Origin of the sequence: Marinovum sp. PR37 (assembly GCF_028807375.1) — a bacterium.
GTDB lineage: Bacteria > Pseudomonadota > Alphaproteobacteria > Rhodobacterales > Rhodobacteraceae > Marinovum > Marinovum algicola.
In genome coordinates this window covers 219,930-276,950 of record NZ_JARAML010000002.1, presented here as the reverse complement: position 1 = coordinate 276,950, position 57,021 = coordinate 219,930, and the positions used below count along the sequence as shown (strand labels likewise).

The 57,021-nt window shown below is 66.2% G+C and carries 50 protein-coding genes (2 of these 50 running past the window's edge); 33 read left to right on the top strand and 17 right to left on the bottom strand.

What is annotated here, in order from left to right; all coding sequences use genetic code 11:
- From PVW49_RS02925 to PVW49_RS02910, 4 genes are all read left to right on the top strand, one after another.
- Positions 1–655: the 3' portion of a sarcosine oxidase subunit beta family protein gene (locus tag PVW49_RS02925; RefSeq protein WP_074834868.1), read on the top strand. 596 nt of this gene lie to the left of the window's left edge; 655 of the gene's 1,251 nt are visible here — the last part of the coding sequence; the start codon falls outside the window, past its left edge; it ends in the stop codon at positions 653–655.
- 67 nt (positions 656–722) lie between these two features.
- Positions 723–1,010, top strand: coding sequence for a sarcosine oxidase subunit delta (locus PVW49_RS02920; RefSeq protein WP_074834682.1), 288 nt, complete (start codon positions 723–725; stop codon positions 1,008–1,010).
- The gene (locus PVW49_RS02915) at positions 1,007–3,964 is read left to right on the top strand and encodes a sarcosine oxidase subunit alpha family protein (RefSeq protein ID WP_274589853.1); all 2,958 of its coding nucleotides are present in this window, start codon (positions 1,007–1,009) and stop codon (positions 3,962–3,964) included. Before PVW49_RS02920 ends, PVW49_RS02915 begins: the two co-directional genes overlap by 4 nt.
- Entirely contained in the window at positions 3,957–4,520 is a 564-nt protein-coding gene (locus PVW49_RS02910; RefSeq protein WP_274589852.1) for a sarcosine oxidase subunit gamma, read from the top strand. The genes PVW49_RS02915 and PVW49_RS02910 overlap by 8 nt, the downstream gene beginning before the upstream one ends.
- Positions 4,521–4,604: 84 nt before the next feature.
- On the opposite strand, the gene PVW49_RS02905 is transcribed toward PVW49_RS02910, so the two are convergent.
- Complete coding sequence (locus PVW49_RS02905) at positions 4,605–5,609, bottom strand: GlxA family transcriptional regulator (protein WP_274589851.1); 1,005 nt, start codon at positions 5,607–5,609, stop codon at positions 4,605–4,607.
- Between the two features lie 86 nt (positions 5,610–5,695).
- Between PVW49_RS02905 and PVW49_RS02900 the strand changes: the two genes are divergently transcribed.
- The 9 genes from PVW49_RS02900 to PVW49_RS02860 all read left to right on the top strand — a co-directional run bounded on the left by PVW49_RS02900 (position 5,696) and on the right by PVW49_RS02860 (position 15,285).
- Positions 5,696–6,352, top strand: a complete 657-nt coding sequence (locus PVW49_RS02900) for a helix-turn-helix domain-containing protein (protein WP_274589850.1) — start codon at positions 5,696–5,698, stop codon at positions 6,350–6,352.
- 195 nt (positions 6,353–6,547) lie between these two features.
- The gene (locus PVW49_RS02895) at positions 6,548–7,444 is read left to right on the top strand and encodes a class II glutamine amidotransferase (protein WP_274589849.1); all 897 of its coding nucleotides are present in this window, start codon (positions 6,548–6,550) and stop codon (positions 7,442–7,444) included.
- Between the two features lies 1 nt (position 7,445).
- A complete protein-coding gene (locus tag PVW49_RS02890) occupies positions 7,446–8,129 on the top strand; it encodes a GXGXG domain-containing protein (protein WP_274589848.1) in 684 nt (227 codons plus the stop codon).
- A 10-nt stretch (positions 8,130–8,139) separates the two neighbouring features.
- Entirely contained in the window at positions 8,140–9,480 is a 1,341-nt protein-coding gene (locus PVW49_RS02885; RefSeq protein ID WP_274589847.1) for an FMN-binding glutamate synthase family protein, read from the top strand.
- Positions 9,481–9,578: 98 nt separating this feature from the next.
- Complete coding sequence (gene glnT / locus PVW49_RS02880) at positions 9,579–10,937, top strand: type III glutamate--ammonia ligase (protein ID WP_074834668.1); 1,359 nt, start codon at positions 9,579–9,581, stop codon at positions 10,935–10,937.
- Between the two features lie 467 nt (positions 10,938–11,404).
- Complete coding sequence (locus tag PVW49_RS02875; RefSeq protein ID WP_048530375.1) at positions 11,405–12,385, top strand: TRAP transporter substrate-binding protein; 981 nt, start codon at positions 11,405–11,407, stop codon at positions 12,383–12,385.
- A gap of 68 nt (positions 12,386–12,453) precedes the next feature.
- Positions 12,454–12,981: a TRAP transporter small permease gene (locus PVW49_RS02870; RefSeq protein WP_274564720.1), complete on the top strand. Its 528-nt coding sequence runs from the start codon at positions 12,454–12,456 to the stop codon at positions 12,979–12,981.
- Between the two features lie 11 nt (positions 12,982–12,992).
- On the top strand, positions 12,993–14,276 hold the full coding sequence (locus tag PVW49_RS02865; RefSeq protein WP_048530372.1) for a TRAP transporter large permease: 1,284 nt from the start codon (positions 12,993–12,995) through the stop codon (positions 14,274–14,276).
- Positions 14,277–14,304: 28 nt separating this feature from the next.
- Positions 14,305–15,285: an aldo/keto reductase gene (locus tag PVW49_RS02860; protein WP_074834667.1), complete on the top strand. Its 981-nt coding sequence runs from the start codon at positions 14,305–14,307 to the stop codon at positions 15,283–15,285.
- Positions 15,286–15,354: 69 nt separating this feature from the next.
- Here the strand turns inward: PVW49_RS02860 and PVW49_RS02855 are convergent, their stop codons facing one another.
- The 9 genes from PVW49_RS02855 to PVW49_RS02815 all read right to left on the bottom strand — a co-directional run bounded on the left by PVW49_RS02855 (position 15,355) and on the right by PVW49_RS02815 (position 24,690).
- On the bottom strand, positions 15,355–16,179 hold the full coding sequence (locus PVW49_RS02855; RefSeq protein WP_274589846.1) for a sugar phosphate isomerase/epimerase family protein: 825 nt from the start codon (positions 16,177–16,179) through the stop codon (positions 15,355–15,357).
- Positions 16,176–17,330 (bottom strand): dihydrodipicolinate synthase family protein, encoded by a 1,155-nt coding sequence (locus PVW49_RS02850; protein ID WP_274589845.1) that lies wholly within the window; start codon positions 17,328–17,330, stop codon positions 16,176–16,178. The genes PVW49_RS02855 and PVW49_RS02850 overlap by 4 nt, the downstream gene beginning before the upstream one ends.
- 10 nt (positions 17,331–17,340) lie before the next feature.
- A complete protein-coding gene (locus PVW49_RS02845) occupies positions 17,341–18,492 on the bottom strand; it encodes a Gfo/Idh/MocA family protein (RefSeq protein WP_274589844.1) in 1,152 nt (383 codons plus the stop codon).
- 267 nt (positions 18,493–18,759) lie between these two features.
- Entirely contained in the window at positions 18,760–19,422 is a 663-nt protein-coding gene (locus tag PVW49_RS02840) for a TetR/AcrR family transcriptional regulator (protein ID WP_274589843.1), read from the bottom strand.
- 35 nt (positions 19,423–19,457) lie between these two features.
- Positions 19,458–20,774 carry an enolase C-terminal domain-like protein gene (locus PVW49_RS02835; RefSeq protein ID WP_274589842.1) on the bottom strand — a complete coding sequence of 439 codons (1,317 nt, stop codon included), beginning with the start codon at positions 20,772–20,774 and terminating at the stop codon, positions 19,458–19,460.
- A complete protein-coding gene (locus PVW49_RS02830; protein WP_274589841.1) occupies positions 20,771–21,601 on the bottom strand; it encodes a sugar phosphate isomerase/epimerase family protein in 831 nt (276 codons plus the stop codon). The genes PVW49_RS02835 and PVW49_RS02830 overlap by 4 nt, the downstream gene beginning before the upstream one ends.
- A complete protein-coding gene (locus PVW49_RS02825) occupies positions 21,594–23,117 on the bottom strand; it encodes a tripartite tricarboxylate transporter permease (RefSeq protein WP_048530356.1) in 1,524 nt (507 codons plus the stop codon). The genes PVW49_RS02830 and PVW49_RS02825 overlap by 8 nt, the downstream gene beginning before the upstream one ends.
- The gene (locus tag PVW49_RS02820; protein ID WP_074834655.1) at positions 23,114–23,587 is read right to left on the bottom strand and encodes a tripartite tricarboxylate transporter TctB family protein; all 474 of its coding nucleotides are present in this window, start codon (positions 23,585–23,587) and stop codon (positions 23,114–23,116) included. Before PVW49_RS02820 ends, PVW49_RS02825 begins: the two co-directional genes overlap by 4 nt.
- Before the next feature lie 83 nt (positions 23,588–23,670).
- Positions 23,671–24,690: a tripartite tricarboxylate transporter substrate binding protein gene (locus PVW49_RS02815; RefSeq protein WP_048530354.1), complete on the bottom strand. Its 1,020-nt coding sequence runs from the start codon at positions 24,688–24,690 to the stop codon at positions 23,671–23,673.
- A gap of 506 nt (positions 24,691–25,196) precedes the next feature.
- On the opposite strand from PVW49_RS02815, the gene PVW49_RS02810 reads away from it, so the two are divergent.
- On the top strand, positions 25,197–26,129 hold the full coding sequence (locus PVW49_RS02810) for a LysR family transcriptional regulator (protein WP_082154407.1): 933 nt from the start codon (positions 25,197–25,199) through the stop codon (positions 26,127–26,129).
- 95 nt (positions 26,130–26,224) lie between these two features.
- On the opposite strand, the gene PVW49_RS02805 is transcribed toward PVW49_RS02810, so the two are convergent.
- The 3 genes from PVW49_RS02805 to PVW49_RS02795 form a co-directional block, all read right to left on the bottom strand.
- Positions 26,225–27,694 (bottom strand): biotin carboxylase, encoded by a 1,470-nt coding sequence (locus tag PVW49_RS02805; protein ID WP_048530353.1) that lies wholly within the window; start codon positions 27,692–27,694, stop codon positions 26,225–26,227.
- Positions 27,695–27,891: 197 nt separating this feature from the next.
- On the bottom strand, positions 27,892–28,245 hold the full coding sequence (locus PVW49_RS02800) for a hypothetical protein (protein WP_048530352.1): 354 nt from the start codon (positions 28,243–28,245) through the stop codon (positions 27,892–27,894).
- 79 nt (positions 28,246–28,324) lie between these two features.
- On the bottom strand, positions 28,325–28,825 hold the full coding sequence (locus tag PVW49_RS02795; RefSeq protein WP_074834650.1) for a VOC family protein: 501 nt from the start codon (positions 28,823–28,825) through the stop codon (positions 28,325–28,327).
- Between the two features lie 154 nt (positions 28,826–28,979).
- Between PVW49_RS02795 and PVW49_RS02790 the strand changes: the two genes are divergently transcribed.
- Together PVW49_RS02790 and PVW49_RS02785 are read left to right on the top strand one after the other, a co-directional pair.
- Positions 28,980–30,065, top strand: coding sequence for a C45 family autoproteolytic acyltransferase/hydolase (locus tag PVW49_RS02790; RefSeq protein WP_274589840.1), 1,086 nt, complete (start codon positions 28,980–28,982; stop codon positions 30,063–30,065).
- Positions 30,065–30,916, top strand: coding sequence for a carbon-nitrogen hydrolase family protein (locus PVW49_RS02785; protein WP_274589839.1), 852 nt, complete (start codon positions 30,065–30,067; stop codon positions 30,914–30,916). The genes PVW49_RS02790 and PVW49_RS02785 overlap by 1 nt, the downstream gene beginning before the upstream one ends.
- A gap of 117 nt (positions 30,917–31,033) precedes the next feature.
- Here PVW49_RS02785 and PVW49_RS02780 read toward each other — a convergent pair whose 3' ends face one another.
- Entirely contained in the window at positions 31,034–32,725 is a 1,692-nt protein-coding gene (locus tag PVW49_RS02780) for a hypothetical protein (protein WP_274589838.1), read from the bottom strand.
- 133 nt (positions 32,726–32,858) lie between these two features.
- Here PVW49_RS02780 and PVW49_RS02775 point away from each other — a divergent pair, with 133 nt between their 5' ends.
- From PVW49_RS02775 to cysG, 13 genes are all read left to right on the top strand, one after another.
- On the top strand, positions 32,859–34,340 hold the full coding sequence (locus tag PVW49_RS02775; RefSeq protein WP_274589837.1) for a UbiA family prenyltransferase: 1,482 nt from the start codon (positions 32,859–32,861) through the stop codon (positions 34,338–34,340).
- Positions 34,337–34,705, top strand: a complete 369-nt coding sequence (locus tag PVW49_RS02770; RefSeq protein WP_048530342.1) for a DMT family transporter — start codon at positions 34,337–34,339, stop codon at positions 34,703–34,705. Before PVW49_RS02775 ends, PVW49_RS02770 begins: the two co-directional genes overlap by 4 nt.
- A 293-nt stretch (positions 34,706–34,998) precedes the next feature.
- Positions 34,999–35,583 carry an ANTAR domain-containing response regulator gene (locus tag PVW49_RS02765; RefSeq protein WP_048530340.1) on the top strand — a complete coding sequence of 195 codons (585 nt, stop codon included), beginning with the start codon at positions 34,999–35,001 and terminating at the stop codon, positions 35,581–35,583.
- Positions 35,580–36,755, top strand: coding sequence for a CmpA/NrtA family ABC transporter substrate-binding protein (locus PVW49_RS02760; RefSeq protein ID WP_074834645.1), 1,176 nt, complete (start codon positions 35,580–35,582; stop codon positions 36,753–36,755). The genes PVW49_RS02765 and PVW49_RS02760 overlap by 4 nt, the downstream gene beginning before the upstream one ends.
- Before the next feature lie 267 nt (positions 36,756–37,022).
- Positions 37,023–38,390 (top strand): CmpA/NrtA family ABC transporter substrate-binding protein, encoded by a 1,368-nt coding sequence (locus PVW49_RS02755; RefSeq protein WP_274564687.1) that lies wholly within the window; start codon positions 37,023–37,025, stop codon positions 38,388–38,390.
- 107 nt (positions 38,391–38,497) lie between these two features.
- A complete protein-coding gene (locus PVW49_RS02750) occupies positions 38,498–39,580 on the top strand; it encodes an ABC transporter permease (RefSeq protein ID WP_048530334.1) in 1,083 nt (360 codons plus the stop codon).
- A gap of 43 nt (positions 39,581–39,623) precedes the next feature.
- Positions 39,624–41,315: an ABC transporter ATP-binding protein gene (locus PVW49_RS02745; protein ID WP_274589836.1), complete on the top strand. Its 1,692-nt coding sequence runs from the start codon at positions 39,624–39,626 to the stop codon at positions 41,313–41,315.
- On the top strand, positions 41,312–42,253 hold the full coding sequence (locus PVW49_RS02740; RefSeq protein WP_244526413.1) for a GAF domain-containing protein: 942 nt from the start codon (positions 41,312–41,314) through the stop codon (positions 42,251–42,253). The genes PVW49_RS02745 and PVW49_RS02740 overlap by 4 nt, the downstream gene beginning before the upstream one ends.
- Before the next feature lie 11 nt (positions 42,254–42,264).
- Positions 42,265–44,697, top strand: coding sequence for a nitrite reductase large subunit NirB (nirB, locus tag PVW49_RS02735; RefSeq protein WP_274564682.1), 2,433 nt, complete (start codon positions 42,265–42,267; stop codon positions 44,695–44,697).
- On the top strand, positions 44,694–45,026 hold the full coding sequence (gene nirD, locus PVW49_RS02730) for a nitrite reductase small subunit NirD (RefSeq protein WP_074834638.1): 333 nt from the start codon (positions 44,694–44,696) through the stop codon (positions 45,024–45,026). Before nirB ends, nirD begins: the two co-directional genes overlap by 4 nt.
- Positions 45,026–47,656: a nitrate reductase gene (locus PVW49_RS02725; protein WP_074834637.1), complete on the top strand. Its 2,631-nt coding sequence runs from the start codon at positions 45,026–45,028 to the stop codon at positions 47,654–47,656. Before nirD ends, PVW49_RS02725 begins: the two co-directional genes overlap by 1 nt.
- Positions 47,653–48,609, top strand: a complete 957-nt coding sequence (locus tag PVW49_RS02720) for a glycosyl transferase family protein (RefSeq protein WP_274589835.1) — start codon at positions 47,653–47,655, stop codon at positions 48,607–48,609. The genes PVW49_RS02725 and PVW49_RS02720 overlap by 4 nt, the downstream gene beginning before the upstream one ends.
- Before the next feature lie 26 nt (positions 48,610–48,635).
- Positions 48,636–50,018, top strand: coding sequence for a siroheme synthase CysG (gene cysG, locus PVW49_RS02715; protein WP_274589834.1), 1,383 nt, complete (start codon positions 48,636–48,638; stop codon positions 50,016–50,018).
- Positions 50,019–50,127: 109 nt separating this feature from the next.
- On the opposite strand, the gene choV is transcribed toward cysG, so the two are convergent.
- The gene (choV, locus tag PVW49_RS02710) at positions 50,128–51,162 is read right to left on the bottom strand and encodes a choline ABC transporter ATP-binding protein (RefSeq protein ID WP_274589833.1); all 1,035 of its coding nucleotides are present in this window, start codon (positions 51,160–51,162) and stop codon (positions 50,128–50,130) included.
- Positions 51,159–51,992 (bottom strand): choline ABC transporter permease subunit, encoded by an 834-nt coding sequence (gene choW / locus PVW49_RS02705; RefSeq protein WP_048530318.1) that lies wholly within the window; start codon positions 51,990–51,992, stop codon positions 51,159–51,161. The genes choV and choW overlap by 4 nt, the downstream gene beginning before the upstream one ends.
- A gap of 71 nt (positions 51,993–52,063) precedes the next feature.
- Here choW and PVW49_RS02700 point away from each other — a divergent pair, with 71 nt between their 5' ends.
- Entirely contained in the window at positions 52,064–52,687 is a 624-nt protein-coding gene (locus PVW49_RS02700) for a glutathione S-transferase family protein (protein WP_274589832.1), read from the top strand.
- 59 nt (positions 52,688–52,746) lie between these two features.
- On the opposite strand, the gene PVW49_RS02695 is transcribed toward PVW49_RS02700, so the two are convergent.
- The gene (locus PVW49_RS02695; protein WP_048530315.1) at positions 52,747–53,667 is read right to left on the bottom strand and encodes a choline ABC transporter substrate-binding protein; all 921 of its coding nucleotides are present in this window, start codon (positions 53,665–53,667) and stop codon (positions 52,747–52,749) included.
- Between the two features lie 80 nt (positions 53,668–53,747).
- Here PVW49_RS02695 and betI point away from each other — a divergent pair, with 80 nt between their 5' ends.
- The 3 genes in view from betI to betA are tightly spaced (at most 1 nt apart) and all read left to right on the top strand, a layout consistent with a single transcriptional unit that may run on beyond the window.
- The gene (gene betI / locus PVW49_RS02690) at positions 53,748–54,329 is read left to right on the top strand and encodes a transcriptional regulator BetI (protein WP_048530313.1); all 582 of its coding nucleotides are present in this window, start codon (positions 53,748–53,750) and stop codon (positions 54,327–54,329) included.
- Positions 54,326–55,786 (top strand): betaine-aldehyde dehydrogenase, encoded by a 1,461-nt coding sequence (gene betB / locus PVW49_RS02685; RefSeq protein WP_274589831.1) that lies wholly within the window; start codon positions 54,326–54,328, stop codon positions 55,784–55,786. Before betI ends, betB begins: the two co-directional genes overlap by 4 nt.
- A 1-nt stretch (position 55,787) precedes the next feature.
- Positions 55,788–57,021: the 5' portion of a choline dehydrogenase gene (betA, locus tag PVW49_RS02680; RefSeq protein ID WP_274564672.1), read on the top strand. The gene runs 425 nt beyond the window's last position; the window shows 1,234 of its 1,659 coding nt (coding positions 1–1,234); it begins with the start codon at positions 55,788–55,790; the stop codon falls past the right edge of the window.

Below are 57,021 nucleotides of genomic sequence, written 5' to 3'. Positions count from 1 at the left end.
CATCCTCCAGAACTGCGAGGTCACCGGTTTGCGCATCGAGGCCGGCGCCATCCGGGGCGTCGAGACTTCGCGCGGCTATATCGGCGCCGGGAAAGTCGCCTCCTGCGTTGCCGGATCGTCGAGCCGTGTCATGGCACTGGCCGACATACGCCTGCCGATCGAGAGTCACGTCTTGCAGGCCTTTGTCTCCGAGGGGCTGAAACCGGTGCTGCCGGGGGTGATCACCTTTGGCGCCGGGCATTTCTATTGCAGCCAGTCGGACAAGGGCGGGCTGGTCTTTGGCGGCGATATCGACGGCTACAATTCCTATGCCCAGCGCGGCAATCTGCCCACGGTCGAGGACGTCTGTGAAAGCGGCATGGCGCTGATCCCGGCGCTGGGCCGGGCGCGGCTCCTGCGGATGTGGGGCGGCGTCATGGACATGTCGATGGACGGCTCGCCGATCATCGACCGCACCCATATCGACGGGCTCTATTTCAATGGCGGCTGGTGTTACGGCGGCTTCAAGGCGACGCCGGCCTCGGGCATGTGCTATGCGCATCTGCTGGCCACCGACACCCCGCATGAAACCGCCACCGCCTATCGCCTCGACCGGTTCCGCCGCGGGCGGATGATCGACGAAAAGGGCGTGGGCGCGCAACCCAACCTGCATTGACCATGCGTTTCCCGGAAAACGTGAGAACCGGCTTTGCGGTTCGAGATGCGCACAAAGGATCTGACAGATGATGATCGACCATCCCCTCCTCGGCCCGCGTGACGCGCAGGAGTTCACCTATCTCGGCGATGCGTCGCTAATCGACCGCCCCGACTGGCAGGCCGAGGATGCCGTGGATCAATTCCACGACTACCTCTACCTGCGCGACAACCCGGCGGGCGAACATCGCGAGCTGTGGTTCCACGAGGTGGGCGACCGCAGCTGGCTGGTGGTGACGCGCAATACGCTGACCCATCAGATCACATCGGTCGAACTGGCCCGCGACGTGGCCCGCAGCCGGGGGCGCAGCAAATGAGCCAGAAAAACCGACTTCCGGGCGGCCAGATCGACCGCAGCCAGAACCTCGACTTCACGTTCGACGGCAAGCGTTTCACGGGCCACCCCGGCGACACGCTGGCCTCGGCGCTGATGGCCAACGGCGTGCGGCTGATGGGCCGGTCGTTCAAGTATCACCGCCCGCGCGGGGTGCTGACCTCGGGCAGCGAAGAGCCCAATGCGCTGGTCGAACTGCGCTCCGGCGCGCGGCAGGAGCCCAACACCCGCGCCACCACCGCCGAACTCTTCGACGGGCTCGAGGCCAGAAGCCAGAACCGCTGGCCCTCGCTCACCTTTGACGCCATGGCAGTCAACGACCGGTTCTCGAACTTCCTGACCGCCGGGTTCTACTACAAGACCTTCATGTGGCCCGCCGCCTTCTGGGAAAAGCTTTACGAGCCGATCATCCGCAAGGCCGCCGGGCTGGGCTCCCTGTCGCTGGAGGAAGACCCGGATTCCTACGACAAAGGCTACCTGCATTGCGATCTTCTGATCGTGGGCGCGGGCCCGGCGGGGTTGTCGGCGGCCCTGACGGCAGGCCGCTCCGGTGCGCGGGTGATCCTGGCCGACGAAGATTTTGCCATGGGCGGGCGGCTCAATGCCGAGACCTTTGCCATCGATGACACCGCCGGGGCCGAATGGGCCGCCGCCGCCGTGGCCGAGCTGCACGGCATGAACAACGTCCGGCTCATGCCGCGCACCACGGTGATCGGCGGTTTCGATCATGGCATCTACGGCGCGGTCGAGCGGGTCTCGGACCATCTGCCGACGCCTGCGCCCGGCAAACCGCGCCAGATCCTCTGGCGCGTCTACACCAAGCGCGCCCTGCTCTGCGCCGGGGCCATCGAGCGGCCGATCGTCTTTGCCAACAACGACCGCCCCGGCATCCTGTTGGCCGGGGCCATGCGCGCCTATGCCAATCGCTGGGCGGCGACGCCGGCGCAAAAGGTCGCGGTCTTCACCAACAACGACGACGGCCACCGCACCGCCCGCGATCTGATGGCCAAGGGCGTGAGGGTCGCCGCCGTGATCGACGTTCGCCCCGACGCCCCGCGTATCGCCGATTGCGAGCTGCTGGCCGGCGCGCAGGTGATCGACACCTCCGGCCGGCTCGGCCTCAGCTTTGTCAAGCTGCGTCAGGCCGACGGCTCCGAACGCATCATCGAATGCGGCGCGCTCGGTGTCTCGGGCGGCTGGAACCCCAACGTGCATCTGACCTGCCATCAGCGCGGCCGCCCGGCCTGGAACCCCGCCATCTCTGCCTTCGTTCCCGGCACGGATCTGCCGCAGGGCCAAAGCGTGGCCGGGGCGGCGGCTGGGGCCTTTTCCACCCATGCCGCGCTCCGCTCGGGGGCCGAACAGGCCGCCGCAATTCTCGGCGATCTCGGGATCAAACCCGACAAGGCCCGCCTGCCCCGCGCCGAAGATGCGCCGGTCAACATCCAGCCCTTCTGGCATGTCACCGAAGGCCGCGGCCGCGCCTGGCTGGATCAGCAGAACGACGTCACCGTCAAGGACGTGAAACTGGCGCATCAGGAGAACTTCCGTTCGGTCGAGCACCTCAAGCGCTACACCACGCTAGGCATGGCCACCGATCAGGGCAAGACCTCGAACATGGGCGGGCTGGCGATCATGGCCGAGCTGGCCGGCAAATCGATCCCCGGCGTCGGCACCACCATCTTTCGCCCGCCCTACACACCCGTCGCCATGGGCACGCTGGGCGGCCGGGCGCGCGGGGCGCATTTCCACCCGGTGCGTGAGACGCCCAGCCACATCTGGGCCCGCGAACAGGGCGCCGTTTTCGTCGAAGCCGGCAACTGGCTGCGCGCACAGTGGTTTCCGCGTCCCGGCGAGACCCACTGGCGCCAGAGCGTCGACCGCGAGGTGCGGGCGGTGCGCGGCTCGGTCGGGGTCTGTGATGTGACCACGCTGGGCAAGATCGACGTGCAGGGCACCGACGCGGCGGCCTTCCTCAACAAGGTCTATGCCAATGGCTTTGCCAAGCTGGCGGTCGGCAAGACCCGCTATGGGCTGATGCTGCGCGAGGATGGCATCGTCATGGACGACGGCACCACTGCGCGGCTGGCCGAGGATCACTTCGTGATGACCACCACGACGGCCAATGCCGTGCCGGTCTATCGCCACTTGGAATTCGTCCGCCAGTGCCTGTTCCCGGACATGGACGTGCAACTGATCTCGACCACCGAGGCCTGGGCGCAATATGCCGTGGCCGGGCCCAACGCCCGCAAACTGCTGCAAAAGATCGTCGACCCCGGGTTCGATATCTCGAACGAGGCTTTTCCCTTCATGGCCTGCGGCGCGGTCACGATCTGCGGCGGGCTGCGGGCGCGGCTGTTCCGCATCTCCTTCTCCGGCGAACTGGCCTATGAGATCGCGGTGCCGACGCGTTATGGCGACGCGCTGATCCGCAGGCTGATGGCGGCAGGCGAGGAATTCGACGTGACCCCTTACGGCACGGAAGCCTTGGGCGTCCTGCGGATAGAAAAGGGCCATGCGGCGGGCAATGAGCTGAACGGCACCACCACCGCGCTCAACCTCGGCATGGGGCGGATGGTGTCGAAGAAGAAGGACGCCATTGGTTCGACCCTGTCGGAACGCGCGGGGCTGAACACGCCGGATGCGCTGGCGCTGGTGGGCTTTCTGCCGAAGCTGCCCGAGGAGAAGGTCACCGCCGGCGGGCATCTGATGAACCGCGAGGGCCCCGTCGATGCAAAGCATGACCAGGGCTATGTCACATCGGCCTGCTATTCGCCGATCCTGAACAGCCATATCGGCATCGGCTATCTGAAATCCGGGTCAGAACGCATGGGCGAGCGCCTGCGCCTGGTCAGCCCGTTGACCGGGCAGAACATCGAGGTCGAGGTGGTCTCGGCCCAATTCGTCGATCCAGAGGGAGACCGTCTCCGTGCATGACTTGACCGCAACGACCGCGCTTGGCGGCACCACCGCCGAGGTCCGCGATTTCGAGGGCTTGCGCATTTCGGAATGCCCGGACTGGGCGCTGGCCTCGCTGGCGTCGAGACTGGGCCGCGAGGACGAGGTCGCCGCAGCGGCGCAGGCCCTTCTGGGCGCGGCCCTGCCGGGGGTCGGAGCCTGTGCCGGGGACGGGCCGGTCACGGCCTTCTGGATCGGCCCGGAACAATGGATGCTCGAGGCGCCGCACGGCAGCCACGAAGACCTTGCCGCGCGGATCAAGGCGGCCATGGGGGACGCCGGTTCGGTCACCGAACAGACCGATGGCTGGGTGCGCTTCGACCTGGAGGGCGCTGGCTGTCACCAGGTGCTGGAGCTCCTGTGCAACGCCGACACGCGGCGAATGGACAGCCCGGCCGCAACCCGCACCGCAATCGCGCACCAAAGCTGTTTCCTGATCCGCCGGGCCGAAAGGCATTTCAGCGTGATCGGGCCACGCTCGTCGGCCCAGAGCCTGCATCACGCGCTGATCGAGGCGGCGCACAGCGCGCTCTGACATCGCCGCCCCGCGCCCCGGCCCTGCGCCGGGGCCTCTCGGCCAGTGGGGGAGACGAGGCCCCGACGCGAGGACCGGACGGGTTCAGGACGGGATCGGCCGGTTCCGTTCCACCCGGAACAGGTTGATCTTCTGCCGGTCCTGCTGCGGCGTCGCGCCAAAGGCCCGGCGGTACTGCCGCACCAGCGGCGCGGTGGCGCCATAGCCCACCGCCGCGGCAATGCGCGCCATGCTGTCGTTGGAATACAGCACCAGCTGGCGCGCGGCGTTCATTCGCAGGTTGCGGTAATAGCGCGACGGGCTCTGGCCGGTGGCGGTCTTGAAGTTGCGTTCCAGCTGGCGCGGCGACAGCCCCACCAGCTGCGCCACGTCGTCCACGTTCACCGGATCCTCGATGTGATCACCAAAGATGCGGATCGCCTCGGCGACCGAGGGCGGCAACATGTCCGAGGTGCTTTCGCGGCGCAGGGTCGGCACCTTTTGCCGCACCCCCTGCCCGCGCATCAGCGGATGCTGGAACCAGCAGGCCACTTCGGTGGTCACCTCCTCGCCCAGCCTAGCATCGATCAGGCCCAGCATCAGGTCAAAGACGGCGGCCGCCCCGGACACCGTCAGCCGGTCGCGGTCGATGATGATGACGTCGTCTTCGACCGGGAGATCGGGAAATTCGGCCGCGAAGGCCGCGGCATAACACCAGTGCACGCTGCATCGGTGCCCCGCCAGAAGCCCGGAGCGCGCCAGCGGAAAGACCCCGCCGCTGACCCCGCCGACACGAACGCCGTGACGGCTCAGGCTGCGCAGCCGGCCGTTTGACGGTCGCGGCGTCTCGAACCTGGCCAAAGGGCCGGAAAGCAGAAAGAGATAGTCGAGCTCCAAGTCGTCGGCCAGCGCCCGATCCGGGTCGAACCAGATATGCGCGCTGGATTCCACCCGCGCGCCGGTTTCGCCGATCAGCTTCCAGTCAAAGGCCGCCTGCCCCGAGATCTCGTTGGCCGCGCGCAGGGGCTCTATCGCCGAGGTCAGGCAGGACATTGGAAACCCGGGGAAGATCAGAAATCCCAAAGTGGTTGTACTTTCACCTCTGGTCATTGCAATATTCCTGATAGGAAACTTGTCGCGGGTCAAGTGGCTTTCCGGCGCTGGAATTTTCCGGTGGTGAAAATTAGGAAGGTGCGATGATACAGCAAAAACCGGACGCCGCAATGAACGCCAAGGCCCTGTCACAGGATCCGCATCGGGTCGGCGAAGACCGCGAAAAGGTTCTCGAGGTCGCCATCGGCCGCGAGGTCCGCGCCTTCCGCAAACAGCAGAACATGACCGTGGCCGATCTGGCCAAGGCCTCTGGCCTGTCGATCGGCATGTTGTCAAAGATCGAGAATGGCAACACCTCGCCGTCGCTCAACACCTTGCAAACGCTGTCGCATGTGCTGAGCGTGCCGCTGACCGCCTTCCTGCGCCGGTTCGAAGAAAAGCGCTCGGCGGTGCACACCAAGGCCGGGCACGGTGTCGAGATGGAGCGCGACGGCACCCGGGCCGGCCATCAGTACAACCTGCTCGGTCACATCGGCTCGAATTCCAGCGGCGTGATGGTCGAACCCTATCTGATCACACTGTCCGAGACCTCTGACATCTTCCCCACCTTCCAGCACGAGGGGATCGAGACGATCTACATGCTCGAAGGCGCGGTCGATTATCGCCACGGCACCGAGGTCTTCCGGCTGGAACCGGGCGATACGCTGTTCTTTGACGCCGATGCGCCGCATGGGCCGGAGGTGCTGGTGCGCCTGCCGATCCGCTACCTGTCGATCATCTCGTATCCACAGGCCAACTAGCCGCGGCCGCCCGCCCGGCACCACCGCTCCTGATCCCGGATTGCCCGCAAAGCAGGCAGACCGCCGAATTCGGCGGCATGTGGCTCGCTGTGTGCATGGCCCGATATTCTTTACAGGAAAAATTGTTTCTTGAAAGTTGATGCGCCCGGCTCTACCCGATAGGCTTCGAGTCAACCACAGGAGAGGGTCTGCGCCATGTGCGGAATCGTTGGATTATTTCTCAAGGACAGGTCGCTCGAGCCTCGGCTCGGCGCGCTTCTGACCGACATGCTTGTCACCATGACCGATCGGGGCCCGGACAGTGCCGGCATCGCGATCTATGGCGGCGAGGCGGCCGGCAGCGCCAAGCTGACGGTGCAATCCGACGACCCGCAGGCGGATTTCGCAACCCTGGCCGAGGAACTGGGCAGCGTCATCGACGCCGCGGTGAGCGGCGCGGTCAAAGACAGCCATATCGTGCTGACCCTGCCGGCCGACAAGGTGGCCGCGGCGCGCCAGGCGCTGCCGGAGCTGCGGCAGGGCGTGCGGGTCATGAGCACCGGCGCGGCGATGGAGATCTACAAGGAAGTCGGCCTGCCCCGCGACGTGGCTGCCCGGTTTGCCGTCTCGCAGATGAGCGGCAGCCATGGCATCGGCCACACCCGCATGGCCACCGAATCCGCCGTCACCACGCTCGGCGCGCATCCGTTCTCGACCGGCCTCGACCAATGCCTGGTTCACAATGGCTCGTTGTCGAATCACAACGCCCTGCGCCGCAAGCTGCGCCGCGAAGGCATCCATATCGAGACCGAGAATGACACCGAAGTGGGCGCCGCCTACCTGACCTGGAAGATGCAAACCGGATCGAGCCTGGGCGAGGCGCTGAAAAGCAGCCTGGAGGCTCTCGACGGCTTCTTCACCTTTGTCGTCGGCACCAAGGACGGCTTTGGCGTGGTGCGCGACCCGATCGCCTGCAAACCCGCCGTGATGGCCGAGACCGATCAATATGTCGCCTTCGGCAGCGAATACCGCGCGCTGGTCAACCTGCCGGGGATCGAGACCGCCCGCGTCTGGGAGCCTGAACCCGCAACCGTTTATTTCTGGAACCACTGAGATGCAGACATTCGATTTGGAAGCGCAAGACCTCCGCGCCCTGAACACGGCGCTGCACGCGCAGGCCGAGACCCTCAGCCAGGCCAACTGGGAAGTCGTGAACGCCAAGGGCAGCCACGCCATTGCCGTCGGCCTTGACGCGCCCATCGAGGTGACCGTGAAGGGCTCCACCGGCTATTACTGCGCCGGGATGAACAGCCAGGCCAAGGTGCACGTCCACGGCTCGGCCGGGCCGGGCGTGGCCGAGAACATGATGTCGGGCACGGTCATCGTCGAGGGCGACGCCAGCCAGTACGCCGGGGCCACCGGCCACGGCGGGCTCTTGGTGATCAAGGGCAATGCAAGCTCGCGCTGCGGAATCTCGATGAAAGGGATCGACATCGTGGTGCATGGCAACATCGGCCACATGTCGGCCTTCATGGCGCAATCCGGCAATCTCGTGGTGCTGGGGGATGCCGGTGACGCGCTGGGGGATTCACTCTACGAGGCGCGGCTCTTCGTGCGCGGCGGAGTCAAGAGCCTCGGCGCCGATTGCATCGAGAAGGAGATGCGCCCCGAGCATCTGCAAATCCTGGCCGACCTGCTGGAACGCGCCGGAGCCGACGCCAAACCGGAAGAGTTCAAACGCTATGGCTCGGCCCGCAAGCTCTACAATTTCGACGTCGACAACGCGTCCGCGTATTGAGGAGATGGACATGAAAGATCAGACAATCGACACCCTCCCGCGGACCGAGCCGATCCAGTCGGCGACCTTCTCGAATTCGGTCAACGCCGAGATCCGCCGCGCCGCGCATACCGGCATCTACGACATCCGCGGCGGCGGCGCGAAGCGGCGGGTGCCGCATTTCGACGACCTGCTGTTCCTCGGAGCCTCGATCTCGCGCTACCCGCTCGAAGGCTACCGCGAGACCTGCGAAACCAGGGTGACGCTGGGCACCCGGTTCGCCAAGACCCCCATCGAGCTGGACATTCCGGTGACCATCGCCGGCATGAGTTTCGGCGCGCTCTCCGGCCCCGCCAAGGAAGCGCTCGGCCGGGGCGCCAGCGCCGCCGGCACCTCGACCACCACCGGCGACGGCGGCATGACCGAGGAAGAGCGCGGCCATTCCAGCAAGCTTGTCTATCAGTACCTGCCCTCGCGCTACGGCATGAACCCGCGCGACCTGCGCCGGGCCGACGCCATCGAGATCGTCGTGGGCCAGGGCGCCAAGCCCGGTGGCGGCGGCATGCTGCTCGGTCAGAAGATCTCCGACCGCGTGGCCGGCATGCGCAACCTGCCCACGGGCATCGACCAGCGTTCGGCCTGCCGACACCCGGATTGGACCGGGCCGGATGACCTGGAGATCAAGATCCTCGAGATCCGCGAGATTACCGGCTGGAAGGTGCCGATCTACGTCAAGATCGGCGGCACGCGGCCCTATTATGACACCACCCTGGCGATCAAGGCAGGTGCCGATGTGGTTGTGCTCGACGGCATGCAGGGCGGCACCGCCGCGACCCAGGACGTGTTTATCGAACATGTCGGCCTGCCGACGCTGGCCTGCATCCGCCCGGCCGTTCAGGCGCTTCAGGATCAGGGGCTGCACCGCGAGGTGCAGCTGGTGGTTTCGGGCGGTATCCGCACCGGCGCCGATGTGGCCAAGGCCATTGCGCTGGGGGCCGATGCGGTCGCCATCGGCACCGCCGCGCTGGTGGCCCTGGGCGACAACGACCCGAAATGGGAGGCCGAATACCAGAAGATGGGCACCACCACCGGCGCCTATGACGACTGGCACGAAGGCCGCGACCCGGCCGGCATCACCACCCAGGACCCCGAGCTGATGGCGCGGTTTGACCCGATCGAGGGCGGCCGGCGGCTGAAGAACTATCTCAAGGTACTGACCCTGGAGGCCCAGACCATCGCCCGGGCCTGCGGCCACAACCATCTGCACAACCTGGAACCGGAAGACCTCTGCGCGCTGACCATGGAGGCGGCGGCCATGGCCAGGGTGCCACTGGCCGGCACCGATTGGTGGCCCGGCAAGGCGGGGTTCTGACATACGACGGCGCGGCTCCCGACGGGGCCGCGCCGTTTCGCAAGAGGATGCAGGGGGAGACCCCCGCGCCACATACCGACAGAGAGGAACACGACCACATGCCCAGAGATCAAGTGGCGCCCGACGCCCGGACCGACCTTGCCGCCTTTGCTGCCGCGCGCGACATCAAGTATTTCATGATTTCCTTCACCGATCTGTTCGGCGGCCAACGGGCCAAGCTGGTGCCCGCCGCGGCGATTGCCGACATGCAGCAGGACGGCGCAGGCTTCGCCGGCTTTGCCACCCATCTCGACATGACGCCGGCCCACCCCGACATGCTGGCGGTGCCGGACCCCGCATCGGTGATCCAGCTTCCGTGGAAACCCGAGGTCGCCTGGGTCGCCGCCAATTGCGTGATGGAAGGCCAGGACGTGGCCCAGGCGCCGCGCAACGTGCTGCGCCGGCTGATTGCCGAGGCCGCCGACGCGGGCCTGCACGTCAAGACCGGCATCGAGGCCGAGTTCTTCCTGCTGACCCCGGACGGCGCCCAGATCAGCGACGAGTACGACACCGCCGACAAGCCCTGTTATGACCAGCAGGCGGTGATGCGGCGCTATGACGTGGTGCGCGAAATCTGCGATTACATGCTGGAAATGGGCTGGGGCCCCTACCAGAACGACCACGAGGACGCCAACGGCCAGTTCGAGATGAACTGGGAGTTCGATGACGTCCTGAAGACCGCCGACAAGCATTCCTTCTTCAAGTTCATGACCAAGTCGGTGGCCGAGAAACACGGCTTCCGCGCCACTTTCATGCCCAAGCCCGTCGAGGGGCTGACCGGCAACGGCTGTCACGCGCATATTTCGGTCTGGGACGCGCCGGGCGAGCACTCCAGGACCAATGTCTTTGCCGGCGAGAAAGGCGACAGCCCGACCGCCGAGCTGGGCCTGTCGGAACAGGGCAAGCACTTCCTCGGCGGCATCATGAAACACGCCAGCGCCCTGGCCGCGATCACCAATCCGACGGTCAACAGCTACAAGCGCATCAACGCGCCGCGCACCATGTCGGGCGCGACCTGGGCGCCCAACACGGTGACCTGGACCGGCAACAACCGCACCCATATGGTGCGCGTCCCCGGGCCCGGCCGCTTCGAGCTGCGGCTGCCTGACGGGGCTGCGAATCCCTATCTGTTGCAGGCGGTGATCATTGCCGCCGGCCTCAGCGGCCTGCGGACTCAGGCCGATCCCGGCAAGCGGTACGACATTGACATGTATGCCGAGGGCCACAAGGTTCGCGGCGCGCCGAAACTGCCGCTCAACATGCTCGATGCCCTGCGCGGCTATGACAAGGACAAGGACCTGAAGTCGATGATGGGGGAGGAATTTTCGGCCGCCTTTCTCAAGCTGAAGCGCGAGGAGTGGAATTCCTTCGTGTCGCATTTCTCGCAGTGGGAAAAAACCCATACGCTGGACATCTGAAGCCCGACCGCGGGGGCCGTTGGCCGGCAGCCTCGACATGACCCCGCCCCGGACCCCGATCCGGGGCCTCCCGGTCCCTGTAGCATGGGACCCCGGATCGGGGTCCGGGGCGGACAATGTCCGGTGCCGCCGGGCCGCGCCGCAGGCTCGTTCCGACGCATGAAAACTTTTCTCTTGACTTAACTGGGATACTAGTACTCTTTAGGAGCCAGAAGAACACGCCGGCCGCGCGCCCCGGGAGAGAACGGGCGCCGGTTCGGCGGAAACCAACGGATGTGACAAAGGGAGGACCGCGGCCCGCGAGACCGGAGCGACCCGGCAAACCGATCACCGGTTTCCACCAGGGTCCGCCGCCTGCGCGCCGCAGCAGATCGCAGGTCTGATCCCGGCCCCGGGCGATGCCTGTTGCCGGACATGCGTCACAGGCCAATCCATTCAACTGGTTACGACATCCAAGGGAGGACACCATGTACCAGAAATTCACCACCACGCTCATCGGTGCGGCTGCGGCCGTCGCCCTGCTCGGCACCGCTGCCACGGCCGAAACCTGGCGCGCCTGGAACATCCACAGCGAAGGCCACCCCAACACCGCCGCGATGGACCGTTTTGCCGAGCTGGTGGAAGAGAAGACCGACGGCGAAGTCACCATCGAGGTGTTCCACGGCGGCGTTCTGGGCAGCCAGCCCGACGCGCTCGAGCAGGTGCGCCTTGGCGCCATCGAAGTGGGCAATTTCAACCTCGGCCCGATCGGCCCGATGGTGAAAGAGGCCAACCTCGTCTCGCTGCCCTTCATCTTCAAGAGCGTGCCGCACATGTTCCGCGTGCTCGAAGGCGAGGCCGGCGACATGGTCTCGGATGCCATGGGCCAGGCCGGCCTGCTGCCGCTGGCCTGGGTCGATGCCGGCGCGCGGTCGTTCTACACCCAGAAACCGATCAACACACCCGACGATGTCGCCGGTCTGAAGATCCGGGTGATGAACAACGATCTTTACACCGCGATGATCTCGGCCATGGGCGGCAACCCCTCGCCGATGGCCTTTGGCGAGGTCTATCAATCGCTGAAAACCGGCGTTGTCGACGGTGCGGAAAACAACTTCCCTTCGTTCAAGAACGTGGCGCATTACGAGGTGACGACCAATTACTCGCTTTCCGAGCACCTGATCATCCCGGAATGCATCTGCGTCAACACCTCGAAGTTCGAGGCGCTCTCGCCCGAGCTTCAGGATGCGGTGCGGGCCGCGGCGGAAGAGGCCGGCCTCTATCAGCGTGAGCTCTGGGCGGTGCAATCGGAACAGGCGCGCAAGGATGTCGAGGCCGCCGGCGTCATGGTCAACGAGATCGCCGACAAGACCCCGTTTCAGGACGCGATGGTTGCGGTCTATGACGATTACCTGGCCGCCAACCCCGACATGCGCAAGCTCGTCGAGATTGCCCAGTCGACCGAATAACGCCTGACCGACACCCATTCGGAAGCGCCCGGTCCCCTGCGGTCCCGGGCGCTTTTCGGGAGAATACAATGAACGATACCCCCGAACTGCCCCAGGGCCTGCGCGCGTTTGAACGTGTCTTCGACGCGATCGTCTGGATCTGCCGCGTCGTCGCCGGCGTGGCGCTGGTTGTCATGACCGTCATCTTCGGCTGGCTGGTCTTTGGCCGCTACGTGCTCAACGACACCCCCACCTGGGTCGAGCAATATGCGCTTTTGCTGGTGATGCTGATCGCCTTTCTCGGTGCCGCCGTCGGCGTGCGCGAGAACACCCATCTTTCGGTCGTGGCCTTCCGCACCCTGGTGCCGGCGCGCGTTCGCACCCTCTTCGTGATCTTCTCGGATCTTTTCATGGCGGTCTTCGGAGCGCTGATGCTCTGGTACGGGGCGCTGCTCACCCAGTTCAAATGGAATTCGCTGATCCCGCTTATCCAGATCAGCGAAGGCTATCGCTCGCTGCCGCTGACCGTCGCCGGCGGATTGATCCTCGTTTTCTCTCTCGGCCATCTGACGCGTGTCTTCCTGGGCCGCGACACACGCATCGACCACATCGAATAAGGGCAAACCCAATGGGACTCATGCTGCTTCTCGGGCTGTTTGCCTTCTGCGTCGTCATCGGCACTCCGGTGGCTTTCGCGCTCGGCATCTCGGCCATCGCCGCCTTCTGGTACGAAGGCCTGCCGCTGATGGTGGGCTTTCAGCGGATCATTTCCGGCATCAACGTCTTTTCGCTGATGGCCATCCCGTTCTTCATCTTTGCCGGCGAGCTGATGTTTCACGGCGGCATCGCCATGCGGCTGGTCCGCTTCGCCTCGGCCGCCGTTGGCGCGGTGCGCGGCGGGCTCGGCATCGTCAACGTCTTTTCCTCGATGCTCTTCGGCGGCATCTCGGGCTCGGCCATCGCCGATATCTCGGCGCTGGGCTCGATCCTGGTGCCGGTGATGAAGGACAAGGGCTATGACGCCGATTACGCCGTCAATGTCACCGTGACCTCCTCGATCGCCGGGATCATCATCCCGCCGTCGCACAACATGATCATCTTTGCCATCGCCGCGGGCGGCGGCATCTCGATCTCCAAGCTCTTTCTCGCCGGCGTCGTGCCCGGGGTGCTGATGTGCCTCTGCCTCGCCGCCGCGGCCTATGTCGTCGCGGTCAAGCGCGGCTACCGGGCCGAGCGCTTTCCGGGCTGGCAGGCGCTGGCCTTCACCTTCTTCAGCGCCATCCCCGGACTGCTGACGGCGGTGATCATTGTCGGCGGCGTGCTTTCGGGCGTCTTCACCGTCACCGAAAGCGGGGCCTTCGGCGCGATCTATGCCTTCCTGGTGACGCTGCTGGTCTATCGCAACATCACCTGGGCGAACTTCAAGATCGCGGTGTCCTCGTCGGTCAAGACCACCTCGATGGTGATGATCCTGATCGCCTGTGCCGCGGCCTTTGCCTATATGCTCACCTTCTACCGGGTGCCGAGCCTGACCATCGAGCTTCTGACCGGGCTGACCGACAACCCGATCCTGATCCTGCTGATGATCAACGCGGTGCTGCTGATGCTCGGCATGATCATGGACATGGCGGCGCTGATCCTGATCTGCACGCCGATCTTTCTGCCGGTGGCCAACAGCTTGGGCGTCGACCCCTACCAGTTCGGCATGATCCTGCTCGTCAACCTCGGCCTCGGGCTCTGCACCCCGCCGGTGGGCTCCTGCCTGTTCGTCGGCTGTGCCGTCGGCGGGCTGCCGATGGAAAAGGCGGTGCGCACGATCTGGCCGTTCTACATCGCGATCTTCGTGGCGCTGATGCTGATCACCTTCGTGCCGGCGATATCCCTCACCCTGCCGAGCCTGATCGGCGTGTAACCCAAAACTTCAACCTGAGGTATCTACTGTGAACCAGACTTTCGGAAACACCGGCCTGAAAACCAGCCCCATCGTTTATGGCTGCATGGGCGGCGCCGGCGCATTCGGCGCGCAGGAGGAGACCGACTCGATCGAGGCGCTGCGCGCCGCCTTCGATGTCGGCATCAACTTCTTCGACACCGCCGAGGCCTATGGCGCCGGCTATTCCGAGCAGCTCCTGAACCGCGCGCTTGGCGCGCAGCGCTCGGAAATCGTGATCTCCTCCAAGGTCGCGGAACAGAACGCCGCGCCCGACGACGTGATCACCGCCTGCGAGCGCAGCCTCAAGAATCTGGGCACCGATCACATCGACATCTACATGTTGCACTGGCCCAACCGCGACGTGCCCCTGGCCGAGACCCTCGGCGCGCTCAAATCGCTGAAGGACGCGGGCAAGATCGGCCATTACGGCGTGTCGAACTTCGGCAGCGCCGATCTCGACGAGGCGCTGGCGCTGGGGGAGATCTCGGTCAACCAGTTGCCCTATCACCTGTTCTACCGCGCCATCGAATTCGAGGTGCAGCCCAAATGCGAAACGGCCGGCGTGCCGATCATGTGTTATTCCTCGCTGATGCAGGGGCTGCTGGCGGGCAAGTACCGCTCGTTGCAGGACTTCCCGGTCAACCGCGCCCGCACCCGGATGTTCGATCATCGCAAATGGGCCGAGGTGGTGCACAAGGAAGAGGGCGCCGAAGCGGCCGGCCAGGAGCTGCTCGATGCGCTCTGGACGCTGACCGAAGAGACCGGGCTGAGCATGGAAGAACTGGCCATCGGCTGGCTGAAATCGCGCCCCGCCGTGGGCGGCGTGATCGTCGGCACGCGCAACGGCGAACAGAGCCGCGGGCTCAAGAAGCTTCTGGATGTGGAGCTGGAGGCTTCGGTGTTGCAGGCGCTCGACGGTGCCTCGGAGCCGCTCAAACAGGCACTTGGCGCCGATATCGACATGTGGGGCAAGGGCCGCACCCGCTAACTCCCCTGCCCCGCACTGTCGCCCTCTCTGCCCCGATCGGCAGGGAGGGCGTTTCTGTTGGGCGTGCCGTCAGATCGCCGGCAACGCGCCAACCATCGCTTTCAGCACATCGTCGCCGGGCTTTGTCCACCAGTTTGCGGCCGAAAAGATCTCGACCTCGACGAGCCCGTCGAAGCCCTGCGCCTCGACCATGCTGCGAAAGGCCGGGATGTCGATCACCCCTTCGCCCATCATGCCGCGATCGGTCAGCATGTCCTGCGTCGGGCTCATCCAGTCGCAGACATGGAACGCGAGCAGACGTTCCTTGCCGGCACGCTCGATCTGCGCCGCGATCTCCGGGTCCCACCAGATGTGATAGACATCCAGCGCCACGCCGATCCCATCGCCCAGCTGGTCGCAGATATCGAGCGCCTGGCCAGTGGTGTTCACGCAGGCGCGGTCGGCGGCATACATCGGGTGCAGCGGCTCGATGCCGATCTTGACGCCCTGCGTCCGGGCATAATCCAGCGTCTTCGCCAGCCCCTCGGTGACGATCTCGCGCGCGCCGACAAGGTCTTTCGACCCCTCCGGCAGCCCGCCCACCACCATCACCAGGCATTCGGCGCCAATGGCGGCGGCCTCATCTACGGCGCGCTTGTTGTCGTCGATGACGCCTTGTGTCAGCGCGCCCTCTGCGGTGTACCAGCCGCCCCGGCACAGCCCCGAAACGCCCAGCCCGGCGTCGCGGATCAGCCTGGCGGCCCGGTCGACGCCGCAGTCCTGCAACTTGTCCCGCCAGGGAGCGATGCCGCCGATGCCGTGGCGTTTGCAGCCTTCGATACATTCCTCGAGGCTCCATTGCTTGCTGACGGTCGCGGTGTTCAGCGACAGGTCGGATGCGGAAAGCGTTCTCATGCCGAGACCCCTCGTGCCTGAAACACCGGCGTGGCGCGGCGCACCACGTCCTCGGGGTCGGTAAAGAGCTGTGCCGCATTGGCCAGCCGGATCGCCTCGGCCAGATGCAGGGTGGAACGCGCGCTTTCCTGGCCGCCAACCATGGTGAAATGATCCTGATGCCCCATCAGATAGGCCATGAAGACCACCCCGGTCTTGTAGAACCGCGTCGGCGCCTTGAAGATGTGCCGGCTGAGCGGCACGGTGGGATCGAAGGCGGCATGATAGGCTGCGTCATTGCCCTCGGCGAGCGCGCTCAACGCCCGGCAGGCGGCCCCGGCAATCGGGTCGAAGATGCCCAGCAGCGCATGGGAAAACGCTTGATCGTCGCCCTTGATCAGCTCGGGGTAATTGAAGTCGTCGCCGGTATACATCACCACGCCTTCGGGCAGTCGGCGGCGCATCGCGATCTCCTTCTCGGCCGAGAGCAGCGAGACCTTGATGCCGTCGATCCTGTCGGCGTTGTCGGCGATGACCGAAAGGCAGGTTTCCATCGCCTGCATGTGGTCGGCGTCGCCCCAATAGCCCGCCAGCGCCGGGTCGAACATTTCGCCCAGCCAGTGCAGGATCGCCGGCTGTTTGAGGCCCGCGAGCACGCGGCCATAAACCCGGGCGTAGTCCTCCGGGCCCTTCGCGGCCTGCACAAGCGCGCGGCTGGCCATCAGGATGACGCGAGAGCCGGTGGCTTCGACCGCTTCGCATTGCATCTCGTAGGCCGCGATCACGTCGTCGATGCTGACATCAGGGCCCGGTATCAGATGGTCGGTCCCTGCGCCGCTGGCGATCAGCGCGCCTTCGGGCGCGGCGTCCATGCTGCGCCCGATCAGCTCCAGCGAGGTGGGCCAGTCGAGCCCCATGCCGCGCTGCGCGGTGTCCATCGCCTCGGCCACGCCAAGGCCCAGCGACCAGAGGTGCTGGCGGAAGGCCAGCGTCCGGTCCCAATCGACAGCAACGCCTTCTCCCGGGTCGACCTCGGCCAGCGGATCGGCCACCACATGGGCCGCCGCATAGGCGGTACGGGTCCAGGTGCCGCCCGGCACAGGGGTCGGGCCGGCGGTGATCTCGAGCGCGGCGGTGCCGCCACCGGGGGTGGGAAGGATCAATTGTGCCATGTCAGCCCCCTCAGATGTCGAGCGCCGGCACGTCGAGCCAGCAGCGCTTTTCCGAACTTTCGTAGCCCAGTTCCGCCAGCTGCACGCCCTTGGCGCCCTCTTCCAGCGTGTAGGACCACGGGCCATCCTCGACCACATGGCGCAGGAATTGTTCCCATTGCACCTTGAAGCCGTTGTCGAACACCGTGTTGTCGGGCACCTCCACCCAATCCTCGAAGAAGTTCATGGTCTGCTTCTGGTCCGGGTTCCAGACCGGCTTCGGCGTGTTCACCCGCGCTTGGCTGTAACAGGTGTGCAGCCCGGCCACCGCGCTGCCATGGGTGCCGTCGATGTGGAAGGTCACCAGATCGTCACGGCGCACACGGGTACACCAGGAGCTGTTGATATGGGCGATGATGTCGCCCTCGAGTTCGAAGGTGGCATAGGCGGCGTCATCGGCGGTGGCGTTGTAGGGGTCACCGTTTTCGTCCCAGCGCTCGGGGATATGGGTCACGGCGTTGCAGGACACCGCCTTGACCGGGGCGACCACGTTGTCGAGCACATAGCGCCAGTGGCAGAGCATGTCCGAGACCATGCCGCCACCGTCCTGCTTGCGGTAGTTCCACGACGGGCGCTGCGCCGCCATCCAGTCCCCTTCGAAGACCCAATAGCCGAACTCACCGCGCACGCTGAGGATCTTGCCGAAAAAGCCGCTGTCGCGCAGGCGCTTGAGCTTGACGAGACCGGGCAGATCGAGCTTGTCATGCACGATGCCGTTCTTGACGCCCTTGGCCTTGGCATGTTTGGCAATCGCAATGGCCTCGTCCAGCCCTTCCGAGACCGGCTTTTCCGAATAGACATGCTTGCCCGCGTCGATCGCCTTGCGCAGCAGACCGGGGCGCATCTGGGTGCTGGCGGCGTCAAAGAAGATGGTGTCATCGGGGTTGGCAAGCGCGGCATCGAGATCGGTGGTGTAACGTTCGACGCCGTGTTTGGCGGCCAGTTCGGCGATCTTCTTTTCGTTGCGGCCGACGATGATCACGTCGGGCACCAGACGATCACCGTCTTTCAGCAGCATGCCGCCCTGATCGCGGATCTCCAGAACCGAGCGGATCAGGTGCTGGTTCATCCCCATCCGTCCGGTAACACCATGCATGATGATGCCGATGCGTTGTTGTGCCATGGTCTCTTCCCTTGCTTGAAATCCCGCCGGGCCACCCTCTGACCCGATGTCCTCCACCCCGCCGCCGCACTTGTCCGATGCCAGGCGCGCGGCAGTGATTCCCTTTGCCTACCGGTTGGTAGCTCGTAAGTTACTAATTAGTAGGTTATGCCAAATGTGTCAAGCGCCGGCATGCCGCCAACCCGCCGATCCAGCGATTGGCGGAACTGGCTGAAGCAAGGCGCATTCTGGAAACAGGGTGAGATTACAACAGGCTGGCGCCGCGCATTACGGGGCGGCGGGTTCGACGGACTTGAGGTAGCCGATGATCATGCCGGCGGCCTTTTCGGCGTGGTCCTTCAACCAGTCCTCGCCGATCGGCGCCTGAAACACCACCGACAACGTATGCATGTTGGAGATCGGGAACCAGCAGACCGAGGCGATGAAGATATAAAGCTCGACCGGGGTGATGCTGGCACGGAACAGCCCGTCGTCATGACCGCGCCGCAGGATCTCCTCGACCCGCTGCAACAGCACCGACTGAATATCGGTGGCGTCGTCGAGGTCACGGATCGTCGCCCCGCCCATCAGATTTTCGGTGTTGAGCATGCGGATGAACCACGGGTTGCTCCAGAAGTGGTTCATGGTGAACTTCACCAGCGCGCGGATCGCCTCTTCCGGCGCCAGCGTATCCAGGTTGAGCGTCATCTCGCCCTGGCGGATCTGCACATAGGCCTCGCGCAGGGCGGCGGCATAGACCGCATCCTTGTCGCCGAAGTAATCGTAGATCATCGGCTTGCTGACACCGGCCCGGGCAGCAATGCGGTCAACCCTGGCGCCGGAATGGCCGACCTCGCTGAATTCCTGAAGAGCGGCGTTGAGAATGGCGGCGCGGGTCACCTCCGGGTTGCGCTTGCGGTCCTTGCGGATCGGGGTCACTTGCTTGGCCATTCATCCTCGTCACTTCTGGTCAGACGCACATCCTATCAGCCCAGTCCCGGCCGTGCCAGAGACCCGATCTCAACCGCGCCACCGGCAATCCGAAGCACTACGCGCCCGTCGATTTCCGCCAGCACATCGCCATGCGCCGCCAGCAGTTCCGCGCGCTCTGCCGCCGGTGCGCCCTGCAAGCCGCCGGCGAAATGGTGGCCGTTGCGCTCGACGTCGCGGACACCGCAGGCCGCCATCATCGCCGCGTCCTGAAGCCAGCAGATCCCCGGCTGGCAGGTCAGATCCTCGCCCGAGAGATGCGCACCCGCCACTTCGGCCCGCGCCTTGTTGAGAAGCGCACGCAACACGCCCTTGCAGCTCTTGATCGAGGTGCCGGACCAACCCAGCGCCAGCGCCCGGGCAAAGGCCTCTTCGCTGTCGTCGCTTTCGTCGATGATCAGCGGCAGCGGCGCCGAGACCGGGGTGTCCAGCGCGATTTCCCGGGCGAAGGGCTGTTCGACAAAACGGATCGCCGGATAAAGCCGGGCGAGCGCCTTGTCCCCCGCCAGCCCGCGCAGCAGACGGTCGAAATCCTCGGGCGCATATTGCTCGTTGGCGTCCAGCGTCACCGCATAATCGCCCCCCCGGTCGATCAGCGCCGCGATGCCGCGCAACCGCCTGTGATCGGCCTCGGGATCGCCCTTGAGCTTGATCTTGAAAGCGGCGATCCCGGTCCGGTCGATCACCTCTTCGAGCGAGACCGGCAAACCATCGTCGGGCGCTTCGGGCCCCACGTCCGCCCGCCACAGCGGCGCGTCGAAGCCCACCGTATGGCGCAGCACCAGCCGTTCGGGCGGACCGATCCGCGCCAGAGATCTCGTGACATCCTCGGGCGCCTGATCCGCGGGACAGCCCGCCGCGAGGCCAAAGACATCGGCCTGCGCCGCCTGCCAGAACGGCAGTTCCAGCCCCCGGCAAAGGGCATCGATCATCGCCATTTCCACCAGCGCGGGGCCAAAGCCCCGCGCCAGCCTGGGCACCTCGGGCAAGTCTTGCGAAAGCCGCGCGCGCAGCGCCCGGGTAACCTCCAACGCCGTTCCCGCCTGGCCCGGGGCCGCCTGCACGGCCCTGGCCACCACCCGGCGCAGCTCGTCGATGGTGTCGGCATTGCTCAGCGTGGGAGCTTTGTTGAACCAGCGCGGCACCATCAGCTGCGCCGCGCGCCCCGCGGCGCGCCGGCCATCGACCATGATTTCGACCCGGCAATGCGCTTCGGCGGTCTCGCGCACCTCGGTACTGCCGAATTGAAACGGCAGCCGCATCACCACCGGGCGCTCCGCGACAGAGGCAGAGAGGAGTTCGATGCGGGTCATGCGGCGGCCCTTTCATAGGCTTTCAGGGTGGCGATCCCGGTGGCGGCGGTGACGCTGGCGTCGATCAGGCAGCGGAACGGCTCGACGCCGACGGGCTTGTCCCAGCCCACCGCGCGCAAGGCCTTGATAATCTCGAAATGCGGGTCGTCGCCCATGCCCGGCGCGCCGCGGTTGGAGTCATTGGCGTGGATGTGGCCAATCATCCCGCCCGGCACCCAGCGCCGGATCAGCTCGGCCACCGGCGGCTCGGTCTGCCCGGCAGCGCTCATGTCGATCATGGTGCGAAACCCCGGGCTGGCGATCGCCTCGGCCAGCGCAAATCCGTCTGCCACGGTGTTGACCGTGTTGTCCTCGGCCCGCGACAGCGGCTCGATGCAATAGGTCACGCCGCGCGCTGCGGCCTGCGCGGCGACCGGCGCAAAGAACGCGGCCAATTGGGCGGTCAGCGCCGCATCCCCCATGCCCCCCGGTCGCAGCCGTTGTTTCGGAGAGCCGTGGATCAGCACTGCGCCGCCCAGATCGGCGCAGAGATCGACCAGCCGCAACAGGATGTCGCGCGCCCTGCCCTGCCGCGCCGGATCGGTGATCGACAGCTCGGGGTAGCCGCTCAGGAGCCAGTGCAGCCCGGTGACGCGCAGCCCGGCATCCTCGACGGTCTGCCGGATGCCGGCCACCTCGGAGGCGCTCAGCCGGTGCGGTGCTGCCCCCAGGGTCGCCGGCGCCAGCTCCAGCCCGACATAGCCCAGATCCGCCGCGATCCGGGCCTGTTCGGCCAGCGACTTGCCCTCTTCGGCCAGCAGCTCGTTGCAGAGCGTATAGTCAAGCATCGAGCCGCGCTCCGATCCAGCGCACCGGCGCCAGCGCCAGCCGCCGCACCACCGGCACGTTCATCGCGATCGACAGCAGGATCAGCGCCACGAACCCGGCCGAGACCGGCCGTGTGAAGAACGGCGCCAACTCGCCATCGCTCAGCGTCAGCCCGCGGCGCAGGCTCTTGTCGAGCAGATCGCCGAGGATGATCCCCAGCACCAGCGGCGCCATCGGGTATTTCATCTGCCGCAGGACAAAGCCCACGAGGCCGAAGAACACCATGATCCAGATGTCGAAGATCCGCTGGCTCAGCGCGAAGGTGCCGATCACGCAAAGCACGAAGACCACCGGCATCAGATAGGCATAAGGCACCTTGAGCACCTGCACGAAGGCCTTGGTCAGCGTCAGCCCGTAGAAGGCCATGAAGAGCGTGGCGATCACCACCATGGCGCTGATCAGCCCGATGAAATCCGGCTGTTCGATCATGATCAGGGGCCCCGGCCGGATGCCGTGGATGAAGAGCGCGGCGATCAGCACCGCCGAAGACGCCGAACCGGGCACCGCCAGGGTGATCGCCGGGATCAGCGAACCGGGCACCACGGCGGAATTGCCGGTCTCTGCCGCGATCAGCCCCTCATGGCTGCCGTGGCCGAACTTTTCCTTTTCCTTCGAGGTCTTGCGCGCGGCCGCATAGCTGGCCCAGGCGCCGATATCCTCGCCCACGCCGGGGATGATGCCGACCAGCGTGCCGATCAGCCCCGAGCGTGCGATGGTCAGCTTGTAGCGCCAGAGATCGACCAGATCGGGGATCGTCCGGTCGCTCTTGTCCTTCTTTACCGCCAGCTCGCCGGCGCGGTTCCACATCGCCGTCAGCACCTCGGCAAAGCCGAAGGCGCCGACCATGGCGGGGATCAGCGCGATCCCGGCGTTGAGATCCTGAAGCCCCATGTTGAAGCGCACATGGGCGTGAATGCCCTCCGACCCGATCATTGCCACCGCCAGCCCCAGAAGCCCGGCGATATAGCCTTTCAAGGGCGAGGTGTCGGCGGTGAGCTGACCCGAGATCAGAATGCCGAAGACCGCCAGCCAGAAGAACTCGAAGCTGCCGAAATTGAGCGCGGCCTCGGCCAGCGGCGGCGCCACCAGCACCAGCATCACGACACCCGCCAGCGTGCCCAGCGCCGAGCCCGCCGTCGCCAGCCCCATGGCGTAGCCGGCCCGCCCCGCCTTGGCCAGCGGATAGCCGTCAAGCGAGGTGGCCGCGCTGGCCGGGGTGCCGGGGATGTTGAGCAGGATGGCGCTGCGCGAGCCGCCGTAGATCGCCCCGACATACATGCAGACCAGCACCAGGATCGCGGTGGTCGATTCCAGCGAATAAGTCAGCGTGGTCATCAGCGCCACGCCCATGGTCGCCGTCAGCCCTGGCAACGAGCCCACGACAATGCCCAGCAGCGTCGCCCAGGCGGCGTGAAACAGCATCTCGGGTGTGGCCAGCGTGCCAAGCCCGGTGATCAGATCGCCCAGCCCGCTCATGGCAGCCGCACCAGAAAGAGTTTCTCGAACAGCAACGACGATCCCAGCGCCACCCCGGCGCCCAGCGCCAGCGCCGCGAGTACCGCAATCACCTGGGCCCGACGCGCGCCGGCCGGGGGAAAGGAAAACAGCAGTGCGAAACAAGTGGCAAAGACGAAGGTGGCCCAGAAATACGGCAGCCAGCCCACCAGCCCGAGCGCGTAGAGCGTGCAGATTGCCGCCGTCAGCCCCAATCGCGCCCAGGAACCGTCGGCGAGGACAAGCGCCCGACGCTGGTCGTCGGTCTTGAAGGACGACAGGAACAGCAGCGCCGCGCAGAGCGCCAGCAGCAGGCCGAGGATGATCGGCACCAGCCCGGGGATCGAGGCCGGGTGGATCTGTCGGATCTCCAGCCGGTCCATCGTGTAGCCGCCGACCAGCAGCGCCAGCCCGAGCAGAAAGAGAAGACCTGCCGTGAGGCGGTCGGCCATAGCCATAGTCATGAAATCACCTGTCGTTGTGCCGGGCACTTGGCAGTCCGGGCGGAGCATCTGGCCCCACCCGGAGTGTGCCCTTATTCAGCCGGGCAATCGATGCCGATTTCCGACGGGCTGACGACCGCTTCGCCGCGGGTCACCCGGGCGCAGGCCTCGGCGATCACCACCGGCATCGCCTTTTCAAGCGCGGCCTCGCCGTAGCTCGGCGCAAAGACGGCGCCCCGGTCGGTGGCATAGGTCTTGAGCGCCTCGCTGTTCATCACATGGTCCTGCCAGACCTGATCGACGGTATCATAGACCTCTTGCGGGGCACCCATCGGGATGAAAACGCCGAAGTAATCGGCCGCGACGTGGAAATCCGGGATGAAATCGGTGATCGGCGGCACCGGGTCGATGCCTTCGACGTTCAGCGCGGTATCCGACAACACGGTCAGCGCCCGCAGCCGGCCGGCGCGGATCATCTCGGTCTGTTCCACCGCCAGCTGGGTGGTCACCTCGACCTCGCCGCTCGCCGCGGCGATCACCGCCGGGTTGCCGCCGTCATAGGTGATCATACGCGCGCCCGACAGATCGCCCTCGGCGCTTTCCTTGATCGCCGCCAGCGCCATGCCGCCCGAGGAGTTCACCCCCGCGGTGCCAACCGTGACCGAACCGGTCTTCATCGCCTCGAGCAGCGCCGGGAAATCCTGATACGGCGCATCGGCGTTGACGCTGACAACCGGCACGTTGGCGACGTGCAGATAGATGTGATAATCCTCGATCGACGTATCCTCGATCAGCCCGGTCACCGCATAGGTCGCATTGTTGGCGATGGCATTGGCGGTCCAGGTATAGCCGTCGCGCGGCGCATCCAGCGCGGCCTTGGTGCCGGTCGATCCCGACGCGCCCGGCTGGTTGACCACCACGACCTCGGTGCCGAGGGCCTCTTCCAGAATTGGCGCAACCACGCGGGTCACCTGATCGGTCGAACCGCCGGCCGACCACGGCACGATGATGTTGATCGGACGGTCGGGCTTCCAGCTGTAATCTTGGGCGGCAAGCGGTGCGGCAAAGGCGCCTGCGGCCGCGACGAGCGCAATGGTTTTAAGGGCTGGCATGATATCTCCTCCGTTATCTACCATGTAGTAGGTTAGGAGTCAGATCGGGACCTGTCAAACCTTTTGGCGGCCTGGTGAAGAGAAACCATCGCCAAGATGCAGCGGCTGTGCCCCCGCGCAGGGGTCAGGGCGGTCCTGGCCCGGACCAGAGCAGCGCCTCCCCGCCCCCCCTTTTCTTGAGGCGCACCCATGGCCTCCGCCGCGAGCCGGAATTCCGAAACCCTTTTGCCGATGCCATCTCAAGAATCTCGCCGCCGCCGCCCAAAAAGGCTCGGACTCCGCCACCCCTGTTACTTTGCGGAACGCCGCGACAGCGGACCCAGCGTCACGGTTTTATTTGTCACACTCCTTGACTAAAGAGCCCAAAAAGTTAGCATATACGGTACTTGACGCATCATCTTGTAGGATACTGGGATACCTCCATAGGATTTTGCACACGCTACACGGGTACATTGCACGGTATTAGGCAGTCTTTCGAAGATCACCGCATCGACAGAGCAACGCACATGACCTCCCGCCTGCACTCCGACCTGAACTGGAACCTGCTGCGCATGTTCTACGTCATCGCCAAGGAACAGAGCATCACCAAAGCGGCCAAGAGCCTGGGGCTCAGCCAACCCTCGGTGAGCAGCGCGCTCCAGAAACTCGAAACCCAACTCGATTGCCAACTGGTCATCCGCGACAGCCGTCATTTCAACCTGACGGCGCGGGGCGACCGGATCTATCAGGAATGCCGCGACATCTTTCAGAGCGCCGAGCGCATATCGTCGCTGGTGAACGACATCGACGAGCAAGAGCGCGGCCAGGTCCGTTATCAGATCATCTCGGACCTGGTGTCACCGCTGCTCGACGAGCTGATGCGGCTCTATCACCAGCGCTACCCGTCGGTGGCCTTTCAGAGCGAGGTGAGAAACAGCCAGGCCATTGTGCGCGCGATCCAGCAGGACAAGGCGACCATCGGCTTCTGCCTGCTGGTCGACCCGCTGGTCAACCTGCCCTCGATCCGGCTGTTCCGCCGCGAGTTTGGCCTGTTCTGCGGCCAGACCCATCCGCTTTTCGGCGCAAGCTCGGTTCCGCTCGAGGAGCTTCAGCGCGAGCCGCTGATTTCCTTCGCCTGCGCCACCGACGGCCCGGATCTCGAGCCGGTGTCGATCTTGCGTGAGGGGCTGCACCTGAGCAACCGAATCAACGGGCTGAGCACCAATCTCGAAGAGGTGCGGCGGATGCTCGTCGCCGGGCTCGGGATTGGCATCCTGCCGCTGCTGTCGGCGGAAGAGGACATCCGGCGCGGCCTGCTGTGGCGGCTTGATATCGCAAACGAGCCGATTGGCGCCGATGTCTACCTGGTGCATGCCCCGAACGAAAAACTGTCGCCGCCCGAGAAGAAGTTCGTCGACATGGCGGAGGAGCTTCAGAGCCGCGACCCCGAGATCGCCTGACCCGGCCGGCGCCGGTTCAGCGCGCCATTCGCACATGCGGCCGCTCGGATGCCCCGGGCGGCCGCATGGTCATTCCTTCGACGCGCACGCCCGCGTCAGAACCACTTGCCGTCCGAAATGTTGTCGGGAATGGCGATCGGCTCCACCGCCGGCAGCGGGATCGACTCGAATTGCGCCTTGATGCCCGAATTCCAGAGTTTGGCCCGCCGGGTCAGATTGCGCCGGTCGGTCTGCATCCGGCCGCGCGCCAGAACACAGCCCAGATCGGCGCCGTGATAGCAGTAATCACCCGCCGAATAGACCCGCAGATAAAAGGCCTCGTTCTCATCGCCCAGCGACTGGACGTTGAGCGCCGGGCGGACGAATTCCGCACTGCCGTCGTCGGTCAGTTTCCAGATGCCCGACTGCGGCGCCTTGGTGATCAGCTCGACCTTGTCCTCGGTCTGCTTGAGCACCAGCTGGGTCCAGTTGTCGTAGTCGTTCCAGCGCGATTGCACCGCTTCGACATCGACCTCGTAATCGACGTCGAGATATTCCAGCAGGTGGAACAGGAACAGCGGGCAGCCGCCATAGGTCGAGGTGATCAGGTTGGTCGGCGGGGTGACACCGGAAACTCGCGGGTTCAGCTCGCCCAGGTAAACCTCGTTGGTGTCGGTATCGAGCAGGAAGTCGAGGCAGAAGACGCCCTTGTAGCCCTCCTTGTAGAGCCGGTCGCCAAACTTGCGCGCCATCTCGCGCACCTTGTCCGGCACGCCTTCGGGCAAGAGCGCCGGCGAGGCGTCATTGCCGCACCAGCCGCCCTTGTAAGGCGTGACCTCGGCAAAACCGGTGATGTCGGTCATCACCGGGCCGACGAAGGTGCCAAGCCGCGTGGCGCAGCCCTCGATCGCTCCGGGCAGGTGGTTGAGCCGCTTCATCACCTTGAGCTTCTGGTCGATGATCTTGGCGGAATACTTGTCCCAGTCCTTGCGCGACTTGATGAAGAAGGTGGTCCGGCCGCTGTCGCCATAGGGCGTCTGCACCACTAGGTCCGAGCCCAGCTTGCCCTTCTTGGCCAGGTCCATCAGCGCCTCGTAGCTGTCGGCCTCGCCCATGATGTTCGGCGCGCTATCGACCCCGGCCTCGTTGCCAAGCTGGGTGGTGACGATCTTGCTATCGAGCCGCTCGCGCAGCGCGGCAGGCGCCAGGGCGACCTCAATCCCCGCATCGGCGCAAAGCTGTTCGGTGGTCTCGTTGAACATCACGAAGATCGCCTTGCCGCCGGGGTTGGCCTTGGCCTTGGCGACGAACTGCGGATGGCTGACCAGGTAATTGCCCACGTCCTCCATCGACTGGAACTCGTCATGCATGATCTTGGTGGGCACGAAGGCGCGGGGATGGCTGCCATCGAAAATGTCGAAATAATTGATGAACTCGAGCCCGCCGACCCATTGATCGAGGCCCAGGAGAGAGTAAGGCGTCGGGGTGACGATATAGATCGGCTTCGTGTTCTTGCGAAGGTAATTGAAGATCTCGCTGAGACCGGTGAGTTTCTTCCTGCGGGTGCGTTTTTTGGCGGGTGGCATGTGATTCCCTTTTTTGATTACCCAAGCGTCCTCCAGCTCTAGCAGGATTCGCAAGCCTTGTGTTTTTATCCACAGCCTCGCCGTCTCTTGCAGCCGCCCGAAAAATCGCCACGGCGCGGGAGTCAGCCAATGTCTCAGCCGATTGGCCCGTCTGCGCCGCGCCGCGCGCCGGGGCAGTTCGGTGCGGCTGAGACGGCTCATTTCATTGCCGGGCCGCCCAGCGGGCCATCCCATTCCATCTCGACCGGGTCGATATCGTTGCGCACGTAGAAAAACCGAAAGCCCATGCCGCGCAGCCATTTCTCCAGCCGGTCGAGACTGGCCCATTCGCGGCGCAGGCCCCGGGCGCTTTCCACCAGCGCCCATTGATCATCCACCAGGAAATAGACGGTCCAGGTGTTGGGATGCTTCGACTGATCGGCAAAACCGCCGCCCAGCACCTCGCGGGCAGAGCGAACGGCAACGGGATAGTCGCCGATCCGCTTTTGCGACGCCAGATCGGCAAGATCGTTCTGCCGGATCGTGAAGGTCGGCGCCGGTGTTTCCTGCATGTCTGTCGCGATCTTGTCTGCTGAGGCTTCCACCCCGTGATACGGTGCGGATCACCGGATTGGCAACGCGAAGCCTCTGTCAGCCGACAACATCCGCAACTTCGACCGGCGCCGGGGCGGTCTCGGCCGTGTCGCGCAGCGCCTTGGCCCGCGCGGCGATCTCGTCGGGGCCGAGCGCCTCGATCCGGGTCGCCAGCGTCCAGACATGGCCGAAGGGATCGCAGATCGTGGCACAGCGCTCGCCCCAATAGGCCAGCGACGGCGCGGCCAGCGCCTGCGCCCCGGCATCGATGGCCGTGGCAAAGGCGGCGTCAACATCGGCGACATACATATGCTGCGCAACCGAGGCCGCGCCCGGTGTCGGCTGATGGCCATGCCCCGGCCAGCCGGCGGTGACAAACAGCATCGATGTGCCGATCTTGACGACGGCAAAGCAGGGGGCGTCCTCTGTGTCGCGGGCCTGAACGGTCGCGTCAAAGGCAGTCTGGTAGAAAGCCAGCGCGGCGGGCACGTCCGACACCGCCAGAGCGGCAGTCGAGGTGCGATAGCCGCGCGGCGTCACAGCGGGTTTCTTCGGCATTCGGGATGTCTCCACGTCAGGCGGACTCTTGTCCGTTTTTCGAACAGTCACGTTGGGGCATTTTCGCCACCATGGACCATGGTGTAGCATATTGCCCTTGAAACTGCAACACCATGACCCATAGTGTAGAAAATACCGACAGGAAATCCGCCGCATGTCCCCTTTCGCCCCCCTCCATCCATCGCAGGCCAGACCGGGCTATGCCCTGCACCGCCGTTTCGCCGCCCTGTCCGAGGAGCGGCCGGCCGAGACCTGGGAAAGCCTGCTGCACGCCCATTGGCCGGGCTGGCGCGACTGGTATCTGGCGCGCGGCGGCACCACCGCCGAGACCACCCGCGAGGCCGAGCGCGCCCTGCGCCGCCACATGCCCGAGATGACCAAGCTGATCGACCGGCTGTCGGCCACCCTGCCCGATGATCCGGTGCTGCGCGAATTCCTGACCTTCTGGTGCCCGCCGCGCTATCTGGTGAGCTGCACCCAGGCCGCTTCGCAGGATGCCCGCGGGCCGTTCCTGATGCGCAACTACGATCTCGACCCTGCGCTGAGCGAGGCCACGCTGCTGCGCTCGAACTGGCGCGGCAAGGTGGTGATGGGCATGGTCGAGGGGCTGGCCGGCCTCTCGGACGGGATGAACCAGGACGGGCTGGCCGTCTCGCTCAGCTTCGGCGGCCGCGTCGGCACCGGCCGCGGCTTCGGCATTCCGTTGCTGATCCGCTATGTGCTCGAGACCTGCACCGATGTGCAGGACGGGCTCGAGGCGCTGCGCGCGGTGCCCTGCCACATGTCCTACAATGTCACCCTGACCGATCGCCGGGGCCAGGCGGCCACCGTGTTTCTCAGCCCCGACCGCCCTCCGATGGTGCAGTTCACGCCCTGGGCCACCAATCACCAGCTGGGCGTGGAATGGCCCCGCCACGGCCGGATCTCGGCGACGCTCGAACGGGCGCAGAGCCTCGGCCTCATGTTCGTCCGAAATCCGCCCGACGAGGCAACGCTGCAAGCCAGCTTTCTCACGCCGCCGTTCTTTTCGGCCAAGTACCGCGCGGGCTATGGCACGGTGTTTTCCATCGTCTACCGGCCCGTGCAGGGCACCGCGCGGCTGTTCTGGGGCTGCGGCACCGGCCAGGACTGGCAGATGCCGGCCTTTGCGCCCGCCACGCTCGACGTGGAATTTTCCGATCTCGGCAGCCGGCTGCTTGCCGCGCCGACCTTCCTGACAGACCTTCAAAGGACGGCGTGATGAGTAAATTCGCAATCGCAGGCATCCAGATGCATGTGACCACCCAGAACAACATCGCCGAGATGCGCAAGCGGCTGGCGCTGCTCATGCATCTCTACCCCTGGGTCGAGATGGTGTGTTTTTCCGAGCTGGCCGCGCATGGCCCGGCCCTGCCCAGCGCCCAGGCCGCCGGCGGCGACTTCGACCAGGCCTTTGCCGACATGGCGCGCCAGCACCGGATCTGGCTCCAGCCCGGCAGCTATTTCGAACGGCGCAATGGCCGCATCTTCAATGCCGCCCCGGTGTTCAATCCGGCGGGCGAAGAGGTCGCGCGCTATGACAAGATGTTCCCTTTCACCCCCTACGAAGAGGGGGTCACAGCCGGCACCGCGCCCTGCGTCGTCGATGTGCCCGGTGTCGGCCGCATCGGCCTGTCGATCTGCTATGACATCTGGTTTCCGGAACTGACCCGCACCCTGGCCTCGATGGGCGCCGAAGTGCTGATCAACCCGGTCAACGCCGCTTTTGTCGACCGCCACGCCGATCTGGCCTGCGCCCGCGCCTCGGCCGCGATGTTCCAGATGTATGTCTTTCACATCAACGGGCTGCTGGCCGGCGGCAACGGCTATTCCCAGGTCATCGACCCGGCCGGGCGGCTGCTGCATGACGGCAACGTGCAGGAAGAGATGATTCCGCTGGAAGTGGATTTCGCCGAAGCCCGCCGCCAGCGCGAGCGCGGCATCCTCAACATGGGCCAGCCCCTCAAGAGCTTTCGCGACAGCCCGGCGCGCTTTCCGATCTACGAGGACGGCTACCGTTCGGACTATCTCGACAGCCTCGGCCCGCTGCAAAAAGCCCAGCGCCTCCGCTGAGCCCCGGCAAAACCGCCCCGCTCCCCCTTCCTCTTGCCCAAAATACCCTCGGGGGGTCTGGGGGGCTGGCCCCCCAGCCGGTCGATGTGCGCAGGCACAGCGAAATTCAGGCGCCCCTCACCCCGGCCCACACCGATAAATCGCAATCTCCCGCTCGAGGAAAAGCGGCTTGTTGGGTTCAAACGCCGCCACCACGGCGCAACGCGCATGCAGGTCGCTGAAAAACCCCCGCATCAGCGCCGAGTCGACCTGCGACCGCATGAACTTCGGATCTTTCACCACGAAGTTGTCGAACCCCTGATCGCGCCAGTGGTCAAGCTGCCATTCCGCGCGCTGCGGCGGCCAGGCGTGGGCCTGCGCCTGGAAGTCCGGATCGTCCTCGTCCACACCTTCCAGGCCGTAGAGCACCGTCGGCATGGCGATGTAGAACACCGCCCCCCGCGCATCTTCGGTGATCCGCCGTTCCTCGGCCATCTCCGGCAGCGGCGTGTCGTATTTTTCGGCCAGCCGTTGCCAACGGGCGATCTCCATCTGCTGCGCCGCCTGGCGCTGCGGCAGATGGGTCACCGCCATGGTCATGATCTTCTCGTCCGCCAGGTGCTCGGCGATATAGGCGTCGGTCTCCTGCCACATCGGCGGCGCCAGCGCCTCGCTCACCGCGATCACCGCGCCCAGCAGCGACAGCCCCGCGCCCAGCGCCAGCGCGCCCGCCGCCGCCTGCCCGGCACGGCCCGGCGCGCCGATCAGCCCGGCCAGCGCAAGGCCGCCAAGCAGGGTGAAGCCGGCGAAGCTGGCAATCCAGAGGTGCTCGGGCTGGCGCGGCCCGGCCAGCAGGGCCAGCGTGAGCGTGCCGATCGCCAGCGCGGCCCAGATCAGCAGCAACGCCGGTTTCTGCCGCAACGCACAGGCCGGCAGCATCAGCACCGGGGGCGTCAGCAGCGCCATGGCCGCAAAGACCGGCGTCATCCCCCAGACCAGGCCCAGCGACCGCAGCCCCAGCGTGGTCAGCCCCGGCCAGATGCCGTCCCCGGTGCGCAGCGACATCACCGTCTGGATTTTCTGAAAGGCGAGGAAATTGCCGAAATCCAGCAGGATGCCGATGTTCAGCACCGGCCAGAGCAGTACAACCGTCAGCAGCGCCCGGCCCATGCTCCGCGCCATCGCACCCACGCCCTCGGCCCGGATCAGGAGCGCCGCCAGGCCGAGCGCCAGCGGCAGCAGCACGAAGACCCCCGATTGCTTGAAGCTCACCACCAGCACCGCCAGCACCCCGAGCCAGATGTCCCAGCGCCCCGGCCGCGCCGCCTGAAGCCGTGCGATCAGCGCCCAGAAGACCGCGACGGTGGCCGTGGCCAGCGCCACGTCGCCCTTGGCGATATGCGACATGAAGACCCCGAGCGGAAAGAAGACCCCGAGCAGTCCCACGGTCAGAGCCGGCCAGAGCCCGAGCCCGACCCGCCGCCCGATGGCAAAGAACAAGGGCGCGATCAGCGCGCCGATCACCGCCGTCAGATAGCGGGCGGTGAGGTAGAAGACCGTCGGATCGGAAAAATACTGCGCCCGGAATTCGCCCGGCGACCCCCACCAGCCGAGCGGCAGCCCCAGCGCGAACAGCCCGCCGAAGGCCAGCCCGTTGAGATAGGTGATCAGCGGCGGATAGAAATGCTGCCCCGGCACGATCTGCCCGGCCAGCACCTTGGCGGCATCATTGATCCGCTCATCGCCGTGGAAATAGCCGTAATCCGCGCCCAGGGCACGAAAGGCGAACGCCAGAAGAAACAGGCCCAGACCCACCGAGAGGCGTGTCACAAAATCACTTTTGCCAGACATATCTTAACTTTTTACAGTCAAACCCGCGGCGCGCCAGAAAATCCGCACATTTGCGCACCATTGTCTTGCGCAGGCGGAGGAAAATGGCGACGGAGCGGGATTGTTGCGGAATTTGGACGGATATTTGGCCGAGGATGTGACGCATCATCAGGCGGCGACCCTGCCGCTCTATGTCGATCTTGACGGCACGCTGGTGCACACCGACGTGGCGCAGGAATTGCTGGTTGCCGCCCTGGCCCGGCCCGGCAACTGGCGGCCGATCCTCGCCGCCTGGCACCGGCATGGCGTCAGCGGCATCAAGCATGCGGTCTGGAACCGCGACGGCTTTCACCCGGCGCTCCTGCCCTATGACGACACGGTGCTCGACTACCTGCGCAGCGCCCGCGCCCAGGGCCGCCGCATCGTTTTGGCCACCGCCGCCGACCGCCAGGCGGCCGAGGCCATCGCGGTGCACCTCGGCCTGTTCGACGCGGTGCTGGCCTCGGAGCCGGGCCACAACCTGAAGGGCGCGGCCAAGCTTGCGGCGATCCGCGGCGACAGCGCCGGTCCGTTCGAATATCTGGGCGACGGCGCCGCCGACATCCCCATCTGGCGCGCGGCGCAGAAGGCCGGCTTCATCCGCCCCGACGCCGCCGCCCGGGCCGAGATGCAGGCAGCGGGCCCGCGCCTGTCGCTGACCACCGATCCGGCGCCACCGGTCTGGCGTGGCCTGTGGGCGGCGATGCGGCCGCATCAATGGGCCAAGAACGTGCTGGTCTTTCTGCCGCTGTTCTTTGCCCATCTCTACACCGAACCCGGCGCGCTGCTGCTGGCCGGGCTGGCCTTTGCCGCCATGTCGCTGATGGCCTCGGGGGTCTATCTGATCAACGATCTGCTCGACATTCCGGCCGACCGGCGCCACGTCCGCAAGCGGCTCCGGCCCTTTGCCGCCGGGCTGCTGCGCCCGGCCCAGGGGGTCGCCGCGGCGCTGGCGCTGCTGGTCGCCGCGCTGGCGCTGGGGTTCGGCGCGGTGGGCCTGCCCTTCGGGCTGGTGCTTCTTCTCTATCTCGGCCTGACCACCGCCTACTCTTTTGCGCTCAAGCGGTTCTCGACGATCGACGTGATCGTGCTGTCACTGCTTTATACCGTGCGCATCCTCGCCGGGGCGGCGGCCGGCGGGATCATTCTGAGCCCCTGGCTGCTGTCCTTTTCGCTCTTTTTCTTTGTCAGCCTGGCCTACATGAAACGGTTCATCGAGCTTGATGCCGTGACCGAGGACGCCAAGCTGCCGCATCGCAATTACTGGGGCGCGGAGCTGGCCAGCATCCAGATCTTCGGCATCGCCAATGCGGCGGTCAGCCTGCTGACCCTGGCGCAATACATCAACAGCCCGACCGCGAGAGAGACCTATGGCGGCCGCGACATCCTCTGGCTGGCGGTGCCGCTGATGATGTTCTGGATCTACCGCAGCTGGATGTGGGCGATCCGGGGCAAGGTGGGCGACGATCCGGTGGTCTTTGCCCTGACCGACCGGATCAGCCAGATCACGCTGACTGCGGTGCTCGCGGTCTTCTTTGCCGCGCGCTACCTCGAATTTTCCGGGGTCATCCGATGAGCCCGGCGGGATTTGCCCTGATCTTCGCCAGCGTCGCGCTTTCGGCGCTGGGCCAGACCTGTTTCAAGACCGGCGTCGGCCGGGTGAGCTTTGCCGAGACCGCCGGACTGGTGCAGAAGAGCCTGTCGCTGCTGCTCTCGCCCTGGGTGCTGGGCGGGCTGGCGTTCTACGGGGTGGGCACTGTTCTGTGGCTCTTTGCGCTCCGGCGGATCGACCTGTCGCTGGCCTATCCTTTCGTGGCGATGAGCTTTGTCATGGTGGCCGCGTCGGGGGTGCTGGTCCTGGGGGAGACCCTGAGCCTGACCCGCGTGCTGGGAATGGCGCTGATCATCTCGGGGCTGCTGGTGATGGCGGTGGGGCGGTAGGCGGGCACCGAAGCCCACGCCATGCGATCGCCGAGCCGCGGGATGGCGATGCAACAGTCTTGCTCACGGCGCCTTATGGCAGCCAAATCCGTAGAACCTCCGATCAACAGGGGTGCGCGGGCCAAATCGCCGCCCCCGAGGGGCCGGCGATCGCGCGGCGGCCTGCGGTCTTGTTGCGCGCGGGGAAGACAGGACCGGCATTCTGATTAATAATTGTGCATACGCCAGGCCGCCGCCCCTCGCACACCGCGCCACCCATTTACAAACCTCCTCCAGCCCCCCCATTTGCGCTCATGTCCCGCCCACTCTCGATCATCATCGTCGAACCCGACCGCGACCGCGCGCTGCTCATCGTCGACAGCCTGCGCGCCGCCGGCGATTTCGACATCCAGGTGATTGCCGAGCCCACCAGCCTCGCCCGGCAGATCCAGGCGCGCCAGCCCGACGTGGTGCTGATCGACATCGAGAACCCCTCGCGCGACATGCTCGAGGAACTAGCGCTGGCCTCGGGGCCGCAGGACCGCGCGGTGGCGATGTTCGTCGACCGGTCGGCCGAGGGCCTCTCGACCGCGGCGATCGAGGCCGGCGTCTCGGCCTATGTGGTCGACGGCATGCAGCCCGGCCGCGTCAAACCGGTGCTCGACGCCGCCATCACCCGGTTCCGCATGTTCCAGCGCATGCGCACCGAGCTGGCCGAGACCAAACGCGCGCTCGAGGAACGCAAGGTGATCGACCGCGCCAAGGGCATGCTGATGAAGGCTCGCGGCGTCAGCGAGGACGAGGCTTATGCCATCCTGCGCAAGGCCGCGATGGATCAGGGCAAGCGCGTGGCCGATGTGGCGCAGGCGCTGGTGACCGCAGCGGGGCTTCTGGGATGAGCGCAACCACGCTTTCGGTCGGGTTCATCCCGCTGGTCGATGCGGCGCCGCTGGTCCTGGCGCAGGAAATGGGCTTTGCCGCCGAAGAGGGCATCACCCTCGATCTGCGCCGTGCGCCCTCCTGGTCGTCGCTGCGCGACATGCTGAGCTTTGGCAAGGTCGAGGCGGCGCATATGCTCTCGCCCGTTCCCATCGCCACGGCGCTGGGCCTGGGCGGTGCCGGCGCGCCGCTGTCTGCGGTCTCGGTGCTCTCGGTCAATGGCAATGTCATCGGAATCAGCCGGGCATTGGCCGACCGGCTGCGCGACGCCGGCCATGACTTTGCCTTCAACGATGCCCGCGCCGCCGGGCTGGCGCTGATCGCCGCGTCGGGGGCCGGCCTGCGTATCGGCGTGCCCTTCCCGTTCTCGATGCATGCCGAGCTGGTCTATTACTGGCTCTCGGCGCTGGGCCTGCCGGCGCCGCAATCGGTTTCGGTGCGCACCGTGCCGCCGCCGCTGATGGGCGATGCGATCCGCGCCGGCGAGATCGACGCCTTCTGCGTCGGCGAACCCTGGGGCTCTCAGGCGGTCGAGGACGGCATGGGCGAACTGCTGCTGCCCGGTTCGGCGATCTGGGCCTTTGCGCCGGAGAAGGTGCTGGCCATGCGAGCCGACTGGGCCGAGGCCGAGGCCATGCTGCGCGGTCGGCTGATCCGCGCGGTCTGGCGCGCCGGCCGCTGGCTGGGCGATCCGGCCTCGACCAGCCTCGCCGCCGAGATCCTGGCGCGGCCCGGCTATCTCGACCTGCCCGCCGACATCCTCGACCGGGCGCTGTCCGGGCGTCTCGTGCTCTCGGGGCGCGGCGAGGAACGCAGCGTGCCCGACTTCCTTACCTTCCATCGCTCCGCCGCGACCTTTCCCTGGCGCAGCCAGGCGGAATGGATCGGGCTGCAACTGGCGGCGCGCACCGGGCTCGACCGGACCGCCGCCAAATCCGCCGCCGCGCGGGTGTTTCGCACCGATCTGCACCGCGCCGCGCTCTCGGGGCTGTCGGCCAGCCTGCCCACCGCCTCGTCGCGGATCGAGGGCGGCGTGACCGAACCCACCGCCGTGCCGGCCGACGTCGGCCAGCTGATTCTCGGACGCGACCGGTTCTTCGATGGCCGCATTTTTGACCCCGACCTGGCCTGACGCCCAATTATTGTGCAGTTGCGGCGATGATCTCGCTGCAATGCAGAAAATCGCCGCCCTCCCGCCGCCTTTCCTTTGCGCCACCGCAGGCTGATTTGGCATAAAGCTTGCATCGACGGGCAATGGCGTCCGTTGCAGGAATTCTCCCGAACGTCCGGGACCCGATGAGCAAAGCCGCTCGACCCTTCGCCCCCGGCGAAGTGCGTCAGCGGCTTTTTTCTTTGCCCGATCCCTCTCTTCCCGGGCCTCAGTAAAGGACAGAACCTCATGAAGACCCTCATTTTCGGCCTTGCCGCCTCTACCGCATTGGTCACTCCCGGTTTCGCGCAGATGCTGGATCTTGAAAAAGACGAACTGACCTTCGGCTTCATCAAGCTCACCGACATGGCGCCGCTCGCCGTGGCCTATGAACAGGGCTATTTCCTCGACGAGGGCCTGTTCGTGACGCTGGAAGCCCAGGCCAACTGGAAGGTTCTGCTCGACGGCGTGATCGGCGGCCAGCTCGATGGCGCGCATATGCTGGCCGGCCAGCCGCTGGCGGCGACCATCGGTTTCGGCACCGAGGCGCATATCATCACCCCCTTCTCGATGGACCTGAACGGCAACGGCATCACCGTGTCGAATGAGATCTGGGAGCAAATGAAGCCCAACATCCCCGCCGATGCCGAGGGCAAGCCGATCCACCCGATCAGCGCAGAAGCGCTGGCCCCGGTGGTCGAGAGCTACAAGAACGAGGGCAAGCCCTTCAACATGGGCATGGTTTTCCCGGTCTCGACCCACAATTACGAAATCCGCTACTGGCTGGCGGCCGGCGGGCTGCATCCGGGCTATTACAGCCAGGAAAACATCTCGGGCCAGATCGACGCCGATGTGCTGCTCTCGGTCACCCCGCCGCCGCAGATGCCCGCCACGCTCGAAGCCGGCACAATCTATGGCTACAGCGTGGGCGAGCCGTGGAACCAGCAGGCGGTGTTCAAGGGCATCGGCGTGCCGGTGATCACCGATTACGAGCTGTGGAAGAACAATCCCGAGAAGGTCTTCGGCATCACCGCCGAGTTTGCCGAGGACTACCCCAACACCACGCTGGCCGTCACCAAGGCGCTGATCCGCGCCGCGCAATGGCTGGATGAAAACGACAACGCCAACCGTATGGAAGCGGTCGAAATGCTGAGCCGTCCGGAATATGTCGGCGCCGATGCCGAGGTGATCGCCGCCTCGATGACCGGCACCTTCGAATACGAAAAGGGCGACAAGCGCGACGTCCCCGACTTCAACGTTTTCTTCCGCTACAACGCCACCTACCCCTTCTATTCGGATGCGGTCTGGTATCTGACCCAGATGCGCCGGTGGGGCCAGATTGCCGAGCCGAAATCGGACAGCTGGTACGACGAGGTTGCCAGGTCGGTCTACAAGCCGGACATCTATCTCGAGGCCGCGCGGCTGCTGGTCGATGAAGGTCTTGCCGATGCGGCCGATTTCCCCTGGGACAGCGACGGCTACAAGGCGCCGACCCCTGCCGAGGATATCATCGACGGCATCGCCTATGACGGCAAGGCCCCCAACGCCTACCTCGACAGCCTGCCGATCGGGCTGAAAGGCGAGCAGACCGTTGTCGGCACCGAAGTGAAGGGCTGAGCTCAATCCAGGCAGAGGCCCCGGGTCAAGCCCGGGGCGCGATGATCCCGCGACACGCGCCCCGGACTTGATCCGGGGCCTCCCCCCAATCTCCCGAGGACCCCGCCATGACCACCGTCGACCCCGAATTCTCCGCCGCCGAGGCCCGCGAAGCCCGCCGCGCGAAACTCTTCACTCGCATCAACGCCGCCGACAAATGGTTCCAGGTGCTCGGCCTCTCCTGGGCCACCCCGGTGCTCAAGGCCGCGGCAGGGGACAATCCGAAAGCGCAGGTCAAGGAAATCTGGCGCCTGCTGGCCGTGCCGCTGATCGCCATCATCGCCTTCCTGATGCTCTGGGCCACGCTGGCGCCCAAGGTGCAGACGTCGCTGGGCGCCGTCCCCGGCCCGGCCGCGGTCTGGGAAGAGGCGGTCAACCTGCACGAGGACGCCGCCGCCAAGGCCGTCAAGCGCGAGAAGTTCGAAACCATGGTTGCCGCGCGCAACGAAAAGCTGGTCGAGGCCGGCCGCGCTGACGAGGTCAAGGACATCGCCTATACCGGTGCGCCGTCCTACTACCAGCAGATCTGGACCTCGATCCAGACCGTGTTCTTCGGTTTCCTGATCGCCACCGCCGTCGCCGTGCCGCTGGGCATCGCCGCCGGTCTCTCGCCCACCGCCAACGCCGCGATCAACCCGTTGGTGCAGATCTTCAAGCCGGTCTCGCCGCTGGCCTGGCTGCCGATCGTCACCATGATCGTCTCGGCGGTCTATGCCACCAACGACGGCATGTTCTCCAAATCGTTCCTGATCTCGGCGATCACCGTGACGCTCTGTTCGCTCTGGCCGACACTGATCAACACCGCGCTGGGTGTGGCCAGCATCGACAAGGATCTGGTGAATGTCTCCAAGGTGTTGAAAATGAACACCTATACCAAGATCACCAAGCTGGTCCTGCCCTCGGCCCTGCCGCTGATCTTCACCGGTCTGCGCCTGTCGCTCGGCGTCGGCTGGATGGTGCTGATCGCCGCCGAGATGCTGGCGCAGAACCCCGGTCTCGGCAAGTTCGTCTGGGACGAGTTCCAGAACGGCAGCTCCTCGTCGCTCGCCAAAATCATGGTCGCGGTGCTGACCATCGGCGTGATCGGCTTCCTGCTCGACCGCGTGATGTTCGCCCTGCAATCGCTCTTCACCTTCTCGAACAACCGGTGACATGCGCCCCGGACCTCCGGGGTCGCACAGAAAGGACAAGCAGATGAGCATCCTGAAATTCGACAATGTCTCCAAGAGCTTCGGCGAAGGCACTGCCGCCACCTCGGTGTTGAAGAACATCGACCTCGAGGTGCAGGAGGGCGAGTTCCTCGTGCTGCTGGGCTTCTCCGGCACCGGCAAGACGACACTGATCAACCTGATGGCCGGGCTGGAACAGCCGACCCGCGGCAAGGTCACCTTCAAGGGCCAGCCGATCACCGGGCCGGGGCCGGAACGCGGCGTGATCTTCCAGAGCTATTCGCTGATGCCCTGGCTGACGGTGGCGGGCAACGTCGGCCTGGCGGTCGATACCATCTTCCCCGGCATGCCCAAGGCGGAAAAGGCCGAAAAGGTCGCGCATTACGTCAAGATGGTGGGCCTCAGCCACGCCACCCACCGCCGCCCGGCCGAGCTTTCGGGCGGCATGCGCCAGCGGGTCAACGTGGCGCGTGCGCTGGCGATGAACCCCGAGGTGCTGCTCCTGGACGAGCCGCTCTCGGCGCTCGACGCGCTGACCCGCGCCAATCTGGCAGATGAGATCGAGGCGATCTGGGAGGCCGACAAGAAGACCTGCGTGCTGATCACAAATGACGTCGACGAGGCGATCATGCTGGCCGACCGGATCATCGCGCTCAACCCCGATGGCTCGCTGGGCGAGGAATTCGCGGTCGATATCCCCCGCCCGCGCGACCGGGGCGAGATGAACCACCACGACGGGTTCAAGGCCCTGCGCGCCAAGGTCACCAACTACCTGATGGATGTGGGCATCGAAGCCAAGGTCGAAGGCTCGCGCATCCTGCCCGACGTGACGCCGATCCACTCGGTTCCGAAGGCGGTGCAACAGGCGCAGGAAGGCATGATCGAAGAGCGCTTCCTCGACTTCTCGCAGCTGCACAAGATCTACCCGACGCCGAAAGGCCCGCTTACCGTGGTCGAGGATTTCGACCTCAAGGTGAACCGGGGCGAATTCATCTCGCTGATCGGCCATTCCGGCTGCGGCAAGTCCACCGTGCTGACCATGGCCGCCGGTCTCAACGACATCTCCAAGGGCGCAATCCGGCTTGACGGCTACCACGTTCAGGGCGCCGATCCGGAGCGCGCGGTGGTGTTTCAGTCGCCCAACCTCTTTCCCTGGTTGACGGCACGCGAAAACTGCGCCATCGGCGTCGACAAGGTCTATCCCAAGGCCAGCCAGGCCGAGCGTCAGGACGTCGTGGAGTACTACCTTGAACGGGTGGGGCTGGCCGATGCCATGGACCGCTCGGCCGCCGACATGTCGAACGGCATGAAACAACGTGTCGGCATCGCCCGGGCCTTCGCGCTTTCGCCCAAACTGCTTCTGCTCGACGAGCCCTTCGGGATGCTCGACAGCCTGACGCGATGGGAATTGCAGGAGGTGCTGATGGAAGTGTGGTCGCGCACCAAGGTCACCGCGATCTGCGTCACTCATGACGTGGACGAGGCGATCCTGCTGGCCGACCGCGTGGTGATGATGACCAACGGCCCCCAGGCCACCATCGGCCGCATCGTCAACGTCGACCGGCCCCGTCCGCGCACCCGCAAGGCGCTGCTCGAACATCCCGATTACTACCTCTACCGCGAGCAGGTGCTGAGCTTTCTCGAAGAATACGAGCATGGCGCCAAGCCGAAGGCCGCCACCCCGGCCGCCAAGCCCGATGAGAAGGAAGCCGCATGATGGAAGCGATGACCGACACCGAGGTGCGCACCTTCATCGAGGTCACCGAATACTGGGTGCCCGAAGAGGGCGTGCTGAAACTGGCGGGCGGCAACTACGGCGATCTGACCGAGTTCAAGGCGGCTTCTGGCCAGACCAGCTTTGCCAAGGGCGAAGGCCTGCCGGGCATGGCCTGGGCCGAGGAACGCCCGGTGGTCTTCAAGACATTGGACCCGGCCAGCTTCAAACGCGCCGATGCCGCCAGGGCGGCCGGTCTGACCAGCGCCGTGGCGGTGCCGCTGTTTGACGGCAAGGCGCTGAAGGCGGTGCTCGTGGTGCTCTGCGGCGACGGCGAGGACAGGATCGGCGCGCTTGAGGTCTGGCAGTCGAAAGACAACCTGCTGATGCTCGAAGACGGCTATTACGGCGCCGCCAAACATTTCGAATTTGTCTCGAAACACACGCATTTCCCGCGCGGCCAGGGTCTGCCCGGGGCGGTCTGGGCAGCCAATACGCCGATCCTGATGCGCGACCTGGGCTCGAGCTATGGCTTCGTCCGCTCGGAAAGCGCCGGACAGGCCGGGCTGACCACCGGTCTCGGCCTGCCGGTGCCGGTGCCGAGCGGCGAGACCTTCGTGCTGACGCTGCTGTCGGCGCGGGGCACGCCGATCGCCCGGCGTTTCGAGATCTGGGACGCCCGCGCGGCTCGCGTCGGCAAGGACGGTGCGGCGGTGCTGATCGACGGCATCTGCGCCCGCGAGGGCCGGCTCTGGGCCGCCGAGGCGGAAGAGCCGCGCCGCGCCGCTGCCTGGCAGGGGCTGATCGGCCGGGTGCTGGGCTCCGGCCTGCCGGTGGTCGACCAAGGCGTCGCCGGAATTGCCGCCGGCTACGAGAATTTCGTGGCCCTGCCGATCCATTCCAAGGGCGAGGTGTCACACATCGTCGCCTGGTATTCGTGAAAGGAAACGACATGCAGAAACTGGTCGTTATCGGCGCCGGCATGGCTTCGGGACGGGTGCTGGAGCATCTGTTCGAACAAGCCCCCGACGCCTATGAAGTCACCCTGTTCAACGCAGAGGCACGCGGCAACTACAACCGCATCATGCTGTCACCGGTGTTGTCGGGGGAAAAGAGCTATGCCGAGATCGTCACCCATGACGACGATTGGTACAATGGCAACAAGGTCACCTGCCGGTTCGGCGAAAGCGTTGTCGGCATCGACCGCGCCCGCAAGGTGGTGATCGGCGAAAACGGCGAGGTCGCCTATGACAAGCTGCTGATCGGCACCGGCTCAGCGCCCTTCATCATTCCGGTGCCCGGCAAGGACCTGCCCGGGGTGATCTCCTACCGCGATCTCGATGACACCAACGCGATGATCGAGGCCTCCTCCAAGGGCGGCAGCGCCGTGGTGATCGGCGGCGGTCTGCTGGGTCTGGAAGCGGCCGCCGGCCTCGCCCAGCGCGGCATGGATGTGACCGTGCTGCACCTGATGGGCCACCTGATGGAGCGGCAACTCGACGAAGCCGCGGGCTATCTGCTGCGCAAGGATCTGGAGGGGCGCGGCATTACCGTCAAGACCCAGGCCTCGACCAAGGCCATTCTGGGCGAGGACAAGGCCGAAGCGGTTCTGCTCGACAGCGGCGAAACCCTGCCTGCCGATCTGGTGGTCATGGCCGTGGGCATCCGCCCGGAAACACGGCTGGCCAATGATGCGGGCCTCACCGTGGGGCGTGGCATCGAGGTTTCCGCGCAGATGCAGACCTCGGACCCCGATGTCTATGCCGTGGGCGAATGCGTGGAGTTCGACGGCCAGCTTTTCGGCCTTGTCGCGCCGCTCTACGATCAGGCCAAGGTCGTCGCAGCCGCGCTTCTGGGCGAAGACGGCGCTTTCGTCCCGAAGGAGCTGTCGACCAAGCTCAAGGTCACCGGCTGCGATCTGTTCTCCGCCGGCGATTTCGCCGAGGGCGAAGGTCGCGAGGACATCGTGTTCCGCGATCCGGCGCGCGGCGTCTACAAGCGGCTGGTGATCGAGGACAACAGGCTGATCGGCGCGGTGATGTATGGCGATACCGCCGACGGCAACTGGTTCTTCGGGCTGATCAAGGACGGCACGGACATCGAAGAGATGCGCGACACGCTGATCTTTGGCCCCTCCTATCAGGGAGGTGCCGCCGCGGACCCTCTGTCAGCCGTTGCAGCATTGCCGCTTGATGCGGAAATCTGTGGCTGCAACGGCATCTGCAAGGGCACCATCGTATCTGCCATCGAAGACGGGGCCACAGACCTCGGCGCAATCAAGGCCACCACCAAGGCCAGCGCCTCCTGCGGCACCTGCACCGGGCTGGTGGAACAGGTGTTGCAAGTCACGCTGGGCGACGATTTCCAGATGCCGGCGTCGCAAGCGATCTGCGGCTGCACGGATCTCAGCCACGAGGACGTGCGCCGGCTGATCAAGAGCCAGGAGCTGAAAAGCCAGGCCGCGGTCTGGCAGGAGCTGGGCTGGTCCACGCCCAACGGTTGCCATGTCTGCCGCCCGGCGGTGAACTATTACCTGCTGGCCGACTGGCCGCTGGAATATCAGGACGACCCGCAGAGCCGTTTCATCAACGAGCGCAAGCACGCCAACATCCAGAAAGACGGCACCTTCTCGGTCGTGCCCCGGATGTTCGGCGGCATGACCACGCCGGACGAGCTGCGCGCCATTGCCGATGCGGCGGACAAGTACAAGGTGCCCACGGTGCATGTGACCGGCGGCCAGCGGATCGACCTGCTGGGCGTCAAGGGCGAGGATCTGCCCGCGATCTGGGCCGATCTGAACGCCGCCGGCATGGTTTCTGGCCATGCCTATGCCAAGGGCCTGCGCACGGTGAAGACCTGCGTCGGCAAGGATCACTGCCGCTTCGGCACGCAGGACAGCACCGGGCTGGGCATCCAGCTCGAGAAAAAGCTCTGGGGCTCCTGGACACCACACAAGGTCAAGCTGGCGGTCTCGGGCTGCCCGCGCAACTGCGCCGAGGCGACCTGCAAGGATATCGGCGTGGTCTGCGTCGACAGCGGCTATCAGATCGGTGTCGCCGGGGCCGCCGGCATGGACGTGAAGGAAACCGAGCGGCTGGCCGAAGCCAGGACCGAGCAGGAGGCGATCGACCTCGCCACCGCCTTCATGCAGCTCTACCGCGAGAACGCCAAATACCTCGACCGGCCCTACAAATGGGTCGCCAAGGTGGGTCTCGACTGGGTGAAAGAGCGTGTAGTCGACGACCTCGAGGAACGCGCGGCGTTGATCGCGCGCTTCGAGCTATCGCAAACGATCTATCGCAAGGACCCCTGGGCCGAAGAGGCCGAGAGCAAGTCCGAGCAATATCAACCCCTTGCCGATCTTACCCTGGAGGCCGCGGAATGAGCTGGCTCGACATCGGAGACATCAACGACATCCCGCTGCGCGGCGCCCGGGTGATCAAGACCAAGGTCGGTTGCGTGGCGCTGTTTCGCACCGCGCCGGACGAGGTCTTTGCCACCTCCGACCGCTGCCCGCACAAGGGCGGGCCGCTGAACCACGGCATCGTGCACGGCCAGTCGGTTACCTGCCCGCTGCACAACTGGGTGTTCGATCTGAACACCGGTCAGGCGCAGGGCGCCGACGAGGGCCGCATCGCGACCTATCCGGTGCGGGTCGAGGATGGGAGGATCCTGATCGACACCACCAAACTCGCGCATCGGAGTGCGGCGTGATGGACGGGGCGGGTGTGAGTGAAACACGGTCTACCTGCCCCTATTGCGGCGTGGGATGCGGGGTCATCCTGCGCCCGGACGGCGCGGGTGGTCTGGACGTCAGGGGGGATCCGGACCACCCGGCCAATCGCGGCAGGCTCTGCTCCAAGGGCTCGGCGCTCGGGGACACGCTCGACCGGGCCGGTCGCCTGCTCGCCCCGCGCATCAGCGGGCAGGAGGTGGGCTGGGACAGCGCGCTCGACCTGGTCGCCAAAAAGTTCTCCGACACCATCGCGCGGCACGGGCCGGATTCGGTGGCCTTCTACGTCTCGGGCCAATTGCTGACCGAGGATTATTACGTCGCCAACAAGCTGATGAAAGGCTTTATCGGCTCGGCCAATATCGACACCAATTCGCGGCTCTGCATGGCCTCGACCGTCGCCGGCCACAAGCGCGCCTTCGGCACCGATACCGTGCCCGGCTCCTACGAGGATCTTGACGCGGCCGACCTCGTGGTTCTGGTGGGTTCCAACCTCGCCTGGTGCCATCCGGTGCTCTATCAGCGGGTGCTGGCCGCGCGGGCGAAACGCGGGACAAAGATCGTCGTCGTCGACCCGCGCCGCACCGCCAGCTGCGACGGCGCCGACATGCACCTGGCGCTCGCCTCTGGCAGCGACGTGGCGCTATTCAACCGGCTTCTGGTCGAGATCTACGAGGGCGGCGCCTTTGACAAAGCCTACCTGCGCAATGTCGATGGTTTCGACGCCGCGCTCGAGGCCGCCTATGCCGATGATCCCACGGTCACCGGGCTGAGCGAGGCCGAGATCGCCGCCTTTTGCCAGCTCTGGATGCGGCATGACAAGGTGGTTACCGTCTTCAGCCAGGGGGTGAACCAATCCTCGTCCGGGGCCGACAAGGTCAATGCCATTCTCAATTGTCATCTGGCAACCGGGCGCATCGGCAAGCCGGGCGCGGGGCCGTTTTCCGTCACCGGCCAGCCCAATGCCATGGGTGGGCGGGAAGTGGGCGGCCTGGCCAATATGCTGGCCTGCCACCTCGATATCGAGAACCCCAGCCACCGCACCGCCGTGCGCGAATTCTGGCAGGCGCCAGCAATGCCCGAGACCCAGGGGCTCAAGGCCGTCGACATGTTTCAGGCGGTGGGCGACGGCCGGATCAAGGCGCTCTGGATCATCCATACCAACCCGGCGGTCTCGATGCCCGATGCCGACGCGGTGCGCGACGCCATTTCCGGCTGCGATTTCACCGTGGTCTCCGACATCACCGCCGAGACCGATACCGCGCGGCTGGCCGATGTGCTCCTGCCCGCCGCCGCCTGGGCCGAGAAAAGCGGCACCGTCACCAATTCCGACCGCACCATCAGCCGGCAGCGCAGCGTCCTGCCGGCGCCGGGCCAGGCGCGGCCCGACTGGGACATCCTGGCCGATGTCGGCCGCCGCATGGGCTTTCGCGCCGCCTTCGACTATCAGGCCCCTGCCGAGATCTTCCGTGAATACGCCGCACTCTCCGGCATTGCCGGCTACTTCGGCCGCGATTTCGACATCTCGGCCCTGCGCGATCTCGACGACCCGGATTACGACATGCTGGCGCCCCGCCGCTGGCCGCTGACCGAGGCGCGCGAAGGCGGACGTTTCTTTGCCGACGGCCAATTCTTTCACCCCGACGGCCGGGGCAGGATGCTGCCGCTGCGCCACCGCGCGCCAGAGGCGAAACGCGCGCCACGTTATCCCTTCCGGCTCAACACCGGCCGTATCCGCGACCAATGGCACACGATGACGCGTACCGCGCTGTCGCCGCGGCTCTCGGCGCATCTGGCCGAGCCCTTCCTCGACATTCACCCCGGCGACGCCGCCGCGCTCGCGCTTGAACCGGGCGACCTGGTGCAGGTGCAGAGCCCGCAGGGCAACGCCATCCTGCGCGCCCGGATCAGCTCAGATGTGCAGCAGGGCGACGTCTTTGCACCGATGCACTGGACCGGCGAGACCGCGCCCTCGGGCCGGATCGACGCGCTGGTGGCGCCGGTGGTCGATCCGGTCTCGGGCCAGCCGGAAAGCAAGGCGGCGGTCTGCGCCGTCACCAAACTGGCGGCGGCCTGGTACGGCTTTGCCGTCACCGCCGGCGATCTCGCCCCCGATTGCGCCTATTGGGCGCGCGCCCGCACGCCCTCGGGGTATCGCGCCGAACTGGCCGGCACCACGCCGGTCGCCGACTGGGAGGCCGAGGCTCGCAGGCTCTTCGGCCTGCCCGAGGCAGAGGTGCAATCGGTGATCGACAGCGCGCGCGGCATCGCCCGGCTGGCGTTCTACGACGAGGGCCGCTTGCTGGCCGCGCTCTTTGTCGCCCCGGAGCCGGTGGCGGTGCTGCGCGACTATCTCGTCACTCTGCCCGGAGCCGAGGCACCGCAGGCGATCACCGGCGCGCCGCCGGCCGATCAGCCCGACCCCGGGCCGGTGCTCTGCTCCTGCTTCTCGGTCGGGGTCAACACCATCCTCACCGCCATCGAGACCGAGGGGCTGATGAGCGTCGAGGCAATCGGCGCGGCGCTTGGCGCCGGCACCAACTGCGGCTCCTGCCGGCCCGAGCTGGCCGAGCTTCTGGCGCGCTGCGCCACCCCGGAGGCGGCGGAATGAGCCTGGCCCCCTATGTCCGCATCCTCGGGCGCGGCCCCGGCCGGTCGCGGTCGCTGACGCAGGAAGAGGCGCAGGAAGCAATGGCGCTGATGCTGCGCGGTGGCGCGGCGCCGGAAGCGATCGGCGCGCTCCTGATGCTGATGCGGATGAAAGGCGAAACGCCGGAAGAGATCGCGGGCTTTGCCCGCGCCGCCGGCGCCACCCTGCCGCCCCTGCCCCGCCCCGACCTCGACTGGCCCTCCTATGCCGCAGGCCGGACGCGCGGGCTTCCCTGGTTTCTGCTCTCGGCGCGGCTGGTGGCGCGGGCCGGGCACCGGGTGCTGATGCATGGCTACAACGGCGCCGATGGCGCGGTGCGGCAGGGGCTCGGCCCGGCGGGGATTCCCCTGATCGCCGATCCGGCCGATTGCGCGCAGAGCCTCACCACCCAGGGCGTGGCCTATCTGCCGCTGGAAACCCTCTCGCCCCGGCTGTTTGCGCTGCTCCGGCTGCGCGACGTGCTGGGCCTGCGCTCCTGCGTCAACACCGTCTGCCGGATGTTCAACCCCGGCGGGGCGGCAGCCTCGGTTCAGGGGGTGTTTCACCCGTGTTATCGCGGGTTGCAGACCGAGGCGGCGCAACACCTCGGCCTGACGCGACAGACGGTGATCAAGGGCGGCGGCGGCGAGTTCGAACGCCACGCCGGCAAGCAGATCGCCTGTTTTGGCCTGCGCGACGGCGCAGCCTGGCAAAGCGTGGCGCCCGCGTTGACCGACGACACCCGCCGACTGGATGACGGCGACACCGACCCCGCGCATCTCGCCGCGCTCTGGGCCGGCGACCGCGACGATCCCTTTGCCCGGGCCGTGGTGACCGGCACCGCCGCGCTGGCACTGGAAACGCTGGGCCATGACCGGCCGGAAGAATTGGCGCAATCGCTCTGGGCCCGGCGCCACCGCGCGCGGGCCGCCTGAGGATGTCTGCCTGAGAGGAGACCGAGATGAAAAGCTTTCCCATGTTCATCCGCACCACCGGCCGCCGGGTTGTGATCTGCGGCGGCGGCGAACAGGCGGCGCAGAAGGCGCGGCTGATGCTCAAGACCGACGCGACGCTGGTGCTGGCGGCACCGGAACTGGACGCCGAGTTGGCGGCGCTGGTGGCCGAGGGCCGTGCGGTGCATCACGCCGGGGCGATCACCCCGGCGCTGTTTGAAGGCGCGGCCATGGGTTTTGTCGCCACCGGCTGCCCGGGGCTCGATGCGGCGCTGCACGGGCTGGCCAAGGCCGGCGGCTGCCCGGTCAATGTGGTCGACCGGCCCGATCTCTGCGACCTGACGACGCCCTCGCTGGTCGATCGCGACCCGGTGGTGGTGGCGATCGGCACCGAAGGCACCGCCCCGGTGCTGGCGCGACAGATCAAGACCCAGGTGGAACAGATGCTGGCCCCCAACCTCGGCGGGCTGGCCGCTCTGGCGGGGCGGATGCGCGGCGCGGTGGCGCAACGCGTCGCGCCCGCGCGGCGCCGCGCCTTCTGGGCCTGGGCGTTTTCCGACACGCCGCGCGCGGCCTGGACCCGGGGCGCCGAACGCGCGGCGGCACAGGCGCTGAAGGCGGCGATTGCCGAGGGACGCGCGCCGGGCGATGCGCCCGAGGGGAGCATTGCGCTGGTCGGCGCCGGCCCTGGCGCCCGCGACCTGCTGACCCTGCGCGCGGTGCAGCGGTTGCAGGAGGCGGATGTGATTTTCTATGACCGTCTGGTCGATGCCGAAGTGTTGGAACTGGCGCGGCGCGATGCCGAGCGGGTCTTTGTCGGCAAGGTGGTCGGCGCCCATGCCTGGCCGCAGGAGCGAATCAACGCGGTGATCGTTGCGGCGGCGCAGCGCGGCCAGCGGGTGGTGCGCCTGAAATCGGGCGATCCCGGCATCTTCGGCCGCGCCACCGAGGAGCTGGAGGCTGCGGAGGCGGCCGGCATCGCGGTGGAGATCGTGCCCGGCATCACCGCCGCCTGCGCCGCAGCGGCAAGCGCCGGCCGGTCGCTGACCACGCGCGGGGTGTCGGATACGCTGGTGCTGACCACCGGCACCTGCCGCGACGAAGATCCCCTGCCCGACTGCGCCCGCCACGCCCGGCCGGGCACCACGCTGGCGCTTTACATGGCGGTGCGGCAGGCGACGCGGATCGTCGACGGGCTGCGCGCCCGCGGTCTGCCCGGCGCGGCGGAGGTGACGGTGGCGGTCGAGGTCTCGAAACCCGGCGAGCGCCGGTTCACCTGCACGCTGGACCGGCTGGCCGAGAGCCTGGCCGCCCAAGCAGTGACCGGCGTGGCGGTGTTGCTGATCACATGGCCCAAGGTCGCCGCGCCAGAGGTGGCGCTCTCGGCGTGACTTGGCGGGGCCGCGACCGAAGGAGGCTGGTGCGCCCCGGACGTGATCCGGGGCCCCGAGGTCAAAGGCAAAAGGTCCCGGCGCGGAGGCCGGGACGGCGGCGCGTCAATCACCCCGGCATGGTCTGCGCCAGGCGGTGCAGCAGGGTGTCGCGGGTCACCACGCCCAGCGCCTGGCCGTCGCGGGTCACGGTGATTTCGTCCACCTGATCCGAGAACATCTGCACCAGATCGTTGATCGGCGTCTCCGGCGCGACCTCCGGTCCCCCGCCCGCGCCGGGCTGCATCATGTCGCGGGCGCAGAGCACGCCGAGCGGGTTCATATGCGCCACGAAATCGGCCACGTAATCGGTGGCCGGGTTGGAGAAGATCTCGCGCGGGGTGCCGCATTGCACGATCCGCCCGCCCTCCATGATGGCGATGCGGTCGCCGATCTTGAAGGCCTCGTCGAGATCGTGGCTGACAAAGATGATGGTGCGGCCGAGGCGCTGTTGCAGGTCGAGCAGCTCATCCTGTAACCGGGTGCGGATCAACGGATCGAGCGCCGAGAACGGCTCGTCCATCAGAAGCACCGGCGCCTTGGTGGCAAAGGCCCGCGCCAGGCCCACCCGCTGCTGCATGCCACCCGAGAGCTCGCCGACCTTGCGGTCGGACCAGTCGGCGAGGCCAACCAGCGCCAGCTCTTCCTCGGCCTGGGCATTGCGCGCCTTGCGGTCCATGCCGCCAAGCTCCAGCCCCAGCACCACGTTGTCGCGCACCGTGCGCCAAGGCAGCAGGCCGAACTGCTGGAACACCATGGCGACATGGCGCAGGCGCAGGTCGCGCAGGCTCTTTGCATCGGCGTGCGTGACATTCACCATTTCGTCGCCGCAGCGCAGACGGACTTGGCCGCGCACCACCGGGTTGAGCCCGTTGACCGCGCGCAAGAGGGTCGACTTGCCCGAGCCCGAGAGCCCCATGAGCACGAGGATCTCGCCCTCCCGGACGTCGATGCGGCAGTTGTGCACGCCCAGAACCTGGCTGGTTTCCTGCTGGATCTCGGCGCGGTCGCGGCCCTTGTCCATCAACGGCAGCGCCTCTTCGGGATGATTGCCGAAGACGATGGAGACATTGTCGAATTCGACGGCGTTCTTGCGTGTGATCATTTGCGGTCCACCCTCAGCATCCGGTCCAGCATGATGGCAACGACGACGATGACAAAGCCGCTCTCGAAGCCCAGCGAGGTATTCACCTGGTTGAGTGCGCGCACCACCGGCACGCCAAGCCCGTCAGCGCCCACCAGCGCGGCGATCACCACCATCGACAGCGACAGCATGATGGTCTGGTTCAGACCGGCCATGATCTGCGGAAAGGCATAGGGCAGTTCCACCTTCAGCAGCTTCTGCCAGCCGGTGGCGCCGAATGCATCCGCCGCCTCGAGCAGCGCATCAGGGGTCGAGGTCACACCCAGATGGGTGAGCCGGATCGGCGCCGGCACGACAAAGATCACCGTGGCGATCAGGCCGGGCACCATGCCGATGCCGAAGAACACGATCGCAGGGATCAGATAGACGAAGGTCGGCAAGGTCTGCATCAGGTCGAGCACCGGCCGCATCCAGGCATAGAGCCTGGGCCGGTGCGCCACGGCGATGCCGATCGGCACCCCCACCCCCATGCAGACCACGCAGGCCGACAACACCAGCGTCAGGCTCTCGGTGGTTTCCTCCCAGTAGCCCTGATTGAGGATGAAGAGAAAGCCCAGCACCACGAAGAGCGTGACCTTCCAGCTGCGTTGCAACCCGTAGGTCAGCGCCGCGAAGGCGGCGATGACCAGCAGCGGATGCGGGCTTTGCAGCACCCAGAGGATGGCCTCGATCATCGCGTCCATGGCATCCGACAGGGCGTCGAAGAACCAGGCGCCGTAGTCCTGCATCAGATCAAAGATCCAGGCGGCGGATTTGCCCACGGGGATCTTGTTGTCGGTCAGCCACTCCATGCGCGGGCCTCCCGGTTGCCGATTGTAGTGTCTGCTGTCACTCTTTCCTCCAAACCCGAGGGAGATTGTTCATGGCGCTTGTGTTCTACACCAACCCGATGTCGCGCGGCCGGATTGCCCGCTGGATGCTCGAAGAGGTCGGCGCGACCTACGAGACCAAGGTGCTGGCTTACGGCCCCGAGATGAAATCGCCGGAGTATCTGGCGCTCAATCCCATGGGCAAGGTGCCGGCCATCGTGCATGACGGCCAGGTGGTGACCGAGGCGGCGGCGATCTGCACCTATCTCGCCTTTGCCTTTCCCGAGGCCGGGCTGGCGCCCGAGCCCGACGAGCGCGCCGATTTCTTTCGCTGGCTTTTTCTGGCCGCCGGTCCCGGCGAGCAGGCGGTCACCAATACGTCGTTCGGCTTCGCCCTGCCCGACGATCCGCAGGCGCGCGGACGATCGGGCTATGGCAGTCTCGATACCGTGGCCGATGCGCTTGCGGCGATGCTGGCCGACGGGCGGCCCTTTGTCTGCGGCGCGCGGTTCACGGCGGCCGATGTCTACGTGGGGGCGCAGATCCAGTGGGGGATGCAGTTCGGCACCCTGCCCGAACGCCCCGGCTTTGCCGATTACGCCAAGCGGCTGGCCAGCCGCCCGGCGGCGATGCGCGCCAATGATCTGGACAACGCGCTGATGCCCGAAGAGGGCTGACGCGCCGCGCAAGCGCCCCTGCCCGCAGGCAGGGGCGAACATGTCCGCAGCGGCCGAACTCACTCCAGCGCGGCCTTTACCGCGGCCATCGCATCGCCGCCGTCCTTGGTGGTGACGCCGTCGAGCCAGCCGTCGAGCACCCCCATGTTTGCCGAGAGCCAGGCCCTGGCCGCATCCGACGGGCTTTCGCCGTCGTCGAGGATCGCCGCCATGATCTCGTTTTCCATCGCCAGCGTGAACTCGAGGTTTTGCAGCAGCTTGCCGACGTTGGGGCATTGCTCGACATAGCCGGCGGAGGTGTTGGTAAAGACCGTGGCACCGCCGAGGTTGGGACCAAAGTAATCGTCGCCGCCGGTGAGATAGGACATCTCGTAATTGGCGTTCATCGGATGCGGTTCCCAGCCGAGGAAGACCACCGGTTCGTCCCGCCGGTCGGCCCGGGCGACCTGGGCCAGCATGCCCTGCTCAGAGCTTTCGACCACTTCGAAACCTTCGAGGCCAAAGGCATTTTCCTCGATCATCGACAAAATCAGCCGGTTGCCGTCATTGCCCGGCTCGATGCCATAGATTTCGCCGTCGAGCGCCTCTTTGTGGGCCGCGATATCGGCGAAATCGGCGATCCCCAGATCGGACGCGGCCTTGTTCACCGCCAATGTGTATTTCGCGCCTTCCAGGTTGGCGCGCACGGTATCGACGGTGCCGGCTTCGCGGTAGGGCGCGATGTCACCTTCCATCGTCGGCATCCAGTTGCCGAGGAAAATATCGATATCGCCGTTGGCCAGCGAGGTATAGGTGACCGGCACCGACAGCACCTTGATATCGGTCTCATAGCCCAGCGCGTCCAGCACCGTGGTGGTGGCGGCGGTGGTGGCGGTGATGTCGGTCCAGCCGACATCTGCAAAGTTCACTTCGTCACATTCGGCAAAGGCAGGCGTGGCTAAGCCGATCGCCAGCGCGGAGGCCGTGATCCTGAGTTTCATGTGATTCATCTCCCTGATTTTTGTTGACTGACCAGTCAATCAATAACATATAAATCCCAGACTTCAATCCGGAGGATCTCATGCCCAAGGTCGGAATGGAGCCGATCCGTCGTGAAGCGCTGATACAGGCGACTATTGCCGAGATCGGCGCCAAAGGCACGCTCGACATCACGGTCTCTGCCATCGCGCGCCGCGCCGGCGTGTCGCCGGCGCTGGCGCATCATTATTTCGGCGGCAAGGAACAACTGTTCCTGTCGACCATGCGGCATATCCTCAGCGTTTATGGCGCCGACGTGCGCGAGGCGCTGCGCGGGGCTCAGGGCCGGCAGGCGCGGCTCGAGGCCATCGTTCTGGCCGGATTCGCACCCGGGCATTTCCGCCGCGAGGTGGTCTCGGCCTGGATGAACTTCTATGCGCTGGCGCTGTCCTCGGGCGAGGCCGCGCGGCTCCTGTCGGTCTATCAACGCCGCCTGCGCGCCAACCTGCGCCACGCCCTGCGCCCGCTGGTCGCCGACCCCGCCGCCGCCGCCGAACGAATCGCGGCGATGATCGACGGGCTCTACCTGCGCGAGGGCCTCGCCCCGCGCGAGACCGAACACCGTCATGCCGCCGATCTGGCGATGACACATATCCAGTTGGAACTGAAAGGAAGCGCGCAATGACCCTGCCCGCCCCCCAGCCCAAGGCCAGCCATTTCGTCGGCGGCTATTACATCGAAGACACCTCGGGCGACGAGATCGCAGTGATCTATCCCTTCACCGGCGAACAGATCGCCAGCGTCCATGCCGCCACCGATGGCATCGTCGAACAGGCGATCGCCGCCGCCCTGCATGCCCAGCAGGACTGGGCCGCGCGTTCGGGCACCGAACGCGGCCGGGTGCTGCGCCGCGCCGCCGACATCATGCGCGCCCGCAACCACGAGCTGAGCCAGCTCGAAACCCTGGACACCGGCAAACCCTATCAGGAAACCTCGCTGGTCGATGCCACCTCGGGTGCCGATGCGCTGGAATATTTCGGCGGCCTCGCCGCCAGCCTCACCGGCGAGCATATCCCGCTGGGCGAGGACTGGGCCTATACGATGCGCGAGCCGCTGGGCGTCTGCGCCGGGATCGGGGCCTGGAACTACCCCACCCAGATCGCCTGCTGGAAGGCCGCGCCGGCGCTGGCCTGTGGCAATGCCATGGTGTTCAAACCCTCCGAAACCACCACGCTCTGCGCTCTGAAGGTGGCCGAGATACTGGTCGAGGCCGGCGCGCCTCCGGGCCTGTTCAACGTCATCCAGGGGCGCGGCGACGTGGGCGCGAAACTGATCGCCGATCCGCGCATCGCCAAGGTCTCGCTCACCGGCTCGGTGCCCACCGGCCGCAAAGTCTATGCCGCCGCCGCCGAGGGCATCAAGAATGTCACCATGGAGCTGGGCGGCAAGTCGCCGCTGCTGATCTTCGACGACGCCGATCTCGAGGATGCGGTCTCGGGCGCGATCCTGGCCAACTTCTATTCCTCGGGCCAGGTCTGTTCCAACGGCACCCGGGTTTTCGTGCAGGCCGGCATCTACGACGCCTTCGTTACCCGCATGGCCGAACGGCTCCACGGCGTAAAGACCGGCGACCCGCTGGATCCGGAGGTCAATTTCGGCCCGCTGGTGAGCGCCGAACAGCGCGACAAGGTGCTGGGATACATCGAGGCCGGCAAAGCCGAAGGCGCGCGTCTCGTCACTGGCGGCGCCGCCCTGGAGGGCCCCGGTTTCTGGGTGGCCCCGACGCTGTTTGCCGATGTCACCGACGAGATGACCATTGCCCGCGAGGAGATTTTCGGCCCGGTGCTCTCGGTGCTGAAATTCGACGACGAGGCCGAGGCCGTGGCCCGTGGCAATGCGACGGAATTCGGCCTCTCGGCCGGGGTCTTCACCACCAACATCACCCGCGCCCATCGGGTGATCCGCCAGTTGCAGGCCGGCAGCTGCTTCATCAATTCCTACAACGACGCCCCGGTCGAAGTGCCTTTTGGCGGCTCGAAACTCTCGGGGGTCGGACGTGAGAACGCCAAGGCGGCGATCGAGCATTATTCCCAGCTCAAATCCGTCTATGTCCGCATGTCCCAGATCGAGGCACCTTTCTGATATGCAGGCCGATTACGTCATCGTAGGCGCCGGGTCCGCCGGCTGCGCACTGGCCCACCGCCTGACCGAAGCCGGGCGCAGCGTCGTGGTGATCGAGCATGGCGGCTCGGACAAGGGGCCGTTCATCCAGATGCCCGGCGCGCTGTCCTACCCGATGAACATGAAGCGCTACGACTGGGGGTACCAGTCGGAGCCCGAGCCCTATCTCGGCGGCCGCAGGCTGGCCTGTCCGCGCGGCAAGGTGATCGGCGGCTCGTCGTCGATCAACGGCATGGTCTATGTGCGCGGCCATGCCGAGGACTTCGATCACTGGAGCGACACCGGCGCCAGCGGCTGGGCGGCGGCGGATGTGCTGCCCTATTTCAAGCGGATGGAGAACTGGCACGCCAGCGGCCATGGCGGCGATCCGTCCTGGCGCGGCACCGACGGCCCCCTGCACGTCAGCCGCGGCAGCCGCGAGAACCCGCTGGTCAAGGCCTTTGTCGAAGCCGGCAGACAGGCGGGCTACGAGACCACCGAGGATTACAACGGCGCCAAGCAGGAAGGCTTTGGCCCGATGGATTCGACGATTCATGGGGGCGAACGCTGGTCGGCGGCGCGGGCCTATCTCAAACCGGCCCGCGCCACGGGCCGCTGCACCCTGGTGCGCGGGCTGGCGACGCGGGTGGTGATCAAGGAGGGCCGCGCCACCGGCGTTGAGCTTTTGCGTCATGGCGGGCGCGACACCGTGCATGCCGGCCGCGAGGTGATCCTCGCCGCCTCGTCGATCAATTCGCCAAAGCTGCTGATGCTCTCGGGCGTGGGCCCCGGCGCGCATCTCTCGGCACATGGCATCGAGGTGCTGGCCAACCGCCCCGGCGTGGGGATGAATCTTCAGGACCATCTCGAGCTCTATGTGCAGATGGCTGCCTCGCAGCCGGTGTCTCTGTTCAAGTACTGGAACCTCTTCGGCAAGGCCTGGGTCGGGCTTCAATGGCTGGCGGCGCGGCGCGGGCCGGGCGCCTCGAACCAGTTCGAAAGCGCCGCCTTCATCCGCTCGCGCGCGGGCGTGCGCTACCCGGACATCCAGTATCACTTCCTGCCGATCGCCGTGCGCTACGACGGCAAGGCGGCGGCCGAGGGCCATGGTTTCCAGGCCCATGTCGGCCCGATGCGCTCGCCCTCGCGTGGCTCGGTCAGCCTGCGTTCGCGCGATCCGCGGGACGCCCCGAAAATCCAGTTCAACTACATGTCGC

What these genes read in the sequence shown, in the direction of transcription:
- PVW49_RS02920 (WP_074834682.1), top strand. Translation starts at nt 723, where the DNA reads ATGATGATCGACCATCCCCTCCTCGGCCCGCGTGACGCGCAGGAGTTC.
- PVW49_RS02915 (WP_274589853.1), top strand. Translation starts at nt 1,007, where the DNA reads ATGAGCCAGAAAAACCGACTTCCGGGCGGCCAGATCGACCGCAGCCAG.
- PVW49_RS02905 (WP_274589851.1), bottom strand. Translation starts at nt 5,609, where the DNA reads ATGACCAGAGGTGAAAGTACAACCACTTTGGGATTTCTGATCTTCCCC.
- PVW49_RS02900 (WP_274589850.1), top strand. Translation starts at nt 5,696, where the DNA reads ATGATACAGCAAAAACCGGACGCCGCAATGAACGCCAAGGCCCTGTCA.
- PVW49_RS02895 (WP_274589849.1), top strand. Translation starts at nt 6,548, where the DNA reads ATGTGCGGAATCGTTGGATTATTTCTCAAGGACAGGTCGCTCGAGCCT.
- PVW49_RS02890 (WP_274589848.1), top strand. Translation starts at nt 7,446, where the DNA reads ATGCAGACATTCGATTTGGAAGCGCAAGACCTCCGCGCCCTGAACACG.
- PVW49_RS02885 (WP_274589847.1), top strand. Translation starts at nt 8,140, where the DNA reads ATGAAAGATCAGACAATCGACACCCTCCCGCGGACCGAGCCGATCCAG.
- glnT (WP_074834668.1), top strand. Translation starts at nt 9,579, where the DNA reads ATGCCCAGAGATCAAGTGGCGCCCGACGCCCGGACCGACCTTGCCGCC.
- PVW49_RS02875 (WP_048530375.1), top strand. Translation starts at nt 11,405, where the DNA reads ATGTACCAGAAATTCACCACCACGCTCATCGGTGCGGCTGCGGCCGTC.
- PVW49_RS02870 (WP_274564720.1), top strand. Translation starts at nt 12,454, where the DNA reads ATGAACGATACCCCCGAACTGCCCCAGGGCCTGCGCGCGTTTGAACGT.
- PVW49_RS02865 (WP_048530372.1), top strand. Translation starts at nt 12,993, where the DNA reads ATGGGACTCATGCTGCTTCTCGGGCTGTTTGCCTTCTGCGTCGTCATC.
- PVW49_RS02855 (WP_274589846.1), bottom strand. Translation starts at nt 16,179, where the DNA reads ATGAGAACGCTTTCCGCATCCGACCTGTCGCTGAACACCGCGACCGTC.
- PVW49_RS02850 (WP_274589845.1), bottom strand. Translation starts at nt 17,330, where the DNA reads ATGGCACAATTGATCCTTCCCACCCCCGGTGGCGGCACCGCCGCGCTC.
- PVW49_RS02845 (WP_274589844.1), bottom strand. Translation starts at nt 18,492, where the DNA reads ATGGCACAACAACGCATCGGCATCATCATGCATGGTGTTACCGGACGG.
- PVW49_RS02840 (WP_274589843.1), bottom strand. Translation starts at nt 19,422, where the DNA reads ATGGCCAAGCAAGTGACCCCGATCCGCAAGGACCGCAAGCGCAACCCG.
- PVW49_RS02835 (WP_274589842.1), bottom strand. Translation starts at nt 20,774, where the DNA reads ATGACCCGCATCGAACTCCTCTCTGCCTCTGTCGCGGAGCGCCCGGTG.
- PVW49_RS02830 (WP_274589841.1), bottom strand. Translation starts at nt 21,601, where the DNA reads ATGCTTGACTATACGCTCTGCAACGAGCTGCTGGCCGAAGAGGGCAAG.
- PVW49_RS02825 (WP_048530356.1), bottom strand. Translation starts at nt 23,117, where the DNA reads ATGAGCGGGCTGGGCGATCTGATCACCGGGCTTGGCACGCTGGCCACA.
- PVW49_RS02820 (WP_074834655.1), bottom strand. Translation starts at nt 23,587, where the DNA reads ATGGCCGACCGCCTCACGGCAGGTCTTCTCTTTCTGCTCGGGCTGGCG.
- PVW49_RS02815 (WP_048530354.1), bottom strand. Translation starts at nt 24,690, where the DNA reads ATGCCAGCCCTTAAAACCATTGCGCTCGTCGCGGCCGCAGGCGCCTTT.
- PVW49_RS02810 (WP_082154407.1), top strand. Translation starts at nt 25,197, where the DNA reads ATGACCTCCCGCCTGCACTCCGACCTGAACTGGAACCTGCTGCGCATG.
- PVW49_RS02805 (WP_048530353.1), bottom strand. Translation starts at nt 27,694, where the DNA reads ATGCCACCCGCCAAAAAACGCACCCGCAGGAAGAAACTCACCGGTCTC.
- PVW49_RS02800 (WP_048530352.1), bottom strand. Translation starts at nt 28,245, where the DNA reads ATGCAGGAAACACCGGCGCCGACCTTCACGATCCGGCAGAACGATCTT.
- PVW49_RS02795 (WP_074834650.1), bottom strand. Translation starts at nt 28,825, where the DNA reads ATGCCGAAGAAACCCGCTGTGACGCCGCGCGGCTATCGCACCTCGACT.
- PVW49_RS02790 (WP_274589840.1), top strand. Translation starts at nt 28,980, where the DNA reads ATGTCCCCTTTCGCCCCCCTCCATCCATCGCAGGCCAGACCGGGCTAT.
- PVW49_RS02785 (WP_274589839.1), top strand. Translation starts at nt 30,065, where the DNA reads ATGAGTAAATTCGCAATCGCAGGCATCCAGATGCATGTGACCACCCAG.
- PVW49_RS02770 (WP_048530342.1), top strand. Translation starts at nt 34,337, where the DNA reads ATGAGCCCGGCGGGATTTGCCCTGATCTTCGCCAGCGTCGCGCTTTCG.
- PVW49_RS02765 (WP_048530340.1), top strand. Translation starts at nt 34,999, where the DNA reads ATGTCCCGCCCACTCTCGATCATCATCGTCGAACCCGACCGCGACCGC.
- PVW49_RS02760 (WP_074834645.1), top strand. Translation starts at nt 35,580, where the DNA reads ATGAGCGCAACCACGCTTTCGGTCGGGTTCATCCCGCTGGTCGATGCG.
- PVW49_RS02755 (WP_274564687.1), top strand. Translation starts at nt 37,023, where the DNA reads ATGAAGACCCTCATTTTCGGCCTTGCCGCCTCTACCGCATTGGTCACT.
- PVW49_RS02750 (WP_048530334.1), top strand. Translation starts at nt 38,498, where the DNA reads ATGACCACCGTCGACCCCGAATTCTCCGCCGCCGAGGCCCGCGAAGCC.
- PVW49_RS02745 (WP_274589836.1), top strand. Translation starts at nt 39,624, where the DNA reads ATGAGCATCCTGAAATTCGACAATGTCTCCAAGAGCTTCGGCGAAGGC.
- PVW49_RS02740 (WP_244526413.1), top strand. Translation starts at nt 41,312, where the DNA reads ATGATGGAAGCGATGACCGACACCGAGGTGCGCACCTTCATCGAGGTC.
- nirB (WP_274564682.1), top strand. Translation starts at nt 42,265, where the DNA reads ATGCAGAAACTGGTCGTTATCGGCGCCGGCATGGCTTCGGGACGGGTG.
- nirD (WP_074834638.1), top strand. Translation starts at nt 44,694, where the DNA reads ATGAGCTGGCTCGACATCGGAGACATCAACGACATCCCGCTGCGCGGC.
- PVW49_RS02725 (WP_074834637.1), top strand. Translation starts at nt 45,026, where the DNA reads ATGGACGGGGCGGGTGTGAGTGAAACACGGTCTACCTGCCCCTATTGC.
- PVW49_RS02720 (WP_274589835.1), top strand. Translation starts at nt 47,653, where the DNA reads ATGAGCCTGGCCCCCTATGTCCGCATCCTCGGGCGCGGCCCCGGCCGG.
- cysG (WP_274589834.1), top strand. Translation starts at nt 48,636, where the DNA reads ATGAAAAGCTTTCCCATGTTCATCCGCACCACCGGCCGCCGGGTTGTG.
- choV (WP_274589833.1), bottom strand. Translation starts at nt 51,162, where the DNA reads ATGATCACACGCAAGAACGCCGTCGAATTCGACAATGTCTCCATCGTC.
- choW (WP_048530318.1), bottom strand. Translation starts at nt 51,992, where the DNA reads ATGGAGTGGCTGACCGACAACAAGATCCCCGTGGGCAAATCCGCCGCC.
- PVW49_RS02700 (WP_274589832.1), top strand. Translation starts at nt 52,064, where the DNA reads ATGGCGCTTGTGTTCTACACCAACCCGATGTCGCGCGGCCGGATTGCC.
- PVW49_RS02695 (WP_048530315.1), bottom strand. Translation starts at nt 53,667, where the DNA reads ATGAAACTCAGGATCACGGCCTCCGCGCTGGCGATCGGCTTAGCCACG.
- betI (WP_048530313.1), top strand. Translation starts at nt 53,748, where the DNA reads ATGCCCAAGGTCGGAATGGAGCCGATCCGTCGTGAAGCGCTGATACAG.
- betB (WP_274589831.1), top strand. Translation starts at nt 54,326, where the DNA reads ATGACCCTGCCCGCCCCCCAGCCCAAGGCCAGCCATTTCGTCGGCGGC.